The organism is Clostridium sp. CTA-1, assembly GCF_054768215.1.
In genome coordinates, this window is record NZ_BAAAAP010000007.1 from 1 (window position 1) to 57,671 (window position 57,671).

Below are 57,671 nucleotides of genomic sequence, written 5' to 3' on the forward strand. Positions count from 1 at the left end.
AAGCAACTATACAAACATATGATATTATGCTAGATAATCAATATGTAACCTCATATCAATTACAAATAGGAAAAACATATACGATAAAAGGATATGCAAGTAGTACTAATAGAGTTTTATACGAATTTTGGGTTAAAGATTTAAATACCGGAACTTTAACAAAAATAAGAGAATATAAAGAAGATAGGTATGCAAGCTGGACGCCTACAAAGTCTGGTAAATACACCATTATTGTTAATGTTAAAGATATATTCAGTTCAGATATTTTTGATTCGAAAGTAGAAAAAACATTTACAGTATTAAGTAATTCAGGATTTAAAACAGTAATTGTTGATGCAGGGCATGGAGGATACGATAGTGGTGCTGTAGGACCAACTGGTATTAAAGAAAAGGATGTTACTTTAAAAGTAGCTTTAAAGTTAGGAAGAATTTTAGAGAATAATGGAGTTAAAGTTATTTATACTAGAACTAGTGATAATGTATCTTGGCCTTCAAATGAATCACAGGATTTAGAAGCTAGAGTGTCTATTGCGAATAGTAATAATACAGATTTATACGTAAGTATACATGCTAATAGTTTTAATGGATCAGCTTATGGAACAGAAACATATTATTATAATGGAAGTGCAAAGGGAAAAGAAGCTGCAGAAGCAGTGCAAAAAGAACTTATAAATGCTATTGGTTTATATGATAGAGGCGCTAAAACAGCAGGGTATTATGTTTTAAAAAATACTATAAGCCCATCCATATTAGTTGAGTTAGGGTTTATAGATAATAGAAATGAAGAAATTCTTTTAAATTCTGATTGGTTTCAACAAAAGTGTGCAGAAGCTATTGCTAAAGGAATATTAGGAACTAGCTTTATGTAATTTAATAAATATAAAAACTGATAAATTAATTACAAAATCTTTTATCAAATTTTAATTATGTTAGTTTTTAAATATAAAAAACCATTAATTATATATAATTGGTGGTTTTTTTATATTTTAGATATTATATGAGTAAAAATTTAAATAAAACATATGATATAATAATTTACAAAGGAGGTGAATTTATGAATCATAAGAATATATCTTTATTAAAAGAAAGGAGGAGAGATATGAATATAAGAAAAATAGAAAATATAGTGAAAGACTTTACATTAATATTTTTTATTAGTATGATTATAACCTTTGTACCTTTATTTAAAGTACATGCTAGTAGTACTACACCTATAGTAGGACGAGCTCAATTAACACAAGATCAAGCATTTAACTATTTTAGAACTAGAAACAGTGAAAAAAGTGACCAAGCTGTAAAAAACTTCATTTCAATAGTGTGGCAGGAAGCTAATTTAGAAGGAATAAAACCAGATGTGGCTTTTATGCAAATAATGAAGGAAACAAATTTTTTGAGGTTTACAGGTGATGTTAAAGAATGCCAGAATAATTTTGCTGGTATTGGTGCTACAGGTGGTGGTGTATCTGGTGCTTATTTTAAAGATACAAGAACTGGAGTAAGAGCTGTTGTACAACATTTAAAAGCTTATTGTAGTACTGAAGGATTAAGAACTTCTTGTGTAGATCCAAGATTTACATATGTTAAGAGAGGAATAAGTCCTTATGTTGAGTGGTTGGGTATAGGAGAAAATCCTAATTATCCAGATCAAGGTTGGGCTACAGATAACAATTATGGTAAAAGTATAGTTAGTATGGTGCAAGTGGCTAAAAATTTATCTAGCAGTCATGAAAATAATATTGATAATGTACAACCTAATTACAAAGCAAAGATACAAACATATGACATAATGGAAGGAAATAAGTATATAACAGATAAGAAATTAGAAGTGAACAAGTTATATACAATAAAAGGTTATGCTAGTAGTGAAAATGGAGTGTTATATGAATTTTGGGCTAAAGATGTATCAACAGGAGTTTGGGCAAAGATAAGAGAGTATAAAGAAGATAGGTATGCAAACTGGACTCCAAATAAATCAGGTCAGTATATCATAAAAGTAAATGTAAAAGATAAAAACAGTAACTTAGAGTTAGATGGAAAAGTTGAAAAAACATTTACAGTAATTGCTGGGAATACAAAACCTGGAAAGGCGAAAATACAAACATATGACATAATGGAAGGAAGTAAGTATATAACAGATAAGAAATTAGGAGTGAACAAGTCATATACAATAAAAGGTTATGCTAGCAGTGAAAATGGAGTATTGTATGAATTTTGGGCTAAAGATGTATCAACAGGAGTTTGGGCAAAGATAAGAGAGTATAAAGAAGATAGATATGCAAACTGGACTCCAAATAAATCAGGTCAGTATATCATAAAGGTAAATGTAAAAGATAAAAACAGTAACTTAGAGTTAGATGGAAAAGTTGAAAAAACATTTACAGTAATTGATGGGAATACAAAACCTGGAAAGGCAAAAATACAAACATATGACATAATGGAAGGAAGTAAGTATATAACAGATAAGAAATTAGGAGTGAACAAGTTATATACAATAAAAGGTTATGCTAGCAGTGAAAATGGAGTATTGTATGAATTTTGGGTTAAAGATGTATCAGCAGGAGTTTGGACAAAGATAAGAGACTATAAAGAAGATAGATATGCAAATTGGACTCCAAACAAGTCAGGTCAGTATATCATAAAAGTAAATGTAAAAGATAAAAACAGCAATTTAGAGTTAGATGGAAAAGTTGAAAAAACATTTACAGTAATTGCTGGGAATACAAAACCCGGAAAGGCAAAAATACAAACATATGACATAATGGAAGGAAATAAGTATATAACAGATAAGAAATTAGAAGTGAACAAGTTATATACAATAAAAGGTTATGCTAGCAGTGAAAATGGAGTATTATATGAATTTTGGGCTAAGAATGAATTAGAAGGTAATTGGATAAAAATAAAAGATTATTCTTCTGATAGATGTGCAAATTGGACTCCAAATAAATCAGGTCAGTATATCATAAAAGTAAATGTAAAAGACAAAAACAGTAACTTAGAGTTAGATGGAAAAGTTGAAAAAACATTTATGGTAATTCCTAAGGGTGAAAAACCAGGTAAAGCAAAAATACAGACTTATGATATAATGGAAGGAAATAAATATGTAACAAGTAAAAAATTAGATTTAAATAAAAAATATACTATAAAGGCCTATGCTTCTAGTAGTAATGGAGTTTTATATGAATTTTGGATAAAGGATGTCCGTAAAGGGAATTGGGTAAAGATAAGAGACTACAAAGAAGATAGACTAGCTACTTTTTCAGTAAGTAATCAAAGTAGCTATATTATAAAAGTTAATGTAAAAGACAAATATAGCCTTAACAGTGTTGATTCTTATGTAGAAAAGAACTTCACAATAGGTGATTTAATGAGAACTATAGTTTTAGATGCAGGTCATGGAGGCAGAGATTCAGGAGCATTATCATCTCAAGCTACTGGAAGATTACATGAAGCAGATATAGTTCAAAAAATTACTATCAAGTTGGGAAACCTTCTAAAAAAAGCAGGATATAATGTTATCTATACTAGAGATAAGATAGATCTTTATAATTATCCTTCAGTAACACAAAATTTAGAAGATAGAATAAATGTAGCTAATAGTATAAAGGCTGATTTGTTTATGAGTATACATGCTGATTCTTTTGATGTATCATCGGCTAATGGATATAGTGCTCATTATAGTAGTTATAGACCTAAGCTAGATAATTCAGGAATATACGAGGAAGATGATATAACTTATGATAAAACTCCTTGTGATGCAGCATTAAAGAGTAAAGTGTTATCACAACTTATAGTAAATGAGATGTCTTCTTTAGGGGGATCAAATAGAGGAATAAGTGATCATAATTTATATGTTACAAAAAATGCCTTAATGCCTTCTGTACTTGTGGAAACTGGATTTGTTTCTAATGATGCAGAGGTTAGAAAATTAAATAGTGACTCTTATCAAAATCAAATAGCTCAGAAACTTTATAATGCAGTAACAAAGTTATTTAATATATAGTTTACAAAACCGTTGATATATTTCTTATCAACGGTTTTATTAATTTATTTATAAATTATAAATGATATTTTCTATTTATTGTATATATGATAAAATAAAGATATTGCAAAAAATTGTTGAATAATTTTATCAATGATGTAAAATAAATAAGTAGAGTTTAGAGTTTAAGGAAGTGATTATATGAGAAAAGATAGGAAATTGATTCTTTATGATATATTATTAATAATTTTATCATTATATTTAGCAATTCTACTGAGATTTGATTTTGGTATGGCTTCTATGGCTTCGGAGTTTAAAAAATATATGATATTTTTTAAATTATCAGTAATTCCAGTTATAATAATAAGCTTATTTTTTAATAAAATATTTAATCTCTATAGTAGTATATGGAAATATGCTTCAGTAGAAGAGCTTATGTCTATAATTTATTCGGTTTCTATATCTAATATTATATTTATAATTTATAGTTATTTTATTAATTATAAAGTTTTAGAAAGTAATTATTTTAGATTTCCATTTACTGTACATATAATATTTTGGATTTTATCTATAGTATCTTTAGGGGGAACAAGATTTATATATAGAGTTATAGAGGATAAAGAATGTAATAAGAACAAATGTAACTGTGATTCTAAAGAAAAGAAGTTACTCATAATAGGGGCAGGAGATGCAGCAGCCCTTATTATAAAAGAAATAAAAAGAAATAAGGAATTAAATTATAGTATAATAGGTCTTATAGATGATGACATAGAGAAGTTAGGAAAGAGAATAAATGGGATACCTGTTTTAGGCGGAAGAGAAAGTATTATAAAGATATCTAAAAATAAAAAAATAGATGAAATAATATTAGCTATACCTTCAGCATCATCTTTAACAAAAAGTGAAATAGTATCTATATGTAAAGAAACTAGTTGTAAATTAAAAACTTTACCAAGCATGGATAAGGTAATACAAGGAAAGTTTAATATGAGCAAGTTAAGAGATGTAAGTATTGAAGATTTACTTGGAAGAGAGGAAGTTAAACTAGATGATAGTGGAATAAATAAATATATAAAGGATAAAGTAGTTTTAGTTACTGGCGGAGGGGGATCTATAGGTTCAGAACTTTGTAGACAAATAGTTAAATTTTCACCTAAAAAACTTTTAATATTAGATATATATGAAAATAATGCCTATGATGTGCAAATGGAGTTAAATTATAAATATCCAGAGCTAGACAAAGCTGTTATAATAGCTTCTATAAGAGATGAAAAGAGGATAAAAAATATATTTTCATTATATAAACCAGACGTAGTTTTTCATGCAGCAGCTCATAAGCATGTTCCATTAATGGAAGAGAACCCAGCAGAATCCATTAAAAATAATGTAATAGGTACCTATAACTTAATAAAATGTGCCCATGAATTTGGGATTGAACGTTTTGTACAAATAAGTACAGATAAAGCTGTTAATCCAACTAATATAATGGGAGCTACAAAAAGATTTTGTGAAATAATGATTCAGGCTTTTGATAAAATAAGTAAAACTGAATTTGTAGCCGTTAGATTTGGAAATGTTTTAGGAAGTAATGGATCTGTTATTCCATTATTTAAAAAACAAATATCTCATGGAGGACCTGTCACTGTAACCCATCCAGAAATAAATAGATATTTTATGACTATACCGGAAGCAGCTCAATTAGTTATACAAGCAGGTGCTATGGCAAAAGGTGGAGAAATATTTGTTTTGGATATGGGAAAACCAGTTAAAATTGTAGATTTAGCTAAAGATTTAATAACCTTATCTGGGTATAAACCAGGAGAAGATATTAAAATTGAGTATACAGGATTAAGACCTGGGGAAAAATTATATGAAGAATTATTGATGGATGAAATAGCTTTAACATCAACAGGACATAATAAAATATTTGTGGAAAAACCTATGGAAAATAATATAGACTTTGTAGAAAAATCCATAGAAGAATTTAAGGAAGTTGTTTATAATGATAAAGAAGAAATATTTGAATTAATAGAAGAGAAAGTTTCAACATATATAAGAAAAAAATAGTGCTTAACAAATAAGGGATAAGTTTTATTTGAAAAAGTTTAAACATAAAATAATAGTAGCTATAAAGTAGTGACAAAAATTAAAAATATATAAATTAAGCGTTTGTGCGTTGTACTAGGAGGTATAAAAATGTCACAATTAAAAAAGGATTTAATGACTAAATTAGAAAATAAAACAGCTAAATTAGGTGTGGTAGGATTAGGTTATGTAGGACTTCCACTAGCTGTAGAAAAAGCTAAAGCGGGATTTGAAGTTATAGGTTTTGATGTTCAAGATAAAAAAGTAGAGTTAGTTAATGAAGGTAAAAATTATATAGGAGATATAGTTGATGATGAATTAGCAGATTTAGTTAAAGAAGGAAAATTAAAAGCAACTACAGATTTTTCTTTTGTAAGTGAAGTAGATGCAGTAGCTATATGTGTACCAACACCATTGGATATATATAAACAACCAGATATATCTTATGTTGTTAGTTCAACTAAGAGCATTGCAAAATATCTTCACAGGGGTATGCTTGTAGTTCTTGAAAGTACTACATATCCAGGAACAACAGAGGAAGTTTTAAAACCAATACTTGAAGAAACTGGCTTGAAATGTGGAGAAGATTTCTTTTTAGGATTTTCACCAGAAAGAGTAGATCCAGGTAACAAGCAATTTAAAACTAAAAATACACCTAAAGTTGTAGGGGGTTGTACAGAAGAATGTACAGAAGTAGCTGCTATGCTTTATAGAAGCGTTTTAGAAGGAGAAGTATATGTAGTATCTTCACCAGCAGTAGCTGAAATGGAAAAAATACTAGAAAATACATTTAGAAATATAAATATAGGCTTAGCTAATGAAATGGCTATATTATGTAAAAAAATGAATATAGATGTATTTGAAGTTATAGATGCAGCTAAAACAAAACCTTATGGATTTATGGCTTTCTATCCAGGACCAGGTCTTGGAGGACATTGCATACCATTAGATCCTTTCTATTTAGAATGGAAAGCTAAAGAATATGATTTCCATACAAGGTTAATAGAAGTATCAGGAGAAATTAATGATCGTATGCCTGAATTCGTGGTAGAAAATGCTATGAAATTATTAAATGAAGATAAAAAGGCTATGAATGGATCAAAGGTTTTATTACTTGGATCTGCTTACAAAAATGATATAGATGATATGAGAGAATCTCCAGCATTAAAAGTAATAGAGCATTTAGAGAAAAATGGAGCTAATGTACAGGTTAACGATCCATATATACCTGAATTTAAGCATAAAGGTAAATTATATAAATCAGTAGATTTAGAAAAAGGATTAGAGGAAGCTGATATCGTAATTATAACTACGAATCATAGTTGTTATGATTATGAACATATAGTAGAAAAAGCTAAAATTTTATATGATACAAGAAATGCTACAAAAGATGTGAAGAATAATAGAGAAAAAATACACAAACTATAATATTAATAATAGGATAAGTTCTTTTGGACTTATCCTAATTAATAAAATTTGGAGGGATAGTAATGAAAAAACTTAAATTTGCTATTGTTGGCTGTGGAAGAATTTCTTATAAACATGTAGAAGCTATAATAAATAATAAAGAAGAAGCTGAATTGGTAGCAGTTTGTGATGTGCTTGAAGAAAAAGCTATAGAAAAGAAAAATGATTATATATCAAAAATAAATGAAAAAGTTAATGTAAATTTATATACAGATTATAAAGAAATGTTAGAGAAAGAAGAAATAGATGTAGTTACTATAGCTACAGAAAGTGGATATCATCCAGAAATAGCTATAAATTGCATGGATAAGAAAAAGCATATAATATGTGAAAAACCTATGGCATTATCTGTAGATGATGCAGATAGAATGATAGAATCAGCAAAGAAAAATAATGTTAAACTTTGTGTAAGTCATCAAAATAGATTTAATGCACCAATACAACAATTAAGAAAAGCAGTAGAAGCTAATAGATTTGGAAGATTAGTAAATGGTACAGCAAGAATACTATGGAATAGAAATATGGGATACTATCATCAAGCTCCATGGAGAGGAACTTGGGAACTTGATGGGGGCACTTTAATGAACCAATGTATACACAATATAGATTTGCTTCAATGGATGATGGGTGGAGAAATTGATACAGTTTATGCTCAATGTGATACTTTCTTAAGGGATATAGAAGCAGAGGATTTTGGAGCTATAGTAGTAAGATTTAAAAATGGAGCTATAGGAATAGTTGAAGGAAGTGCTTGTGTATACCCTAAAAACTTAGAAGAAACATTGAGTATATTTGGAGAAAAAGGTACAGCTTGCATAGGTGGACTTGCCGTTAATAAAATAGAAACTTGGAAATTTGAAGATGGAACTGAAAATGAAGAGGAAGATATATTAAAAGCCCAAGAGGGAGATCCAGATTCAGTATATGGCTTTGGACATACTCCGTTGTTTAAAGATACAATAGATGCTATAAAAGAGGATAGAGCACCTTTAGTGAGTGGAGAAGAAGGTAAAAAGGGTATGGCAATAATATTAGCCGCTTATAAATCAAGACTTACAGGTATGCCAGTTAAATTCCCATTTAATAATTTTTCAACAATGGATATGGTAAATGTAGAAAAGATAAATAGATAATTTATTAATTAAAAATTAATTTTTTAAAATTACCATCAAAATATGATATTATATTATGGTGGTAATTTTAAAATTTTATTTTATATAGGAGTGAAAACATGGAAATGAATTATATATCACCAAAATCTAAATTAGGTAATAACGTTCAAGTAGGAAGATTTGCTATTATAGAGGATGATGTAGTTATAGGAGAAAATTGCATTATAGGACATAATGTAATTATACATAAAGGAACAGTTATAGGTAATAACGTAAGAGTAGATGATAATACTGTAATAGGTAAAGAACCTATGAGATCGGTAAATAGTATATTTAAAGATGATAAAAAATTTGAACCATGTAAAATTAGCGACGAATGTTTAATAGGAGCGGGAGTAATAGTATATATAGGTTCTAAAATAGGCAATAAAACTTTAGTAGCTGACTTAGCTGTTATAAGAGAAGATGTAGCTATAGGAGAAAGAACAATAATAGGGAAAGGTGCAACCATAGAAAACTTTTGCAAGGTAGGCTCAAATTGTAAAATTCAGACCAATGTATATTTAACAGCATATTCAGAAGTAGAGGATTATGTTTTCATAGCCCCTTGTGTAGTAACATCTAACGATAACTATGCTGCTCGATCAAAGGAAAGATTTGGTAAGTTCAAAGGTGTTACAATCAAAAAAGGTGGAAGAATAGGTGCAGGGGCAATTATATTACCAGGGAAAACAATACATGAAGATGGTTTTGCAGCAGCAGGAAGCTTAGTAACTAGAGATGTAGAAAAAGCCAAAATAGTTGCAGGAATACCAGCTAAGGCATTTAAAGATGTTCCAGAAGAACAATTATTACAAAATCAATAAATTTATTTATAGTAATAAAATGCAAAGAGTACGGAGGTTAGTGATGAACACCAAAGTTTATGATCAGTCTAAATTAATGTTTATAATATTATCAGTTTTAGTACTATTAAATTTTTTCATTTTTCCAGATAGAATTTTTATTCAAATATTCACAGTGGTTTATTTGTTTATTATATATAAAAAATTTGCAAAAAATAATAAGGATTTTTTATATTATAGTACTTTATTATTAGCTATAATTAATTTCTCAATGGAGATCCCATTAACAAGGAGATATTCAATATATTATTTTTATGTAACATTATTTATTTATATGATGGGTTTGATAGTTTATTGTGTTAAAAATAGAAAAAATATAGATATAAAAAAATTATTTAAAAATCCGTATATTTCATTTTTGATGATTTTTATATTATATATGATTTTTACAATGTTTATAGCAGAGAGCAAAAAATTAGCTATAAAATATATATATAATTTTTTTATAATGGTGTCTTTAGCAATAATGATATGTTTTCATAATAAGAGTGAAAAAAATCTAGAGCTTACTTTAAAATTCTTAAAATATTTATTTGGAGGTATATTATTTTTAGGTATATTAGAAATATGCGGAATATCTTATGGCATAAGAAACCATTTTGTAGAATGGGATCCTATGGCTGCACAAATTGAATATGTAAAACATATACCTGTAACATTTTTTTATAATCCAAATAATTATGCTGTGTTTTTAGTTTTAGGAATGGCAGCTTTAGCTATATCTTTTTTATTTGCTGATAATAAAAAAGATAAAATGATATATGCTTCATTGTATTTTATAGCTCAAATAAATCTTATATTTACTAGATCAAGGACAGCATGGATAAGTATATTTTTGATAATATTATTTTGTATGGGATTTTATATGCTTAAATTTAAAAATAATAAACGAAAAATATTACAACTAACACAGATATTTTCAGTTACTGTTTTAGTATTTGTGGCAATATCTTGCATACCGTCCATGAAACCGTATTATGGAAAATTTTCAACTTCTAAATTTTTTAATTTTAAAAAGCAGGATACAGCCATTGAACAGCCCCCAATCGCTATTGGTAAAAAGGGTTCAGATAATCAAAGGATTACACTTATGTATGATGTTGTACATGGTGTTTTTTATGAAAAACATTATTTTGGTTTTGGGCCAGGAAATATAGAAAAGCATGTTGAGAAAATGAATAATACATTTGGAGTATTTAATGTTCATAGCTTATGGTTTGAAATTTTGGGAAATTTTGGGATATTATTCTTCTTATATTATACATACATTTATTTACATATTATAATTAAAAATTTAGTTTTACACTCTAGAGAAAGGCAATCACAAAATCCAAAATTATTATTATTTGCATGTTTAATGTTTGGATTAATATTCTTGTCTTTTGCTCCTAGTAGTATCATGTGGTATACCCCATTTTGGATAGTGATAGGTTTAAGTATAAATTCTATAAATTTAAAATCTAGCTTAAAATAATATATAATTATTTATTAAAGATATAAAAGTTTACATTAATTAATTTATATAGTTATATTAGTAAAGAACATAGAACATAGAACATAGAACATAGAACAAAGAGATTTGTAATTTTTCTTAATTATTTTTTGAAAATATTTTAAGTCAAAATGTTAATATAAATTGAATGGTAATTAAATCATTATAATTTGTGATTTAATAATATGAATATATTTTATTAGGAGAATGTGTATGAACATATTAATAATGTCAAGTTGGTATCCAAGTAAAAATAATTTAGTAAGTGGGATATTTGTATATGAGCAGGTAAAAGCTTTAAAAGCATTAGGGAAAAATGTTATAGTTTTTTATCCTTTTGATGAAAACATAGAAAAAGGAAAAGTAGTTAAAAGTATAGAAGAGAATATAGTAGTTTATAGGAGTAATACAGACTATATAAAAAATACTAAGATATCAAGAGTGAATAGCATTATAAAGTCTGTTAGCATTTTATCTAAAATAGTCAAAATTGAAAAAATTGATTTAATTCATGCTCATGTATGTTACATTGCTGGTATTATAGCATCAGTACATAATATGTTTTACAAAAAAGTACCATATATAATTACAGAACATTCTTCAAAAGTAAAAGAATACAGTAATAAAAATTATAATAAAAAGTTATTCTATTTTGCATATAAAAATGCACAAAAGGTAATCACAGTAAGTAATAGTTTAAAAAATGAACTAAAAAATTTAGGATACACTTTTAATGATGAAATTATAGGTAATATAGTAGATACTAATGAGTATTATATAAAAGACAAAAATCAATTGGCAACTGGACTAAATGGATTGTTTATTGGATTAATGAATGATAATGAGGTAAAGGGACTACAGTATTTTTTACCTGCCTTACAAAGTGTATTTAAGAATTATAATGATAATATAAAGTTTACCCTTATAGGAGATGGACCTAAAAGAAAAAAATATGAAGCCATGGTTAATGAATTAAATATAAATAATATATGTAAATTTATAGGGGAAGTACCTAAAAAAGAAATACCTGAATATATAATGAACCATGATTTTTTAGTATTACCAAGTGTTAAGGAAACATTTGGTAGTGTTTTAATAGAAGCTATGGCAGCTGGAAAGCCAGTTTTAGCAACTAAATGTGGTGGACCAGATGAATTTGTAATAAAAGATGTCGGTATATTGGTTGAAAAGAAAAGTGAAGAAGCATTAGAAAAAGGGCTTATATATATAATTGAAAATTATGAAAAATTCAACTCATATAATATAAGGAAATATGCTGTGGAAAATTATAGTTATGAAGCAATTGGAAATCAACTAATTGATTTATATAATAGTATATTAAATTAATTATATTTTTAGGAGTATAGTATGAAGAGAAGATGTATATTTCATATACCTTATAAAGTGGATTTAAATTGGCCTTCAGGTTCTCAAATAAGGCCTATAAATATGATAAAAGCATTTGAACAAAATGGATATGATGTAGAAATTATTATGGGGTATGGTGAAGAAAGAGAAAAAAAAATTAAAAAAATTAAAAGCAATATTAAAGAGGGAATAAAATATGATTTTTTATATTCTGAAAGTTCTACAGAACCTACATTATTAACTGAAAAAAATCATATACCATTATATCCTTTCTTAGATTTTGGATTTTTAAAATATTGTAAAAATCATAATATAAAAATAGGATTATTTTATAGAGATATACACTGGAGATTTTCTCAATATAAAAAAAATGTTAATATCTTTAAAAGGATAGTGGCTTATACTTTTTATTTTTATGATCTATTAAAATATAAAGCAATAATAGATATATTATATTTACCAAGTAAAAAAATGTATAGATATATACCTATAAAGTTAAAGTGCAAAGTGGAAGAATTACCACCAGCTTTTGAAGCGTCTATTCCTAGTAATGAAATATGTGAACAAACTAAAAAAGAAGATTTCATAAATATATTTTATGTAGGGGGAGTTAATCCTCAATTATATAATTTAGAAAAAATGTTTTCTGTAATAAACAATGAGAAAAAATATAAATTAACAGTTTGTTGTAGAGAAAATGAATGGAAGTCTTATAATAAAATATATAAAAAATACATTGGTGATAAAATAAAAATTATTCATAAAAAAGATAAAGAATTAAACAAGTATTTTGCTGAGGCTGATGTAGTAAGTTTATTTGTAGAACCACAAGAGTACTGGAAGTTTGCGATGCCAGTTAAATTGTTTACATATATATCTTATAAAAAACCTATAATATGTTGCAAAAATACAGCTGTTGGAAAGTTTGTTATGGATAATTCAATAGGCTGGGAAATAGATTATTCAGAAGAGAGTCTTTCTAAATTGTTAGAATATTTATCTTGCAATAAACAAGAAATATATGTAAAGAAATCTAATATTACTAAAATAATAGATCAACATGACTGGAAAGCTAGAGCAAGAAAAGTTATAAATGACTTAATATAATGTAAGTCATTTATAAGAACGTTGGAGGCATAAAAATGAAAATATGTTATTTAGCTGATGCTAATAGTACACATACTAAAAAATGGTGTAAATTTTTTAAAAACAAAGAGTATGATATACATGTAATCTCATTAAATGATGGAGATATAGATGGCGTTACTGTACATAGCTTTAACAAAGATTTAGATAAGATAAGAAAAGGGAACTCTTTTAATAAAATTTCTTATATAAAATATTTTAATGATATAAAAAAAATAATAGAAAGAATAAACCCGGATGTTGTTCATGCTCATTATGCAACTAGTTATGGTTTATTAGGAGCACTATCAGGATTTCATCCTTATATAATTTCTGTTTGGGGAAGTGATGTGTATGACTTTCCTAAGGGAAGTTTTGTGAAAAGAAAGATGGTTGAGTACAATTTATCTAAGGCAGATATTATAATGTCTACAAGTAAAGTAATGGCCAAAGAAACAAGTCAGTATACTACTAAAAATATAGAAATAACTCCTTTTGGAGTAAATATAGATAGATTTAAACCATTTAGTGATAAATATAAAAAAAGGGACAATTTAGTAGTTGGTACAGTTAAGACATTAGAGCCTAAATATGGTATAGAGTACTTAATTAGAGCCTTTGCAAAAGTAAAGCAAAGGCATAGTAATATTAAGTTAGAAATTGCGGGGGTTGGAGCACAAAAGGATTTTTTACTTAATTTGTGTGAAGAACTTGATATAAAGGAAAATGTTGAATTTCTAGGTTTTATAAATCAAGAAAAGGTAATAGAAGCTTTTAATAGATTTGATATAGCTGTATTTCCTTCAACATTAGATAGTGAAAGTTTTGGAGTAGCAGCAGTAGAAGCACAGGCTTGTGGAACTCCAGTTATTGTTTCTAATGTAGGAGGACTACCAGAAGCTACATCTCCTAATAATAGTAGCTTATTAGTAAATAAGAAAAGTGTAGATGAATTAGCAATGGCTATAGAAAAGTTAATTGAGGATGATAATTTAAGGATAAATATGGGAAAAAGCGGAAGAAAATTTGTTGAAGATAACTTTAATATAGAAGATAACTTTAATAAGGTAGATACTATATATAAATATATAATTAAATAATATGTGGAGGAGATAGTTCATGAAGATATTAACGGTAGTTGGTGCGCGTCCACAATTTATAAAAGCAGCAGCGGTTTCTAATATAATAAGAAAAGAGCATACAGAAATATTAGTACATACAGGACAACATTATGATGAAAATATGTCTAAGATATTTTTTGAAGAGTTAAGAATACCTAAGCCAGATTATAATTTAGAAATAGGTTCAGGTAATCATGGCGAGCAGACTGGTAAGATGCTTATAGAATTAGAAAAAATATATTTAAAAGAAAAGCCAGATTTAGTATTAGTTTATGGAGATACAAATTCTACATTAGCAGGAGCTTTATGTGCAAGTAAATTATTAATACCTGTAGCTCATGTAGAAGCAGGCCTTAGAAGTTTTAATATGAATATGCCTGAAGAACAAAATAGAATTCTTACAGATCATATATCAAAATTATTATTTGTACCTACAGTTACAGCTGAAAAGAATCTTCATACTGAAGGTGTTAATAAAGGTGTTCTTAATGTAGGAGATGTAATGTTTGATGCAGTATTACATTTTAAGAAATTATCAGAAAAAAAGGAAAGCATACTAGAAAAAATTTCTGTAAAGCCTGGAGAATATATTTTAACAACAATACATAGGGCAGAGAATACTAATGATATAAATAGATTGAAAAATATAATAGAGGCATTAAATGAAAGTGGAAAGAAAATAGTATTACCACTTCATCCAAGAACTAAAAAATATATAGAGGATTATAACTTACAGTTTAGTAATAATATAAAATTAATAGAGCCAGTAGGTTATCTTGATATGATCACTTTAGAAATGAATTCACAAAAGATAGTTACTGATAGTGGGGGAGTTCAAAAGGAAGCTTTCTTTATGGAAAAACCTTGTGTTACTATGAGAGATGAAACAGAATGGGTAGAGACTGTAGAAAACGGATGGAATGTAATAGTAGGAACAAATAAAGAAAAAATATTAAATGCTATAGTAAATTTTAAGCCTAAAAAAGAACAACAAAAAATATTTGGAGACGGTCATGCAGCAGAAAAAATATTAGATATAATAAACAAAATGAAGTAATTATTTTGAGGTGATAATATGAAAATTTTATTTTTGACTCAATACTGTCCACCTGAAGTTGGCGCACCTCAGAATAGAATTTTTGAATTTGCAAAGCAACTAAAAAAATTTGATCATGAGGTTACAATATTAACGGCTATGCCAAATTATCCCAAGGGTGAAGTATTTGATGGATATAAAGGGAAAAAAATCGTAAAAGAAGAATTAGAAGGAATAAAGATTGTTCGTACAAGTATATATGCTACAAAAGATAAATCTTTTGTAAAAAGACTTAGAAATTATCTTTCTTTTACTTTTTCTTCTGTATTTACAGGTTCTAAATATATTGATAATCAAGATGTTATAATAACAGAATCTCCACCATTATTTTTAGGATGGTCAGGATATGTTTTATCTAAAAGAAAAAAGGCAAAATTTATTTTTAATGTATCCGATTTATGGCCTGAATCTGCTGTTAAATTAGATGTATTACATAATAAATTTCTTATAAAAGCATCTACTTGGTTAGAAGAATTTTGCTATAAAAAAGCAGCTGCTGTTACAGGACAAACAAAAGGTATAGTTGATAATATAGTAAATAGAGGTTTTGATAAAAATAAAGTTCATTTAATAACTAATGGAGTAGATACGGAGTTTTTTAAGAAAGAAAATAGAGATGAAAAATTAAGAGAAGAGTGGGGATTAAAGGATAAATTTGCAGTATGTTATGCTGGTATACATGGTTTAGCTCAAGGATTAGAAGTTATTATAAATGCAGCAGAGTTATTAAAGGAAGAAAGAGATATACAGTTTGTATTTATAGGAGATGGACCAGAAAAATCTAAGCTTATGACTATGGTAAAAGAAAAAAAATTAACCAATATTTCTTTTCAACCAGTACAACTTAAACCCAATATGCCTAGAATAATAGCGTCTATGGATGCTACTGTAGTTCCATTAAAAAAATTAGATTTATTTAAAGGAGCACTACCTTCAAAAATGTTTGAAGCCTTGGCATCTGAATTACCTATAGTATTAGCTGTAGAAGGAGAAGCAGAGAAACTTATAAATGAGGCTAATGCTGGAATAACCGTGGAGCCGGAAAATGCAAAAGAAATTGCACAAGCAGTTCTAAAATTATATAAAGATAAAGAACTTAAGCAAAAATTAGGGGAAAACGGTAGAAGATATGTTATAGAACACTATTCAAGAGAAAGTATAACTAAAAAATTAGAAACTATTTTATTAAATTTATTAAAATAGTTTAGTATAAATATTAATGTTCGTTTATGATTTTTTAGGTTGTATTAAATTTTATTTAGGGAGATAGTATAATGAATAAACTTAACAGTATAATGTCATATCTTGTATGTTTATACATATTTATACTTCCAATTTTACCAAGTAAATTTAAATATAAAAATATACCTATAAATGGAGATAGTGTTTTAGCTATTATTATAGTGGTGTATTTGGTAAATATAATAATAAATGAAGAAAGCAGAAAAAGATTTGTTAAAGGTATAAAAAATTTTTTCTCAAGTTATAATTCTGTTTTCCTATTTTTATGGGTAATTATGATGGGAATATCAGTTATATATGCTACGGATAAAAAATTAGCTGTACAAGAATGTATAAGAATGAGTACTTATATTATATTATTTTTTATAATTAAGTACCAGATGTATAAGAAAGAAATGATAAATAGAATTATTTATTCTTGTATATGTATGTCTTTTATAGTAGGTATAATAGGCATATATGAATATTTAGTTGGGACGGGATTAAGTCATAAAGGAGAATTTGAGTCTGTTATAAGAGTTGCATCAACTTTAGAAAATTCAAACAATTTAGGTGCGTTTTTTGTTTTGATGATTTTCCCATTTATAATTTTAGCTATCAAAGAAAAAGATAGATGGCGAAAAAGTTTATTTATAATTTTATCTATAATAGCTTTTTCTAATATAATAATGTCTTTTTCAAGAAATGCATGGTTAGCTCTTATTATTGGATATATAACATTAATTTTCATATTTGATTATAAATTAATATATGGAGCTATAGTGGGAAGTATAGGTATATTGTTTATACCTAAGATAGCGAATAGATTAAAAGAGGTTGGAGATCTATCACAAAATTTGTCTAGATTAAGTTTATGGGAAATTGCAATTAAAATGATAAAAGATAATCCTATACTAGGAGTTGGAAGTGGAAATTATAGAACTTTATATCCAAAATATTATAATAAAATTAAGCATTTAACTCACTATAAAGCTCAAGCAAACTTCCATCCACATAATGCTTATTTAAAAGCTCAATGTGAATTAGGTGTAGTAGGTTTTATATCATTAATAGGATTTTTAATATCTTCACTTATAAAAACTAATAGGTTCTCTAATAATGTAGATAATAATTTTTATAGGCATTTTTATAAAGGATTTACAGCGTCTACAGTAGCCTTTATGTTTATGAATTTCATAGATAATTTCTTCTCAGCACCTAAAGTAGTAGCTTTCTTTTTTATATTTTTAGCTATAAGTGATTCTTATTCATACAATATTGAAAATAAAAGTTTGTAAAAGGAGTTGTTTAAAACTCCTTTTTTAAATATCATTATATTTATCCGATAACTACCCGCTAATACTCCCATCTTCTTTAAAGTGGGAGTAAAGAGCGACTACGTCACTGGATAACGATTTCTAAGCTTTAGAGGGAGTAAAAACTTCCTCTGAAGCTTAGAAATCTGTTTATGAAATATGGAATGCTAGGAGATGATTAAAATAAAAGTACTTCAAATTATAACAGGTAATGACATAGGTGGTGGTGGAAAGCATGTTTTAAATTTATGTCATTATTCTAAAGATTTATTTAAGACTGTATTAGGATGCATAGGTGAAGGGCCTTTATATGACAAAGCAAAAGAACTAGGAATAGAAACAACATTATTTAGTAGTAAATGTTTTATGAATAGAGAAATAGAAGAATATATAAGAAATAATAATATAGACATAGCTAATTTTCATGGAGCGAAGGCTTTTTTCACTCATTATTTTATTAATAAAAAATTGAGTATACCTACAGTAGCCACTGTACACAGTAATTATAAAGAGGACTTTTTAAATAATAAATTAAAATATTATTTATTTACTCCTTTGAGTGTTAAAGGAATAAAGAGTTTTAATAATCATATATGTGTTTCAAATTATATAAAAGATATTTTAGATAAAGATAATATAGAAAGTAAAAAGTTTATAGTTAATAATGGAATAGATTTAAATTATTATAAAGGCAAAAAAGCTAATAATAATTTAAGAGAAGAATTAAATATTGAAGAAAAAGATGTTGTATATATAATGATAGCTAGAATGCATCCTATTAAAAATCATAACTTATTAATTGAAGCTTTTTACAAATTGGAACAAGAATATAAAAATGTAAAATTACTTTTGCTGGGAGATGGGGTAGAAGAGGAAAATTTAAAAGAAAAGGTAGACAAACTAAATTTAAATAGTAATATTATATTTTTAGGTTTTAAAGAAAATATAGAGGATTATATAGAAATAGCAGATATAAGTATATTAACTTCTTTAAATGAAGGGGGAGCACCACCTTTAGTTATATTAGAAAGTGGTATAAAAAAAGTACCTGTAATAGCATCTGATGTAGGAGATATACCTTATACTATAAATAAAGATAATGGTTTTTTAATAGATCCTACTTCTGCTCATGATATATATGATAAAATGAAGGAAGCCTACAATAATAAAAATCAATTACATATCTTAGGTGAAAATTTATATGATACTGTAATTAATAAATATTCTATAGAGAGTTTTTCCCAGTCCTATTATGAGTGTTATAAAAATCTAATTTAGTATTTTGGAGTGGATTAAATGAAGGAAAACAAAGCTTTAAAAAGTTCTGTTTTTGTCATGCTATTAATAATATTAGGAAAAGTCTTTGCATTAATAAGAGATTCTTTAATAGCAGCAAAATTTGGAGCTACTGATATAACAGATATATACAATTTTTCATTGGGTATAGTGTCCCTTTTGACTACTATAAGTTATGGGTTAACTACCACCCTTATACCAATTCATACGGAGAATTTGGAAAGTGGAAACAAGAAAGAAAGTAATAAATTTGTAAATAATGTGCTTAATACCTTTTCCATAGGAACTATTATCTTAACTATATTAATGATAATATTTGCAAAATATATAATCTATATTTTTGGTCCTGGATTTCAGAAAGACTTAATTGTTTTCAATACTTCTATTAAAATAACTAGAATAATGCTACTATCTTTGATTTTCATAAGCTTACAAAGTGTTATTACAGGAGTGTTGCAATCTCATAAACAATTTTTGGAACCCTCAGCTATGGCCATGATATCTAATATAGTCCATATTATATATCTAGTCTTTTTAGCTAGTAACTATGGAATGGTAGGTTTTGCAATAGCTGCAGTATTAGGTTTCTTTGCACAATTCATAATAAATATACCTAAATATAAAAAAATGGGTTATAAATATAGTACATATATTAATTTAGAGGATAGCAAAACTAGGCAAATGTTTAAACTTACAATGCCTGTTATAATAAGTACTTCTGTTATTCAATTAAACCTTGTTATAAATAGAGCTTTTGCTACTACTATTTTTGGGGGAGCAGCTACTATATTGGACAATGCAAATAAAATAAATACATTGGCCTATGAAGTATTCGCTATAGGGATAGCGATGATAGTTTATCCAACGCTATCTGAATTAGCTGCTAAAAATGATAAAAAGCAATATAAGGTGGAATTAGGAAGAGCTATAAATATAATACTTATAATAATGGTACCAGCAGCAGTTGGAATTGCAACTCTTAGGGAACCACTTATAAATGTAATTTTTAAAAGGGGAGCCTTTAGTGAGGATGCTGCTTCTTTAACATCACAAGTATTACTTTTATATACTCCAGCTATGATAGCTTATGGGGTAAGAGATATATTAAATAAAGCTTTTTATGCTATAAAAGATACTAAAACTCCTATGATTAATAGTTTTATAGGCATAATAATAAATGTAGTGATAAATGTTTTATTAATAAAATATTTAGGGGTTAGGGGGCTTACATTAGCGACTAGTATATCTGCATTTGTTATAACTATAGTTATGTTATTAGATTTAAATAAAAAATTAAATGGCATAGATATTAAAAATATAATTATATCCTTTCTAAAAGTAATTTTATCTGCTTTGTTTATGGGGATAATAGTTAATATTATAAATAAACTTACTTTATTAAGTTTAGGAGATGGAATGAAAGGGAGTAGTATATCAATTTTAATTTGTATGGTTATTGGTGCAGTCTGTTATACTTTAGCCATATATTTACTTAAAGTTAAGGAAATACAAGATATAGTAGAACCATTATTAAAAATATTAAAACTTAAAAAATAAATATTTAATTATATTGTAAAGGAAATTTAATTTTGATATAGTATAAACAGTATTTTAAGAATTTATTTATGATAAAATTTAAAAATACTATAAATATATTTTTGTAGATTATAATGTTTATGAAAAATATGTTATAATTGAATGCATTTATCTTAGGAGGAAATTAATATGAGTGATAATCCCAAGGAGTTTATAAAAAGATTTATTGGTTTTTCAGTGGGTCCGATATTATCAGCCATTATTAGCTTTTTTATTGTTCCTATAACTACATATTTTGTAGTCCCAGCAGAGTTTGGAAAAGCTTCTATGTACACAATGGCTTTGAGTATTAGTTCAATGTTTATATATTTAGGTATGGATCAATCTTTTACTAGAGAGTTTAATGCAGAGGAAGATAAAAAATCTTTATTTTGGAATTCCTTAATTGTACCTTTAATATTTTCATTAATACTAGGAGTTTTGTTTATTATTTTTTATAAACCACTATCTATATTAATGATTGATACTGTAGATATGTATATAGTAGTAATTTTAGCATTATCATTACCTTTTTCAGTTATAGATAGATTTAATTTATTATTGATAAGAATGGAAGAGAAAGCTAGATTGTATTCTCTTTTTAATGTAATAAGCAAAGTTATAAATGTAGTAATTTTAGTGCCTTATCTTTTATATATAGATAAAAGTTTTAAGGGAATAATAAATGCAGGTTTCGTGTCATTAGTTTTTATGTGTATAGTAGAATGCTTCTTTACAAGAGAATATTGGTTTACTAAATTTAAACTAAATAAAGCTTTAATAAATAAAATGTTTAAGTTTGGGTTACCTTTAATACCAGCATCAGTAATTGTTTGGTTTTTAAATTCTATGGATAAACTAGCTATGAGACAATGGTCTACTTTTGAAGAGATAGGGTTATATTCTGCTGCATTTAAAATTGTTGCGGTAGTAGATATAGTTAAAAGTGCATTTTGTACTTTTTGGACTCCAACTGCTTTTAGATGGTATGAGGAAAAGGTAAAAGAGGAAAATTTTATGAAGGTAAGCAATATGTTAATGTGCTTTATGAACTTTATGTTTGTAGGTATAGTTTTATTTAAGGATTTAATAATAAAAATAATGGATGCAAAGTATGCTAGTTCAGCTATTATAGTTCCATTTTTATTATTGTTACCTATAATGTATACCGTATCAGAATCAACTTGTTTAGGAATATCTTTTTCAAGAAAAACATCTTACAATATAATAGTGTCATTAATAGCAGCTGTGGTTAATTATATTTTAAACTATTTATTGGTACCAAAGTATGGAGCTTTAGGAGCTTCTATTGCCACAGGAATAGCTTATACAGTATTCTTTTGGGTAAGAACACTTATATCAAGAAAACTATGGTTTAAATTTAAATTAGGTTTTTATATATTAAATACAGCTTCTATGCTATTGTTAGCAACATTAGATGTGTTGTATAATAATGTTTATATAAATATTGCTATAGCTTTATTTATTGTATATATAAATAGAAAAGAAGTTAAATCCATTATATCTTATATTAAGATGTTTTTAAAAGATAGAAAAAATAAAGCTGTTGCTTAATGTCATTAGGAGGTTAAAAATGGAGTTTAAAATGCCAATTATAGATGTAGAAAAAGATATAAAAAGTAAAAAAATGCAATTTGTTATAAAAAGATTTTTAGACATAATATTATCCTTAATAGGGATAATTGTACTATCTCCAATATATTTTCTTTTATTTTTATGGATAAGATTAGATTCAAAGGGCCCGGCGCTATTTAAACAAATTAGGGTAGGAAAAGATAACAAAGATTTTGTAATATATAAGTTTAGAACAATGGTAGTGGATGCAGAAAAAAAGAAAAAGATAGACTTAGAAATAGAAGATATATCTAATTTTGTTTTCCAAAGCAGGAGTGATAATAGAATTACAAAGGCAGGAAAATTTTTAAGAAAAACTAGTTTAGATGAAATACCTCAATTATTTAATGTTTTAAAAGGCAATATGACTTTAGTAGGTCCAAGACCAGAAATTCCAGATGTAGTTAAACATTATCCAAAAGAGTATGCTCAAAGGTTACTAGTAACTCCAGGGATAACAGGATTAGCACAAGTTAGTGGACGTGGAGAAATAGAGCTCTCTAAAACTGTTTATTATGATTTAACTTACATAAAGAATTTTTCAGTTTGGTATGATATAAAAATATTATTTCAAACAATATTTAAAGTCTTTAAAAATGAAGGAGCTTTTTAATATAAAATTAGTTTTGGTTAAACTAGTTTAAAAACTAAAGATAATTTGAATATTTTATAGATAGCTACATTAGTGTTTGTTAATTATAAGCTGAAATATTACTGCACAAGTACCATTAATTATAGTTTGTTTACAAAGTTTGATATAATAACTATAATTAATGTATATTGTGCATTTTTAATTTTAGGGGTGAATAAATGAAAACAGAAATGTTAGGATATAGTATATTTAATGGTAGTAAAGAAGAACTTTTAAATATAATAGATAAATATGAAAAAGTCAATATAATTTCTGGTAATCCAGAAGTTTTATATAATGGACTAAATAATGAAGAATTATTTAAAAATTTTACAGATAAAGATTCAATAATTATACCGGATGGAGTAGGAGTTGTTCTAGCTTCAAAAATTATAAAAAGTCCTGTGAAAGAAAAAATTGCAGGTATTGAATTAATGGACTCTATATTGAAAAATTGTAATAAGAATGGTAAAGCTGTGTATTTGTTAGGAACAACGGAAGATGTATTAAAGGAATGTGAAAGAAAGCTATTAATAAAATATAGAAATTTAAATATCATAGGTAAGCACAATGGTTTTTTTGATATGGATAATTGTAAAGATATATTAGAAGATATTAAAGAGTCAAAGCCTTATGCTTTATTTATAGCTATGGGATGTCCAAGGCAGGAAAAATTTATAAGTAAATATATGGATAAGCTTCCTTGTAAGATTTATATGGGTGTAGGAGGAAGTTTTGATGTATTTGCGGGAAAAGTAAAAAGAGCACCTAGATGGATGATAGATTGTAATTTAGAGTGGTTATATAGAGTAGTTAAAGAACCTTATAGAATAAAACGATTAGCATCTATACCTAAATTTTTATTAAAAGTAGCATTGAATAAACAGAATTCTTAGATTTAAGATCTAGTTTTACTTTCAATCAATGTTGGGGAATGGATTGTCTATAAGTATTATATAAGATTATAATTGTTAAATCTTATATTTATGAGATAAAAGTTAAAAATAACATCGAATATTATAAATAAAGAACACACATACTAATGAAAAAGGAGTGTGTTTTATGGATTTTTATGATGTTATTGAAGATAGAAAAAGTATAAGAAAATTTAAAAATGCAGAGATTTGTAAAGAAAAGATGGCAAGAGTAATAAATGCAGCTATGAGATCACCTTCTTGGAAGAACGAAACTTCTTATAAATTTATAATAGTACAAGATGGAACTAAAAGAATGGAATTAGCTAGTGCTATAATAAATAAATCTGATGAAGCTTCAGAAGCTATAAGAGTAGCACCTGTAACAGCTGTGGTTGTTGCGGATCCAGATAAATCTGGTACTATAGAAAACAAACAATATTATCTAGTAGATAGTGCTATAGCTATGGAGCATTTTATATTAGCAGCTACAGCAGAAGGCTACGGTACTTGTTGGATAGGAGCTTTTGATGAAGATAAAGTAAAAGGTGTATTAGATATACCTCAAAATTATAAAGTAGTTGGCATGACTCCTGTAGGAGAATCAAATGAAAATAAAGAAAGTCATCCTAAAAAAGATGTGAGAGAATATGTGTTTTTAGATAAATGGCATAATTCATATACAGAAAATATATAAACTAAAAAGTAATTTTAAAACATTTTTTTGAAATTTTGTAAAATATAAATTATTTTTAAATTAAAAAGCTATGAATTTACAGTATTATATTGTTAAACTCATAGCTTTTTATTATATAAAAACTACTATTAAATTAACTATTTTTTAGGTAAATCTTCTAAAGTTTTAAATTCATACCCATCATTTTTAAGTTCCTTTAATACAGAATCCAATATTTCAGTATTTGTTTTAGAAACTGCATGTAATAGAATGATACTTCCATTATGAACTCCATTTAATATTTTTTCCTTACCTTTTTCAGGAGAAGGCTGTTTATCTCTATCCCAATCATAATAGGCAAAACTCCAAAATATACTTTTATAACCTAAGTCTTCTGTATATTTTAAGGATAATTCACTGTATTTACCCATAGGTGGTCTAAAAAATTTAGGCATATCTTTTTTTGTAATATCTTTGTATAAATCTTCAACTACAGTAAATTCTTTTTCAAAGTTTTCCTTCCCTTTTAAGGCAACAGAAGCCATAGAAGGATGATGATCAGAATGGTTACAAACTAAATGGCCTTCATCAACCATTCTTTTTATTAAGTCTTTATTTTGTTTTATATAAGGAGCAGTTACAAAGAAAGCTGCCTTAACGTTATTTTCTTTTAATACATCTAATATTTTACCAGTATAGCCATTTTCATAGCCCTCATCAAATGTAAGATATAAATGCTTTTTAGAGGTATCACCAAGAAAATATCCAGAATATTTATTAAGATCATTTTCCATATCCTCTGGGATAGTAGCAGGCTCATTATTTTTGCTAGGTTTAAAGAACCAGTCTTTTTCTTTAGGGGATACATTAGATTCATCTTTAAATTTATTTATATTACTGCTAGTACTAGTATCTTTTTTTTCTTCTTCATTATTCTTACTATCGTTTTCATCGGCATTACTATTTTGGGGTTTATTTTCAGTATTATCTTGAGTATCTGTAGATTTAGTTTTTATGTTATTCTCCTCTATTTTTTTATTATTTTTATCTAAGTCTGCATTAAGTTTTTGATTAGAAGCATTTAAATTACAAGAGCATAATAAAAAAGAAGAAGCTAAAATATAAGAAATAACTTTTTTATTCATAAGTAAATCACCTATCCTTTTCTATGTTATACTTTTTATAGAATAATAAAGATTGTGGTGAGTAATATGAATGCATTTAAAGATAATATCGAAAAAATTTTTAATATATTAATATCTCCTATAAATAGTATTTACAAATATGAAGCTATTAATAACTTTAAACGTAAGTTATCTATTGGTAAATATGAGAATATATCCTTAGAATATTATGAAATTATAAAAGGAAAAAAAGAAACTGGAGTTATATACACCCCACAAGAGATTTCTAATTATATGATAGAAAATACCATAAGTAAAAAGGATATAATAAATAATCCATTTATAAAAATATTAGACCCTTCTTGTGGTTGTGGAAATATTTTGATTCCTTGTTTTTTTTATTTAAAAAATATATTTAAGGAAAATTTACAAGAGATAAATAAAAAGAATAATATAAATTTAAAAGAACAATATATAAACAAGCATATATTAGATAATAATTTATATGGTTTTGATATTGATTCAATAGCTATAAAAATATTGATAATAGATTTGTTTTATTTAACAGGATATTATAACAATAACAATTTTAAGAAAAAAGATTTTTTAATAGAAGATATAAATAATAATTTTGATGTATATATAGGGAATCCACCTTATGTTGGACATAAATCTGTAGATAAAGAATATTCAATGTTATTAAAAGAGAAATATGGATATATATATAAGGATAAAGGAGATATATCTTATTGTTTTTTTATTAATGCACTAAATTATTCTAACATAAATAGCAAAATAACTTTTATAACATCACGATATTTTATGGAGTCTAAAAGTGGGTATAATTTAAGGAAATACTTAAAAGAAAATTGCAATGTATATAAGATATTAGATTTTTATGGTATAAGACCTTTTAAAGGGGCAGGTATAGACCCGGCTATAATATTTATAGATAGAAGTATTAGTAATAAAGTAGAAATTATAAAGCCTTGTAGATGTGAAAAAGTAAAAATGGGCTTATTTTTTAACTATGAAGATAAATACGAAAAGTTTTATGTACATAGCTCCGAACTGAAACAAGATGGATGGGTTTTAATAGATGATGTTAGCAGAGATATAATAAATAAAATAGAGAAAAAGACTTATAAAAATTTAGAGGAAACATGTACAAGTTATCAAGGTATTATTACGGGATGCGACAAGGCTTTTATAGTTGATAAAAATACTATAGAAAAGGAAAATTTAGAAAAAAGCATAATAAAGCCTTGGATAAAAAGCAGTTATATAAATAGAGCAAGAATTAATTTTAGAGATAGCTTTATAATATATTCGGATTTAATAGATAATGTAGATAAATATCCTAATATAATAAAGCATATTGAAAAATATAAGGATAAGTTAGAAAATAGGCGAGAATGCAAGAAAAAGGTGAGAAAGTGGTATGAACTGCAGTGGGGAAGAAATTTCAATATATTTGAAGAAAAAAAGATAATATTTCCCTATAAGTCTAGTAAAAATAAGTTTTATTTAGATAGAAAAGGAACATATTTTAGTGCAGATATATATGCTTTAACTATAAATAAGGAAGAGACCATAGATTATAATAGTTTATTGATTATTTTAAACAGTGATATATATGAGTTTTATTTTAAAACTTTTGGTAAAAAATTAGGTGGTAGTTTATATGAGTATTATCCTAATACATTAATGAAATTAAAAATACCAATGATTAAGATAAATAAAGAAGAGGATTTATATAAATATTTTAATTTAAATGATAATGAAATAAAATTTATACAAAATAAGTTGTTAATTTAAGTGAAAAGTCATTTGAAAGATATCTATAATGTATACTTTTTAAAAAAGGGATATGAATATAGAAATTGTATAAATGGCATGACAATTATTATTTTAAATTTATAATATAAAAAATAAATAAAAATTTATAAAACTGTGCATTTTAAAATCTTTTTTATATAGATCTGATTTTATTTTCATATCCCTCTTTTCATATATTAAAGATAAAAAGTTATTATATTATAATTTTTTGTTATTTTATTAAGTCTTCCACAAATTTAGGTAATACAAAAGAGGCTTTGTGTAAAGCTTTTGTATAATATTTAGTTTCTATATCTATAGTATTTGAAAGATCAGTTGCAGCTGGATTTAATTTTTTAGAACCTATGGTAAAACTCCAATATCCGCTTGGGTATGTTGGAATAGCTGCCATAAATAATTTTGTTATTGGGAATACAGTTTTGGCATCATCATAAACTTTTTTTACTACTTCTGGTAGGTAAAAAGGAGTTTCTGTTTGAGCCACAAATATTCCTTTATCAGTAAGAGCTTGATATATTTCCTTATAGAAGCTTCCACCAAACAATCCTTCAGCAGCCCCAAAAGGATCTGTAGAATCTACTATTATAATATCAAACTCATTCTTATGTTCATGTACATATTTTATACCATCACCAATAAAAATTTCACATTTAGGATTATCTAAAGCACAGCTAATTGTAGGAAGAAATTCTTTAGAAGCTTTTATAACTTCTTCATCTATTTCGCATAATACTGCTTTTTCTACAGATGGGTGTTTTAATACTTCTCTTATAGTACCACCATCTCCTCCACCTACAACTAATACTTTTTTTGGATTTGGATGAGTAAAAAGGGGGATATGGGTTATCATTTCATGATAAACATATTCATCTTTTTCAGTAGTTTGAACTATACCATCTAATAAAAGCATATTTCCTAGAGTTTTTGATTTTACCATGGTTAGTTCTTGAAAAGGGGTTTTTTTATTTAATAGAGTTTTTGTAAATTTATAGTGCAACACAGGATCGCTTATTTGATTTTCTTTAAGCCACATATCCATATAGATATCTCCTTTCATAACGAAAATTTTAAATAATGAAAATAATCAAATAACATTATAACAATGTGTTCTAGAATAATCAACATAAAAAAAATTTACTTGAAATTTAGGAAAAATATGAATAAAAGCATTAAATATGGACAATACTAAAAAGAGATATAAAAGAAAAAAAGAAGGAAAATTATTCCATGTGTAGAATAGTAATATTGACGATTTATAAAAAAAACATGAAATTGGGGGGAATAGTATGTATCTAAAATTTGATAAAAAAGCAGACAAACTTATAGTAACTATGACAGGAGAATTAGATCATCATAGTGCAGAAGAAGTTAGAAATATAATTGACGATAGGTTAGATAGAGAAAATTTAAATAAATTAATATTAGATTTTAGTAAAGTTAACTTTATGGATAGTTCAGGTATAGGAGTGGTTATAGGAAGATATAAAAAATTATCATTGAGGAATGGAAAGGTATGTTTAACTAATGTACAAGAAGCAGTAAGAAGAGTATTTGAACTTTCAGGTATGTTTAAAATAGTAAATCTTTATGACAGTGTGGATGAAGCCGTAGAGAACTTATAATGGGGGGATTTATAAGATGTATGAAAACAAAATGAAAATAGAATTTTTAAGTAAGTCAGAAAATGAAAGTTTTGCTAGAGTATCAGTAGCGGCTTTTATATCACAGTTAGATCCTACAATAGATGAAATAACAGATGTTAAAACAGCTGTATCAGAGGCAGTTACTAATTCAATAATACATGGATATGAAAATAGCAAAAAGGGACTGGTATCTATTGAAAGTGAAATAAAAGGAAGAGAAGTTACAGTAATAATTTCAGATAATGGTGATGGCATAGATAATATAGAATTGGCTAGACAACCATTATATACATCAAGACCAGACTTAGAAAGATCAGGTATGGGATTTACGGTTATGGAAACATTCATGGATAGTCTTCAAGTTCATTCAGAAAAGGGGAAGGGAACCAAAATAATTATGAAAAAGGTTTTTAAATAATTAAGTTAGGTGAATAATATGAATAGTGAAAAGGTAATCATGGAAACTAAAAGTTTTGAAGACAACATGGAACTTATGGAAGAGGCAAGATCCGGAAATAAACAAGCTTTAGATAAATTAGTAGAAGTAAATTTACCCTTAGTTTCAGCAATAAGTAAAAAATTTTTAAATAGAGGATATGAATATGATGATATATTTCAAATAGGATGTATAGGTTTAGTAAAGGCTATAAATAATTTCGAAACAAAGTATAATGTGAAATTTTCAACCTATGCAGTTCCTATGATAATGGGAGAAATAAAGAGATTCTTAAGGGATGACGGAATAATAAAAGTAAGTAGAAGTATAAAAACAGCGGCAAAAAAATTACATTATGATAAAGAAAAGCTTTGTAAAGAATTAAATAGAGAACCTACTATAGAAGAATTATCACAGTTTTCAGGATATACTGTAGATGAAATATTAATGGCTACAGAGTCATCAAGTTCTCCTCAATATTTATATGATGTTATACATCAAGATGATGGAGCACCAGTTCTACTTATTGATAAAATAAGTGAAAATACAGAGGAAGATAATAAAATTATAGATAATATAGCATTAAAAGAGGCTCTTAAAAATTTAGATATTAAGTCAAGGCAAATAATAATACTAAGATACTTTAAAGATAAAACTCAAATAGAAGTAGCTAAACAACTAGGAATAAGTCAAGTACAAGTATCAAGAATAGAAAAAAAAGTATTAAAATTAATGAAAGAAAAACTTACTGTATAAAAACCATATGCATATTTTCATATGGTTTTTTATTTTTGTATAAAATTATATTTTTTCAAATTTATTAATTTCATTAATAAATAATTTTATTTTTCAGGAAAAAAGGGTAGATTAAATAATATTTTTTCAGTAAATTTTTGAGTAAAAATTTATATATTGTAAACACTATAAGTAATAAAATTTTGTTTAGGAGAGTGAAGTTATGGCATTAAATGAAAAAAAATTAAGAAAAGATTTTGATGATTTATCTCCTAAAGTAGAGCCGAAACCACAAATTTTTAAACATTGTGTAAGTGCTTTTATAGTGGGAGGTCTTATATGTGATGTAGGACAGTTTTTTAATAATTTTTTTTTGAACATGGGAATTCCAAAAGATGAAGTAGGAACTTATGTATCTATAGTAATGGTATTTATAGGTGCATTTTTAACAGGGATAGGAGTATATGATAAGATAGCCAAATTTGCCGGAGCAGGAAGTGTAGTACCTATAACTGGATTTGCCAATTCTATTGTATCGCCAGCTATGGAATTTAAGAAAGAAGGATATGTTTTTGGGGTAGCAGCCAAAATGTTTGTTATAGCTGGACCAGTTTTAGTTTATGGTATAGGCTCTTCAGTTATAGTAGGAATAATATACTTTATAATGAGTAAACTTTAATTTAGAATTGGAGGAGTTTACAGTGAATAAAAAAATTGGCATGCAAACTTTAAAATTAGATAGTAAACCTAAAATAATAGGTACTACTAGTATAGTTGGTCCTAAAGAAGGAGAGGGGCCTTTAAAAGATTATTTTGATGTAGTATTAAAAGATGATTTATTCAATCAGGAAAGCTTTGAGAAGGCAGAAAGTGCAATGTTATCTACTGCTATCTCAGATGTTATAAAAAAGTGTAATTTAAAGGATAAAGATATAGATATGTTATGTGCTGGAGATCTATTAAATCAAACTATATCTTCAAGTTTTGCAGCAAGAAATTTAGATATACCTTTTATAGGATTATATGGAGCTTGTTCTACAATGACAGAATCATTAAGTGTGGCATCTATGTTAATGGATGGAGAATTTGCAAATTATGCTGTAGCAGCTACTTCTTCACATTTTTCAGCAGCGGAAAGACAATTTAGATTTCCATTAGAATATGGGGCACAAAGAGCTCCAACTTCACAGTGGACAGTTACGGGAGCAGGTGCTATGGTTTTAGGTAAAGAAGGGAATTATCCCTGTATAACTTATGTAACTATAGGAAAAGTAAAGGATTATGGGGTTAAAAATGCAGACAATATGGGATCATCTATGGTGCCAGCAGCAGTAGCTACCATATATCAACATTTTAAGGATACAGGAAGAACTCCAAAAGATTATGATATTATTGCAACAGGTGATTTGGGCAAGGTTGGTAGAGAATTAACAGAAAAACTTTTATTAAAACATGGATATAATATAAAGGATGTATATGTAGATTGCGGAGAAATAATATTTGATAATGAAAAACAGGATACTGAGGCTGGTGGAAGTGGATGTGGATGTTCTGCAGTAGTAGGATGTGGGTACATATATAAAAATATATTAAGTGGTAAATTTAAGAGAGCTTTACTAGTTTCTACAGGCGCATTGATGAGTACTACATCATCACAGCAGGGAGAAAGTATACCGGGTATTGCCCATGCGGTTGCTATAGAAAGATAAAAGGAGGGATGTTTATGGGTTATTTAAGTGCTTTCATAGTAGGTGGAGTAATTTGTGTTATAGCCCAAATATTAATGGACACTACTCAATTGACTCCTGCAAGAATTTTAGTGAGTTTTGTTACGTTAGGTGTTATATTAGGAGCCTTAAATATATATGGTTATATTATAGATATAGGAGGAGCAGGAGCTACAATACCGCTACCAGGCTTTGGATATACATTAGCTAAAGCTACTATAAAAGAAGTTAAAGCTAAAGGATTAATAGGTGCTTTTACAGGAGGAATAAAAGGCGGGGCAGGAGGAATAACTGCGGCCATTGTATTTGGATATATAATGTCTTTAATATTTAATCCTAAAACAAAAGAATAAAAACTCCTAAAAGGAGTTTTTATTCTTTTTATCGTTTATTTTTATTATTTTTGTCTTCTTGGTTTTGATCTGAATTATTTTCAGGAGGTTTAGTATTGTTATTGTTATTGTTGTTGCTATTGTTATTATTTGAATTAGGTTTATCTGATGCGGTATTCTTATCTTTATCCTTATTTTTATCTTTATTCTTGTCTGTATCTTTATTCTTGTCTTTATCTTTATCTTTAATATTAGGGTTGTTTTTTTCAACAGTAGGTGGTAAGCTTACTCCTTCATCTATAGAATAAGGGAGAACCCACTGTTGATCTAAAAGTTCTACACCAGGAGAGTAATCTCTTTTTAAGAATACCCTAGATTCTACAAGGAATGAAGGGGTAAATTTACTTGCTAATTTACCAGTTAATTTATTTATTTGAGTTTCTACATGTATATCATCATATTCTGTTGGAATAGTTCCATTTATAAAAAATTCATTATATACTGTACTTCCTCTAGGATCTCTATAAGAGAGTTGGGTTGGAAGTTTACCAGAAATTCTATCTACATTAGCAGTTACAACACTAGCTGGTTTTTGAACTTGTTTATAGGGAAGATTAACATGGAACTCTTTCATAATATCCCCCCAAAGTTTAGCAGCAGTGCTACTATATACTCCATTTACTGTAGAGGAATTGTCATTACCTATCCAAACCGCAGCAGAATAGTAAGGAGTTAATCCACAGAACCATAAATTTTTCATATCACTAGATGTACCGGTTTTACCTCTAACCTCCATATTACCAAAATTAGCTTGAGGTCCAGTACCACCTTCACTTACAGGACCTTGAAGCATATCATAAGTTATAAAAGCAGCTTCCTGTGAAAGAACTTTCTTTGTATGAGTTTTAGGTTCTAAAATAATTTTACCTGTTCTATCTACTACTTTTGTATATAACTTTGCTTCTGTATAGGTTCCATTATTGCCAAATACTCCATAGGCTTGAGCCATTATTAAAGGATTAGTTCCTTTATGTAATTCTCCTAAGGATAGAGCTGCTATACTAGTCCTATCATGTTGATCTATAGGAATTCCAAATTTTTCAGCATATTGTATACTAGTATTTAGTCCTATTTTATCTACAAGTTTTACAGCTATTACGTTTATAGAGTGCATTAAGGCCTCTCTTACATTTACATATCCATAATAAATATTAGGAGTATTTCTAGGGTTATAAGGTGCTCCAGAGCTATATTTACGTCCTATATTATCTGGAATTGGGGAATCTTCAAATCCAGTAGCCGCAGTGGCCTTTTTACTATCTATAGCAGCACTATATACTGTAAGAGGTTTAATACTAGAACCAGCAGGCCTTAGATAGTTATAAGAAGCTGCTCTGTTATAAGATCTAGCAGGTTGATTACCTCTACCTCCAATTATAGTTTTTACTTCACCATTATGATAGTCCATTATTACAGCAGAGGCTTGAGGATATATCATACCATTACTTTTATAAGAATTTAAATAATAGGCATTATTTATTGTATTTTGAGTTTTATCTTGTAAATTTTTATTCATGGTAGTGTATATTTTTAAGCCACCATTAACTAAAAGATTATGAATTTGTTTGTCATCATATTTATATTGAGCTTTTAAATCTTTTTTTACTTGCTCAATAGCAGGAATAGAGAACCATTCATAGTCTAACTTATTGTTAGGAGCAGATGGTTTAGCAAAGGCAAGTTTTTTACTATCTAAATCCTTTAAAGCTTTATTATAATCATTTTGAGTAATATATCCATTGTCTAACATTTTATATAAAACAGTTTTTGTTCTATTTAAATAAATAGAAGGGTTTTTCTTAGCAACAGATGAATAGGGATAGTAAACTGATGGACTTTGAGGTACTCCAGCAATAAAAGCACATTCTATTAAAGATAGATCTTTTACACTTTTATTAAAATACTGTTTTGATGCTGCCTCTACTCCTAAAGCATTTCCACCTAAAAATATACTATTCATATAGGCACCTAAAATTTGATCCTTTGATAGTTCTTTTTCTAGTTGTATAGATAAGTACATTTCCTGAACTTTTCTTTTAATAGAAACTTCAGAGGATAAAACTGTATTTTTTATTAACTGTTGAGTTAGAGTAGAGGCTCCCTGAAGCTTGGAACTTCCTTTTATTTTATTAGTTACATTAATTAATATGACACCAGTAAATCTTTTTATGTCAACTCCACTATGTTTATAAAATCTTTCATCTTCTATACTTACAAATGCATTTTTTAAATTTTGGGGTACATTTTTATAATCAACTACAATTCTTTGTTCGTTAGTTATAACTTTATCCATATATTGACCTTTATCATCATAAAGTATAGAGGGCTCATCAAAAGTGAGAACTTGCTGTACATTTAGTGGAGGAGCTGTTTTTATCATAGCAAACACAATTCCCCCAAAGGCTACTCCAGCTATTAAGAAAATACTTAAAAAGACATTAAGTATTATTTTAAAGGCGCTAGATTTGCGCTTTTTTTTCTTTTTTCCCATATATATTTGTCCTCCTTAGTTAGGGTAAAATAAAACATTATTTTTAATATTATAACACATATTGAATTACTTATGAATAAATAGAAAAAATCCTAATTATTATTTAAGAATGAATAAATTATTACTATCTAAAGTAAAAATATAATATATAAGAAATAGGAGGATAGGATTATAAAAAATAAAAAGATTAGGATTATAATTATATTAATATTTTTTATTTTATTTTTGAATGCTTTTCTATATGTCTTTGATAGAGCAGTTACCCCTAGTATGCTGGATATGGCAGAAGGGGAGATTAGGATAAAAATAACAGAAATAATAAACAAGGCTATAATAAATGAATATTCTAAAAATTTTAATTATGATGATATAATAAATATAGAAAAAGATGTTAATGGAGATATAACTTTATTAAAAGCAGATACTTTAAAAATGAACAAAATTGCCTGTGATGTTTCTTTAGAATCACAAAAAGAACTTAAAAAATTAGAAAATATGGGCATAACTTTTCCTGCGGGATATGTATTGAAAAATAATTTCCTTGCTTATTACGGTCCTAATATAAGAGTTAAAATAGAACCTATAGGATATATAGAAACTAAATATCTATCCAACTTTAATAGTGCAGGAATAAATCAAACAAGACACACTATTTCCGTTCAAGTTAAGAGTAAAGTTAAGATTATTTTACCTATGAAAACTAAGGAAATAGAAGTTAAAAATCAGGTGCCAATCTGTGAAACTATTATAGTAGGTAATACACCAAATACTGCTATTGATATGAAACTAGAAGATGCAGGCTTTAAATTAAATAGTAAAAATTAAATAAAAATGTAAAGCCTACAAGGCTTTACATTTTTATTATTCTTCCCAATTAAAAACATAAGGTATATTTCTATAATAATCTCCATAATTTAAACCATAGCCAACCACAAATACATCTGGGATGGTAAAGCATGAATAATCAGGCGTTAAATCTACTTTTCTTCTTTCAGGTTTATCAAGAAGAACACAGGATTTTACAGAATTAGCACCAAGAGATTTTACGTGATTCATAACAAATTCCATAGTTATTCCTGTATCAACTATATCATCTACAATAATAACATCGTAGCCTGTGATGTCATCAGGAATATCATTTACTATTTTAACATTGCCACAGGATTGTTCTTCATGACCATAACTAGAAGTAGTCATAAATCCTATTTTTGTAGGTACGTCTATTTCTCTTACAATATCTGCAGCAAATATAAAACTCCCTCTTAAAAGAGATAATATGTATAAGTTTTTATTTTTATAATCTTTTGAAATTTTTTCTCCAATCTCTGCAACTTTTCCTGCTATTTCTTCTTTACTTATTAATATGTTTCTGTTTTTTCCTTCCATGATAATCCTCCAATACATACATACATTATGTATATTTACAATATTGTTTTTATAGTATAAAATTATATGAAAGTTGTCAAGGTATAGGGTAAAGCCTAATAAATCTTTTTATTATAATTTATATGGAAAGGTAGATATTAAATGATATATGGTAATATTGATGGAATAAGAAAAACCGTTTTAGAGGAATTAGAAGAAATATATGAAATGAAAATAGAAAAGAATGACATCATTAATGAAGAGCTAATGAATGTATTATGCAAATTAACAGAACAATTAAATAGAGAAATAAGTGTGGGAATATCTAGAAAAGGTAGTATAGTAGCAGTTTCCGTAGGAGATAGTACAACTGTAGAAATGCCGGAGGTGGAAATCAAAACCAATAAGCTTTCCGGTATAAGAATTGTTCATACTCATCCAAATGGTAATCCTAAACTTTCTTCAGTAGATTTATCTGCATTATTAAAATTAAAATTAGATTGTATGGTAGCTATAGGAGTAGAGTATGAAAAGATAACAGGATTTGGTGTGGCATTTTGTACTATGGAGGATAGTAAATTAAGTATAGAGGAAAAGCATTTTAAAGATATAAATAGCCTATTAGACTTTAGTTTATTAAATGAAATAAATTATATAGAACAAAATTTGAAAAATGAAGAATTAGAAGATCAGGAAGAAGAAAAGGTTATACTTGTTAGTATTGATGATGAAGAAAGTATAGATGAATTAGAAGAATTAGCTAAGGCTTGTAATTTAAAAGTTGTGGAAAAGGTCTTACAAAATAAAAATAAAATTGATTCAGCCTATTATATAGGCACAGGTAAGGTAGGAGAAATAGCCTTAATAAGGCAGGCTTTAAATGCAGATGCGGTAATATTTGATGATGAACTTTCTGCCTCTCAAATAAGAAATTTAGAAGAATCTATAGGAACTAAAGTAATAGATAGAAATACATTAATATTAGATATATTTGCAAGGAGAGCAAAAAGTAGAGAAAGTAAAATACAGGTAGAACTTGCACAATTAAAATATAGATTATCAAGATTAGCAGGATTAGGATTAGTTCTATCAAGAACAGGTGGAGGAATAGGTACAAAAGGGCCAGGTGAAAAAAAGCTAGAAACAGATAAAAGACATATAAGAGAAAGAATTTACGATTTAAAGAAAGAGTTATATAAAATAAAAAAGGTTAGAGAAACTCAAAGAAGTAAAAGAAATGATATACCTAAGGTTTCTTTAGTTGGATATACTAATGCAGGTAAATCTACATTAAGAAACAAGTTATGTGATATGGGAATAGCTAGTGCACAAAATAAAGAAAAGGTTTTTGAAGCAGATATGTTATTTGCTACACTAGACACCACAACTAGAGCAATATCATTACTTAACAACGAAATCATAACATTGACAGATACGGTAGGCTTTGTAAGGAAACTTCCTCATGAATTAGTAGAAGCTTTTAAATCTACATTAGAAGAAGTTATTTATTCTGATTTACTTCTACATGTAATAGACATTTCATCAGATACAGCAGAAAAACAAATAGATGCAGTTGATAATGTATTAGAGGAATTAGGAACAGAAAATAAACCAATAATATTAGTATTTAATAAAATAGATAAAGTCTCAATGGAAAGATTAAATTATTTCAGAGATAAATTTAAAGATGAAAAGGTTATAGAAATATCCGCTAGACTAGGTATAAATCTTGGAGACTTGCTAAAGCTAATAGAGGAAACATTGCCATATAAATTAGCAGAAGTAGAGTATATAATTCCTTACGATAAACAAAAAACAGTAGCATTTTTGCATAGAAACAGTAAAATAATAGAAGAAGAATATAGAGAAAAAGGAACTTACATTAAAACAAAGGTAGATACTGAAGTTTATAATAAGTGCCGGGAATTTCTACTTAATAAAAAATAAAAAATATACTTTTTAAATTCTTCATTAAAAAGTAACAAATAGAAAAAGGAATTATTAGCAAAGTGTAGAATATAATAATTACAAAATAATTATTATTAATTAAATGTGATTATAAGGAGGAATTGTTTATGAAAAAATATTTATGTGAGGCTTGCGGATATATATATGACCCAGAACAAGGAGATCCAGATAATGGAGTAGCACCAGGAACAGCTTTTGAAAATGTTCCAGAAGATTGGGTATGTCCTTTGTGTGGATTACCTAAATCAGAGTTTGTAGAAGCTTAATTAAATAAAATATAAAAAATAAGCTGTAAATCTTTTAGATTTATGGCTTATTTTTTTAAAATGGAAATAATAATAAATAAAGATTAGTTTAATCTATATAAAAATTTTTATTATGTTATTTTGATTATGGTATAGAAATAAAAACAATTTAAAATATAGAAAGGAAGATATAATATGGAGAAAGTTTGTCCAATATGTAATAAATTAAATACAGTAAAATATTGTTGTGATAAATGTGGAGGGGAGTTAATAGATAGGGGCGTAATTCATGATTATATGGATCCATACAGTGTAACATGGCCTATACAGGACTATGAGGATTATTGCTTACATATTTTTAGTTGTAATAATTGTTGTAATGAAAAAAAGGAATATATACAAAAAATTATTGTATAAATATCATATATGAAAGAAAAATTTCACATATAATGCTTACTAGTTGTAATAACTCCAATAAGTATTATATAATATAAAGAATTGAGAAACTTTTACTGTGCCATTATTTTGAAAATTAAATTATTTTAAAAAAGGGAGGAGGATCAGCTTGAATGATAATATAATTAAGTATCAAACAGCTTTTAATAATGTTATAGATAGATTAAAAAATAATGAATCTGTTTTGGCTGTAATGGTATTTGGTAGTATGGTCACAGGAGATTTGTGGGAAGAATCGGATATAGACTTATTTGTTGTAATAAATGAAGATATTAAGGTGGAAAAAATATATACACAAGAAGAGGACGTTCCTATTCATGTTAAAATAATTGATAAAAAAAATTTAAATAAAATATACCAGTGTGATTTAAGGGGGGGCAAAACCCATAGAATATTTGCTTCTTCAAGGCTAGTATTTTCAAAAGATAGTTCTATAAGTTCTTGGTATGACAGGGGAAGATATTATCCAGATATTGATAGAGAAAGATGGAATTTAGTTTATTTAGATGAGATTTTTAAGTATATAGGAGTATGTAAGAAATATTTAAAAAATAGAGGCCTTTATACAGCTTATAGTGATTCTGTGAAACTTACAGAGGCTTTTTCAAAATTATATGTTAATTTTTCTGGATATATGATCAGTAAAGATGTGATAAATATGGCCACTAGTCTAGATGATGACTTTAAAAATATAGTAGATGATTTATTTTTTAATAAGGATAATATTGAAGAATCAATAATTAGATTGATAGAATACATTAAAATATATTTAAATGATAATATTAGAAACATTACATCATTATTGCTTAATTATATGAAAGAAAAGGATACATTTTTAAGTTCTCAAGATATTTTAATGGATGAGCTATTTAAATGTTACTCAATTAGTATGGAAGATATATTAGAATATCTTTATTATAAGAATATAATAAAAAAACAGAGTAGAAAATTAAAAAATAAAAAAGGAGAACTAATTTTCGAAGAAAATGTTTATTTTATTTAGAGGTTAACAACAATTATAGACTATTAAAAAAATTAAATATAATAAATTTTATTCTATTAAAAATATCAACCTATTTAGTTAAGTAAAGTTTGTTTTATTACTATCTGATTTAATACATTTATATTTTATAAGTAGTAAAAGGATAGTTATGAACAGGGATAATTTCTTATAAGAAGATTAAATGAAAAATTTTATTTTTTATAAGTAAATTTAATCTAAGACTAAGAAGTACTTCACAACTAAATAGGTTTTTTAGGTAATTAAAAATATATATGGGGGACAGTCTTATGGAGAAATATATACTAATTTTTCAGGAGAACTCTATACCTAAATATGTTCAACTATATAAATATATAAAAAATATGATAGATAAAAATAAAATTAAGGACAATGAAAAGCTACCATCTATAAGAAAATTAGCAAATTTATTAGGTATAAATACGGTAACTGTAATAAATGCATATAAAAAATTGGAAAATGACGGATATGCCATACAAAAGATAGGTAGCGGTACCTATGCAAAGAAAAAAGAGATTAGTAGAAATTTAAGAAAAGAATATTCAGATTCAATAAAATCCATAGATAAAGAAGATTTTAAATGTTATATAGATTTTATAGGGGAAAGTGCTTGTTCAGATTTATTTCCCGTGGAATCTTTTAAATCCATATTAAACGAAGTTTTGGATAGGGATGGAAAGGATGCTTTAGTTTATCAGGAAACATTAGGCTTTGAAGGACTTAGACAGCATATATCAGAAGTGTTTTGGAATAACAAAATAGAAAAAAATCATATACTTATAGTTTCAGGAGCACAACAAGGAATTGATATAATATCAAAATCTATTATAAATGTTAATGATAATGTTTTAATAGAAAAACCTACATATAGTGGAGCACTTTCAGTTTTTAAATGGAGAAGAGCAAACATATATGAAGTTCCTATGGAAGAGGATGGAGTAAATATAAAAGAATTAGAAAAGATAGTTAAAAAAAATAATATTAAATGTTTTTATACTATGAGTTATTTTCAAAATCCAACAGGTATAAGCTGTAGCTTAGAAAAGAAGAAAGCCATATTAAATTTAGCAACTATATATGATTTTTATATAATAGAAGATGATTATTTATCTGAATTAATATATGATAAGAATATAGAATACATAACCTTTAAAAGTTTAGATAGAAATGATAGAGTTATATATATAAAAAGTTTTTCAAAAATATTTTTACCAGGAATAAGAATAGGTTATGTAATAGCACCTAAAGATTTAAGGGAACAAATTCAAAATTGTAAAATAAATACAGATATATCTACATCAAGTTTAATGCAAAGAGCTTTAGATTTGTATTTAATAAAGGGATTATGGAAGGAATACATAAATTATTTATATGAAATTTATGTACCAAAATATGAATTTACTAAAAATACGATACAAAACATATTAAAAAATAAAGTAGAATTACAAAATCCAGGGGGAGGGCTTCACTTTTATATAAAAATAAAGGAGAATGCTAATATAAATTCCATGGAACTTTTCAATGAATGTATGAAAAACAAAGTTTTAATTACACCAGGAGTTCTTTTTTATAAAAATCCTAAGGAAGGTTTAAAATATTTTAGGTTAGGATTTTCAGAAAATACTATAGAAGAAATAGAATTAGGTATAAATAAAATAAATGATATATTAGAAAAGAGATTAAGTTAATATAGATAAAAATAAATTGATTTTATGAATTTTTGTATTAAATTTTACAAAAGGTTTATATAATTTAAGTGTTTTAAGAAAGGTGAGGAGTATGAATAAAAATTTAGTAGATATAGATTGGAACAATATAGATAAATACTCCCAAGAACAAATAACCTACTTCTTATACTTAGAGGGGAAAAATATAGAAACTTTGAGTCAGATTAGAAATTTGGATAAATCCACTATAAAGAAACACATACTGGATGGTAAGATTAAATATGGTATACTGGCTAAAAGTTCTAATGTAGAAGAATTATTTAAACAAATAGCTAACTCAGGAAAGCAAGATAAAATAGAAGTTATAAATGGATTAGAAAGTAAAATAAAAAAGGATTTAATTTTTTTTATAAAAAATAATTATGGAGATATGTATCCTAAAGATAAACAAGCAGCAGTTTGGATTTTAGGAGAATTGAAAGATGAAGAAGGAATTGACATACTTTTAAAAGCATCAGTACATAAATTTATAAATATAAGAAGGATGGCAGTTTCAGCCTTAGGTAAAATAGGGAGTATTAAAGGAGAAACTATTTTAATAAGGGCATTAGAAGATGAGAATTCTCAGGTTGTAACTTATGCTATAAAAGCCTTAAAAAAATTAAAAAGCACAAAAGCAAAGGAAAAAATTATATATATAAAAAATAAAACTGATAAAGATTATATATTAAAAGCAGTAGATGAATATTTACAAGAAATAAATGACCCTATATAGAAAAGAGGTATGTAAATGTCCTATTTTACTATAAAAAACTTTGGAAAAGATGAATTTGAAGAAAAAAAGTCTACTTTCATAGGAAGAGCGCAAAGGATTTATACAGAAGAAGAAGCTAAGGCTTTTATAAATCAAGTTAAAAGCGAAGAAAAAGAAGCAAGACATAATGTTTATGCGTATGTTATTGGGGAAAACATGGGAATACAAAGATATAGTGATGACGGTGAGCCCCAAGGAACAGGTGGTATACCGGTATTAGATGTTATAAAAAAGAATGAAGTTACAGATATAGCTATAGTAGTTACAAGATATTTTGGAGGAATACTTTTAGGTAAAGGTGGACTAGTAAGGGCTTATTCAAAAGGGGCTGCCGTAGCCATAAAAGATGCAGGTATAGTTGAAAAAGTTAAAGGTAAATCTATAACTTTCATAGTGGAATATGATGCTTTAGGTAAAATACAGTATTTGTTTGAACAAAATCTTTGGCATATAGAAGATATAGAATATACAGAAAAAGTTAGTTTAACTATGTTTTGTGAAGTAAATATTATATCTACAATAGAAAAGAAAGTTCTAGAGATAACCAACGGAAATTGTAAAATAATTAAAGGAGATGAAAATTTCTACTTTAAAATGGATAATAGGCTATTTGAAGATGAGCAATAAATTTGAATTTTTAACTTTCTCTATGATATAATAATTTAGTGAATTTGCATTTAAATATTAGTATTTTCAATTATAAATATACTAATAAAAATAGTTTTAAAAATAGAATTTATATAAATTTTTCTATTAATAAGGTTGGGAGGAAATAACATGTCAGGACATTCAAAATGGCATAACATACAAGCTAAAAAAGGCAAAGTGGATGCTAAAAGAGGAAAGATTTTTACTAAAATAGGTAAAGAAATTGTGGTAGCAGTTAAGCAAGGAGGTCCAAGTGCGGACTCAAATCCAAGACTTAGAGACGTTATTGCAAAAGCAAAGGCTAATAATATGCCAAATGATACAATAGAAAGATCTATAAAGAAGGCGTCAGGAGAACTTAATGCTGTAGACTATGAAACTATTACATATGAAGGATATGGTCCAGCAGGTATAGCAGTTCTAGTTGATGTGTTAACAGATAACAAAAATAGAAGTGCAGGGAATGTAAGATACGCTTTTACAAAACAAGGCGGAAACATGGGTTCAACAGGTTGTGTATCATTTATGTTCCAATCTAAGGGGCAAATCGTTATAGAAAAGAAAGATGGCTTAGATGAAGATGAACTTATGATGATGGCATTAGATGCAGGTGCAGAAGACTTTGAGTCAGAAGATGAGGTTTATGTTGTAACAACTTCTCAAGAAGATTTTGGAACTGTTAGAGAGGCTCTAGAATCAGAAGGATTAGAATTTTTAGAAGCAGAGATTAAGATGGTCCCAGATACATATACAGCAATAGATGAAGATACAGCAACTAAATTTCAAAAGATGCTAGATGTTTTAGAAGATGATGACGATGTGCAAAATGTATATCACAATGCAGAATTCCCTGAAGGATGGGAAGAGTAATAATATAAGAAAATTACGACTTAAAAGGGAATATACTACCCTTGGTTTAAAAAAAGGATATGTGGTTAGAAAGGCAACTCACTTCAATAAGAGATTCTAACTTGTTTTTTCTTAAAATATATGGTTCTAAATCATAACTCGCTGAACGCTCAGACAATAATTTGGAACATACATATATTTTGCAAAAACAACTAAGAATCTCTAATCTTGTTCAAATGCCTTTTACACCACATATCCCTATTTTTTAAACTAAGGGAAGTTAGCATAACTCTTTAAAGATAATTTCCTGTAGAGCACGAGGCACCAAAGGAAGATTTTACTCTACTCTGTTTTGTAAAATCCACAATTATATTTTTCTTTATTAAGTTATTTAGATATTTTAAAAATTTTCGTTAGAAAATTCATGCGTAGCATATCAAAAAATCGTATCCTTCATAATATTTATATGAATTTAAATTACACTTAAAGCTATTTGCGTTAGCAAAACAATTTAATAAAATAAATAAATTAATTTAGTTAATAATTTACAAATCGCAGTTGTTATAAATTCTACTAACCTTATAAATATATACCTTTTTTATTATACAGATTTTACTTGAATGGCTACGCCACTTATTTTTGTTAAAATTAAAGCTTTTACATACAAAAATAAATACTAACTATCCCAAAAATCTCCGATTTTAAAGGTATTAAAACAAGAAATACTTTTAGAGAAAATAGATATCTAGAAAAATAATTAGAATACTTCATTTGTGAAATAATATTTAAGCGTGAAGTAAACAGGACGTTTACTTAGCCCTGTTGCCACAGGACGTGACATTAGGACGCTAGCTTAAATATTAGGGCACAAATACTAGTATTCTTTATTTTTATAGCTATCTATTGACTAAAAGTATTTCTTGTTTTAATTTTCAACCTTTAAAGGCCGTTACGGCGTAATTTCCTTATTTAGTGAATAAGAGTTTGCATATTTGTCCATAATATTCCTAGGAGGGATATTATGGATGTAAAAAGAAGAAATGTTATAATTATAATTGTTTCATTGTTTGTGTTATTTGTGTCTGTTTACTATATAACTTCAATAAAATTAAGAAATAATGAGGTAGATAGCAGTAAAAGACAAGTTAAACAAGAGGATATAAAAGAAGATTCTTTAGCTGTAGGTAGTACAGGAAATGAAGTGTTGGATAAAGAATCTAAAATAATATTTAAAATAAAGTATAAAAAGAGTGGAGACACCATAACTGTAAGGGAAACAAAAGTATCAGATAATGTAGATCTAGTTGGAAAAGGCAAAGAAGATATTGAAAAGATATATTCTAAAGAAGGATATAAAGTTGAAGAATTTAAAGATCATATATTGTCTCTTGTGAAAGAAGAGGATAAATATATGCCTAATAAATATGTTGTAGGGATAAAAGGTGATAATATAGCTATTTATAGGACGGATGAAAGTGGAAACATGTACATAGAGGATGAAAATAAAGATATAACAGATATAAAAACAAGTAAATTAAAAGAACAGGATATTCATATGTTAACCACTGGAGATAAATATTTTCAATGTGATACAAGGGAAGAGGCAGAAGCACGTCTAGAAGATTATGAATAGAATTATTTAAACAAAATTTGTTATAATTTATTTTAGTAATATTAATATACAAAAAACTAATATTGGAAATATAGCTTGCATTTACACTAATATGCAAGCTATGTTTTTTTAGTTGAATAAAAACTTCTAAAATGATAAAGTAATATGTGTCTATTAATATGTAATTGGAGGGTTAAGGGGTGTACGAATATATAAAAGGAAAATATATTGATATGTACAAAGACTATATAGTTATAGAAAATAACAATATAGGTTATAAAATATACACATCAGGAAGCACTATGGCAAAATTACCTTCCATAGGTGAAAATATAATGTTATATACAGAACAAATAGTAAGAGAAGATTTTATAGGAATTTATGGGTTTTTAACAAAGGATGAATTGAGTATGTTTAAATTGCTTTTAACAATAAATGGGGTGGGAGCTAAGGCCTCTTTATCTTTATTATCTATAAGCAATGTTTCTACTTTGAAATATGCTATAAAAATGGGAGATGAAAAAACTATAACAAGAGCTCCAGGTATAGGGAAAAAAACAGCTCAAAGAATTATATTAGAGCTTAAAGATAAAATAGAGATAGATATTGTAGAAGATGATGATGAAGAAATCATAAATAAGATTACGGATGATAAAAAAGTATTAGAAGCAATAGCTGCTTTAGTAACACTAGGTTATTCTGAAAAAGAAGCAAATAAAGTGATTGATCAATGTGATAAAGATAATTCTTTAGAACAGATTATAAAGGAAGCTTTAAAGTATTTAATGAAATAAATTAGAGGGGGGTACTTAGATGGAGAACAGAATGGTAACTCCTTTTGATGTAGAAGATGATAAGGAACAGTATAGTTTAAGACCTACTACATTAAAAGAATATATAGGTCAAGAAAAAGTAAAAGCTAATTTAGATATATTCATACAAGCAGCTAAAAAAAGAGGAGAATCTTTAGATCATGTACTTTTTTATGGACCACCAGGACTAGGTAAGACTACTCTTGCTAATATTATAGCTAATGAAATGACAGGTAATTTAAAAGTAACTTCAGGTCCAGCTATAGAAAAAGCAGGAGATTTAGCGGCTATATTAACTAGTTTAACAGATTATGATGTTTTATTTATAGATGAAATTCATAGATTAAATAGATCTATAGAAGAAATATTATATCCAGCTATGGAAGATTATGCTTTAGATATAGTTATAGGCAAAGGTGCTGCAGCAAAGTCTATAAGATTAGATCTTCCTAAATTTACTCTTATAGGGGCTACTACAAGAGTTGGATTATTAACATCTCCCTTAAGAGATAGATTTGGTATGTTATGTGCTATGGAATTTTATACGGATGAGGAACTTATGGAAATAGTAGTAAGATCAGCAGCTATATTAAATGTAAATATTTGCAAGGAAGCTGCTTTTGAAATAGGAAAAAGATCCAGAGGTACTCCAAGAATCGCCAATAGGCTCTTAAAAAGAGTTAGAGATTATTGTGATGTTAAACATGATGGTGATATAGATTTACAGGGTGCAAAGGCAGCCTTAGACTTATTAGAAGTAGATAAAGAAGGGTTAGATAAAATAGATAATAAAATATTAGAAGCTATAATTTTTAATTTTAAAGGAGGCCCTGTAGGATTAGAAACCTTAGCTTATTTTATAGGTGAGGAATTAGATACCATAGAGGATGTTTATGAACCATATCTTATACAAAAGGGATTTATAATGAGAACTCCAAGAGGAAGAGTGGCCTCAGAAAAAGCATATAACCATTTTGGAGTAACAAAAAAAGAAGAAAAAGCAAATCAAGTATCTATATTCAATAAATAATAAATAATAAATTTTAATTCTATATTAAGAGGTGGAAAACGTGAAAGTAAAAGATTTTGATTTTTATTTGCCAGAGGAATTAATAGCACAACATCCTATGGAGAAAAGAGATGAAGCTAGATTACTTGTATTAGATAAGAAAACAGGTGAGATAGAGGATAAAATATTTAAGGACATTTTAGATTATTTAACACCAAATGATTGTTTAGTTTTAAATAATACTAGAGTTTTACCTGCGAGACTTATAGGGTCAAAAGAAGAAACTGGTGGGAAAATGGAATTCTTACTTTTAAAGAGAAAAGAAAAGGATGTATGGGAAACTTTAGTTAAGCCAGGAAAGAGAGCTCAGATTGGAGCAAGATTTATATTTGGCAATGGAGAGCTTAAAGCAGAAGTTATAGGAATGGGAGAAGAAGGAAGTAGAATAGTAAAATTTTATTATGAAGGTATTTTCGAGGAAATATTAGATCAACTAGGACAAATGCCCCTACCTCCATATATAAAGGAAAAGTTAGATGATAAAGAAATGTATCAAACAGTTTATTCAAAGGAAGAGGGATCAGCAGCAGCTCCTACAGCAGGACTTCATTTTACAGAGGAACTTTTGGAAAAAATAAAAGGAAAAGGTGTGAAATTAGCCTTTTTAACCTTACATGTAGGATTAGGAACTTTTAGACCAGTTAAAGTAGAAGATATTCAAGAGCATATTATGCATTCAGAATATTATAAAATGGATAAAGAAACTGCTGAAATAATAAATACTACAAGAGAAAAGGGTGGAAGAGTTATAGCAGTAGGAACTACCTCTTGTAGAACATTGGAAACTATAGGGGACATAGAAGGTAAAGTAAAGGAGCAATCAGGATGGACAGATATATTTATTTATCCAGGATATAAATATAAAGTAGTGGATGCTTTAATTACTAATTTTCATCTTCCACAATCTACATTACTAATGTTAGTATCTGCATTAGCAGGAAGAGACAATATAATGAATGCATATAATATGGCAGTAGAAAAGGAATATAGATTCTTCTCCTTTGGAGATGCTATGTTTATTAAATAACATTAATAGAAGCTTAATCCCTAAGGAAAAAGAGGTGGAAGTATGTATAAATTGTTAAAAAAATCAGGAAATGCAAGACGAGGAGAATTTACAACTCCTCATGGTATGATACAGACTCCTGTATTTATGAATGTTGGAACTCTTGCGGCCATAAAAGGAGCAGTATCATCTATGGATTTAAAGGAAATAGGATGTCAAGTTGAATTATCTAATACATATCATCTTCATTTAAGACCAGGAGATGAGATTGTTAAAAAAATGGGCGGATTACATAAATTTATGAATTGGGATAGACCAATACTTACAGATTCAGGTGGATTTCAAGTATTTTCATTATCAAAAATAAGAAAGATACAGGAAGAAGGAGTTTATTTTAATTCACATATAGATGGTAGAAAGATATTTATGGGACCGGAAGAAAGTATGAGAATACAAAGTAATCTAGCTTCAACTATAGCTATGGCTTTTGATGAATGTGTGGAGAACCCAGCACCAAGAGAGTATGTAGAAAAGTCCGTAGAAAGAACAACAAGATGGTTACATAGATGTAAAGATGAGATGGATAGATTAAATTCTTTGTCAGATACTATAAATAATAAGCAAATGTTATTTGGTATAAATCAAGGTGGAATTTATGAAGATATAAGAATAGAACATGCTAAAACTATAGCTAAAATGGATTTAGATGGATATGCTATAGGAGGATTAGCTGTTGGGGAAAGTCATGAAGACATGTATAGAATAATAGATGCAGTAGTTCCTCATCTTCCAGAGGATAAACCTATATATCTTATGGGAGTGGGAACACCAAGTAATATATTGGAAGCTGTAGATAGAGGGGTGGATTTTTTTGATTGTGTTCTTCCTGCAAGAAATGGAAGACATGCACATGTTTTCACAAAAGAGGGTAAAATAAATTTATTGAATGCAAAATTTGAATTAGATGATAGACCTATTGATGAAGGTTGTCAGTGTCCAGCTTGTAAGCATTATACAAGATCTTACATAAGACATTTATTTAAGGCAAAGGAAATGCTAGCTATGAGATTATGTGTTTTACATAACTTATATTTTTATAATAATTTAATGCAGGAAATAAGAGATGCCATTGACGGAGATTATTTTAAAGAATACAAAGAAAGAAAACTTCAACAGTGGTGTGGAAGAGCATAAAGAATTAAAAATAGTTTTTGTTTATTAATAGCTATAATAAATTTTGTGTTTTAAATATAAAATAATATAAATATATCTATTAATTGTAAATTATCAATTAATAATAAAAAAACTTTTCAAATTTAAACTGAAAAGTAGTAAAATAAATTATAGTTCATAAAAAATTAGGAGGGATATATATGCAACAAGGTCTAGGATTAAATAGTATATTCTTAGTGGTAATGCTTGGATTATTCTATGTAATGGTATTTATGCCAGAGAAGAAAAGAAAGAAAAAATATAATGAAATGTTAAATTCCATCTCTGTAAATGATGAAATAATAACAAGAGGTGGAATAATAGGCAAAATAGTTAGCATAAAGGAAGATTATGCAATTATACAAACAGGACCAGATAGAGTTAAGATACAAGTTAGTAAAAGTGGAATATTAGACATAACTAAAAAAAGAGAAGATACAGATAAAAAAGAAGATATTGATAAGAAAGAGGAAAAACCAGCAAAAGAGGATAAATAAATTATCATAAAACACTCCCTTAATACATAAATACTAAATATGAGGGGGTGTTTTATGTTGAATAAGAAAAATACTGAATTTATTGTACAAGGATTATTAAGGGCTATTATAATTACTGTAATCATGCTATTAATATTTGCAGTAATATTAACTTTTAAAGATATAGGTGAAAAGATATCTTCAATTATATATCTTTTAATTACAATTTTAAGTATAATGTATGGAACTATATATGCTGTTAGAAAAATAAATAAAAAAGGATGGCTAATAGGACTAGTAATATCTATTATATACATGGCTATTATATACATCATATCTATAGTTTCTGGTAATACATTAACTTTTGGGACTGATAGATTTATAAGAATATTTTTGGCATTAATACTAGGAATTCTTTCAGGCATGTTAGGTATTAACATTTAGAATGATTTGAGGTCAATGGAAACTTTATTTTATCCATAAATTATGATATAATCAAACGGAAAGTAAGTAGGTAGATTGGAGGAATACTTAATGAAACATATAAAAACTATAAACAAAGCAAACATAAAAAACAGCTTACAAAAACCAGGCTGCAAAGAATGTGCAAATTCTTGCCAATCAGCATGTAAAACTTCTTGCACAGTAGCGAACTTAGCTTGTGAAAACTAATATAAGCTAAAAGCAGTAACTTTAAAGTTACTGCTTTATATTTACTGAAAATAAATGTATAATATAAATGTTTTAATAAATAATAAGTCCTATATTTTGAAAATATTTGTAGAATTATAAAAGCAAAGTATATAGGTTAATAAGGAGGAAATTTAATTGGCTGATATTCATAAGTTCACCCAAATGGGACAAAAATATGTTATAGACGTAAATTCAGGAGCAGTACATATAGTAGATGATATAGTATATGATTTATTAGATGATGAAGGTTTAAAAGCTAAAGAAGACCTTATGCATGGATATAAAGAGAAATATAGCAAAGAGGAAATAGAAGAGGTTTATGAAGAAATAGAAAGTCTTATAAAAGAGGACATGCTATATTCTAAAGATAAGTATGAAAATATAGCTTATACCCATGAAAAAAGTGAGAATTTTATAAAGGCGTTATGCTTAAATATAGCCCATGATTGTAATTTAAGATGTAAATATTGTTTTGCAGATGAAGGAGAATATAAAGGAAAGAGAGAATTAATGTCTCCACAGATTGGGAAAAAAGCTATAGATTTTGTTATAGAGAAATCCGGACCAAGAAAAAATATAGAGGTAGATTTATTTGGAGGAGAACCCTTAATGGCTTTTTCTACTATAAAGGAAATAGTAGAATATGCTAAAGAACAAGAAAAAAAACATAATAAAACCATAAGATTTACTATGACTACCAATGGTACTCTATTAAATAAGGAAATAATGGAATACTTGGATAAAAATATGGGGAATATAGTATTAAGCATAGATGGAAGAAAAGAAATAAATGATAATGTTAGAGTTAGAGTAGATGGCAGTGGTTCTTATGACTCTATATTACCTAAGATTAAAGAAATGGTAGAGATGAGAGATAAAACAAAACAATATTATGCTAGGGGCACATTTACAAGAGAAAATTTAGATTTTTTTGAAGACGTAATGCATATGGCTAATAATGACTTTGATGAAATATCTATAGAACCAGTAGTTCTTCCAGAAGATCATCCTTTATCCTTAAGAGAAAAAGATTTACCAAAAATATTTGAACAATATGATAAATTAGTAGAAGAAATGATAAAAAGACACAAAGAAGGTAAAGAATTTAAGTTTTATCACTTTAACATAGATCTTCAAGGAGGACCTTGTGTTTATAAAAGAATATCTGGTTGTGGAGCAGGTCATGAATATGTTGCTATAGCTCCATCAGGAGATGTTTACCCATGTCATCAATTTGTAGGGAATGAAGACTTTAAAATGGGAAATATAATGAAGGACTTTAAAGTAAAAGAAGATATAGCAAAGGAATTTAAAAAAGCTCATATATACAATAAACCAGAATGTAAAGAATGCTGGGCAAGATTTTACTGTAGTGGAGGATGTCAAGCGAACAATTATAACTTTAATAAAGATATGAATATACCTTATAGTTTAGGATGTACTATGCAAAAAAAGAGAATAGAGTGTGCAATAACTTTGAAATCTAATACAATGAATGATTAATAAAAGAAATTTAGTACATAATTTATTATAAAGCAAACATAATAAATTATGTTCTTATTCTTATAATAAAGTATATATAAGAGGGGGATAAGTATGAGTTACAATAGGCATAAAAGTAACAAGGGAAAAAGCGTAATAATATTTACATTATTAATTGTAGTAATAGCTATATTTGCTTATGCAGGATCTTATGGTTTGAAAGTAGGAAATTACAGATTCAAATCATTTGGAGAGACCATCAATAAAGGCTTGGATCTTCAAGGTGGAGTATCAATGCTAGAAGAAATTCAAGCAGATAAAGTAGATGAAAAAACTGTAGATAGAACTATAGAACTTATATCTATGAGAGTTAATAAAATGGGTGTTAGTGAAACTACAGTAACAAGAGAAGGGAAAAAAAGAATAAGAATAGAAATACCAGGTAAATATAATGCAAAAGAAGTTATTGATAGTGTAGGTAAAACAGGAGAATTAAAATTTGTAGGACCAGATAAAAGCATTATACTTACAGGAAAAGATGTAAAAGATGCAACAGCATATATAAATCAAGAAGATAATTCACCTACTGTTGGATTAGATTTAAACGAAGCAGGAGCTAAAAAATTTGCAGATGCTACTAAAAAATTTATAGGTCAACCTATAGCTATATATATGGATGAAGAAGAATTAACAAAACCAGTAGTTCAAGCACATATAACTAATGGAAAGGCTGTAATAACAGGAAGTAAAAGCATAGAAGAAGCTAAAAGACAAGCTAATATAATAAAATCAGGAGCTTTACCTGTAGCTGTTAAGCCTGTAGAGGTTAGAACAGTAGGAGCTACACTAGGGGCTAATGCATTAGATTTAAGTGTAAAGGCAGGAGTTGTAGGTGTAGGACTTGTATTTTTATTTATGATTATATACTATAGAGTACCAGGATTGTTGGCTGATATAGCTTTAGTTTTATACATAGTACTAGTTTTAGCTACATTCTCAACTATAAAAGCTACATTAACATTATCAGGTATAGCGGGTTTCTTATTAACAATAGGTATGGCAGTGGATGCTAATGTGCTTATATTTGAAAGAATTCGGGAGGAACTTAAAACAGGAAAATCAATAAAATCTGCTTTAGAATCAGGATATCATAGAGCACTTTCTTCTATTTTAGACTCTAATATAACTACAATAATAGCAGGTATAGTTTTATATAATTTAGGATCTGGAGCAGTTAAAGGATTTGCTTTAACTCTTATGATAGGTATAATTCTAAGTATGTTTACAGCTATAGTTGTTACTAGATTATTACTAAAGTTAGGTTATGATATAGGCATTCTTAATAAGTTAGCTTGCTTTAGAGTTAAAAGGGGGGAGGAATAGTATGCTAAAGATAATAGAAAAAACAAAAATTTGGTTTTCTATTTCCTTAATAATTATACTTACAGGAATGTTTTTTCTTATGAAGGATGGATTAAATTATGGAATAGATTTTAAAGGTGGTACTGTTGTACAAATAAATATAGGAAAAGATTTCAAAAAAGAAGAAGTAGATCAAATAGTAAAAAAGCATACTTCAGATTCTGTAACCAATAAAGTAAACAACACTCAAATAGAGATAAGAAGTAATTCCTTAACAGATGAGGAAATTAATAAGCTATTTAGTGATGTAAAATCTAAATACAATTTAAAAGATAAAGATTTAGTTTCTCAACAGAGAATAGGACCATCAGTTGGAAAAGAATTAAAAAGAAAGGCTTTATTAGCACTCATAATAGCTAATATAGCAATGCTTATATACGTAGGAATAAGATTTGAATTTAAATTTGGTCTTGCAGCTATACTTGGATTAGTTCATGATATATTAATAACTATCTCAGTATATGCTATATTTAAACTACCTGTAAGTTCAAGCTTTATAGCAGCAATACTTACTATAGTAGGTTATTCCATAAATGATACAATTGTAATATTTGATAGAATTAGAGAAAATCAAAAGAAAATGAGAAGAAAAGATGTATCAGAAATAGCTAATATATCCATAACTCAAACTATGTCAAGGTCTATAAATACAGTATTAACTACTTTATTTACAATAGTTGCAGTTTATGTATTTGTGCCTTCCATTAGAGATTTTGCTTTCCCTTTAATAGTTGGTATAATAACAGGATGCTATTCTTCTATATTTATATCTAGTCCTCTTTGGATTTTATTTAAGAAGTCAAAATTAGCGAATAAGTCAGCATAATAAGTATATTTATATAAAAATCCAAGCTTTAAGCTTGGATTTTCTAACTTTTAAAACCTGTCAATGTATAAAGTTAAAATATATTGCAAATGAGAGTAAAATGAATGTTACTATATTAATATATACTCATCTTTATATAATAATATTGAATAAACTTCTAAAATATTTGTCAAAAATCATAATATAAATTATAATATATATGTTTTCTATAAAATTGGAGGATATATAAATGGAGAAATTGGTTGATAATTTGCAATGGTATAAAAATCCAAAAGTTAATAATCCTTTTTTGCTAAATGGAATGGATAGAGCTTTAAAAAGAATAGTTAAGGCTGTTAATCATAGAGAGAAAATAGTTCTGTATGGATATTATGATTTTGATGGTATAGCGGCTATATCATTATTGTTATTAGTTTTAAAATTTTTAAATGCAGATGTGGAATATTTTATACCAGATTGTTTAGATGAAAAACATAATATAAATTCTACATATATAGAAAATCATATAAAATTTTTGGGCGCAGATTTGATTATAACAGTAGGATGTGGTATAAACTCTAGTTCAGAAGTAGAATTATGTAAAAGACTTGGAATGGATATAATAATTACAGATTGGCATAAATGTTTAAAAGAAAAACCTAAATCAACAGTTATATGTCCAAATGAAAATTCATGTTCATATCCATTTAAACATTTGTCAGCTTCAGGTATAGCTTATAAGTTGGTGGAAGCACTTTCTATGTATTATAAGATGAAATTTACATATAAGTATTTAGATTTAGTTATGTTGGGAACCATATCAAATACCAATTCTATAAAAGAAGAAAACTTGTATATAGTTAAAGAAGGGTTAGAATCTCTGCAGAATACCAATAACCATGGGTTGAAAGCTCTTCTACATATTGAAAAAATCCAAAATGATGAAATTAATTTATATGATCTTAAAAAATTAACACAAAAATTATCTAAAGTTACAGAACCTACTAATAAAATTAATAATGCAAGAATATTGGTAGAGTTATTCACTACAACTAATGAGGATAGAGCTAATCAAATAGCTAAGTATTTAAAAAATGAAATAGACTTTAATATACATAATAAAGAATGAAATTTCATATAATTACTTGAATAAGATAGGTTGTTTAATATATAATAATCTGTGTACAAAATTAAAAGATAAAAATAAATTGTTCGTATGAATTTAGGGGGAAGAGAAGTGAATTTAAAAGAACATATAAGGGTAATTGAAAATTTCCCAAAAGAAGGTATAAGCTTTAAGGATGTAACTACAATACTTCAAGATGGAAAAGTATTGAATTACACTATTGATAAGTTAGCAGAAAACTTAAAGGATAAAAAAATAGATAAAATAGTAGGACCAGAAGCCAGAGGATTTTTATTTGGAACCCCTTTAGCCTATAAATTAGGTGTTGGTTTTGTACCAGTAAGAAAAAAAGGCAAATTACCATATGAGACTATTAGTTGTAAATATGATTTAGAATATGGTCAAGACGAGCTTCAGATACATAAAGATTCTATAAAAAAAGGTGACAAGGTAGCTATAGTAGACGATCTTCTTGCTACAGGTGGAACTATTGCTTCAGTAGTAAAATTAGTAGAGGAATTAGGTGGAGAAGTTGTTAATGTAAGTTTTGTAATAGAACTTACAGATTTAAAAGGAAAAGATAAATTAGAAGGTTATGATATTAACTCTTTAGTACAATATGATATATAATATAACATATATAAGATATTCCTACTTAAAAGTTTGAAACTTTAAAAAAAATATAATATAATAGAAATAAAAAATATTGGCTGGTTTTATAAACCAGCCTTTGATTTTGAGGAGTAATTAGGGTATGCTAGAGGATTTAATGATAAAAATAAAAGATAGTTTCAGTGAAAAAGAAATAGAGTTTATTAAAAAAGCATATAATTTTGCTTGCAATGCCCACAAGGAACAAAAGAGAATATCTGGTGAACCTTATATAACTCATCCAGAAGAGGTGGCTATAATATTATTTGAAATGGGTATGGATGTTAACACCATGATAGCAGGACTTATGCATGATGTTGTTGAAGATACTCAATATACATATGAGGATGTGGCTAAAGAATTTGGAAATGAAGTAGCAGATTTAGTAAATGGAGTTACTAAATTAGGTAAAATTGAGTACAAAACAAAAGAGGAACAACAGGCTGATAATGTAAGAAAAATGTTATTAGCAATGACAAAGGATATAAGAGTTATACTTATAAAATTAGCGGATAGATTACATAATATGAGGACATTAAGATTTATGCCTGTGGAAAAGCAAAAAGAGAAAGCGCAGGAAACTTTAGACATATATGCTCCTTTAGCTCATAGGTTAGGAATATCTAAAATAAAATGGGAGCTAGAAGACTTATCTTTTAGATATATAAATCCAAATGAATATTATTTTTTGGTACGTAAAATCGCAGAAAAAAGAGCAGAGAGAGAAGAACATATAAAAGAAATAGTTTCAAATTTACAACAAAACTTAAAAAAAGCAGGTATTGAATCAGAAATAGATGGAAGGCCAAAGCATTTTTATAGTATATATAAAAAAATGCATAACAAAAATAAAAATTTAGATCAAATATTT

Annotated in this window: 53 protein-coding genes (1 of these 53 running past the window's edge); 49 read left to right on the forward strand and 4 right to left on the reverse strand. The window is 27.2% G+C overall.

Annotated features, from left to right (window positions below):
- The 19 genes from ACYUEW_RS07035 to ACYUEW_RS07125 form a co-directional block, all read left to right on the forward strand.
- Nucleotides 1-869: N-acetylmuramoyl-L-alanine amidase family protein (locus ACYUEW_RS07035; protein WP_460276512.1), on the forward strand; the 869-nt coding region annotated here is incomplete at its 5' end.
- A gap of 185 nt (nt 870-1,054) precedes the next feature.
- Nucleotides 1,055-4,000: an N-acetylmuramoyl-L-alanine amidase gene (locus ACYUEW_RS07040; RefSeq protein WP_460276513.1), complete on the forward strand. Its 2,946-nt coding sequence runs from the start codon at nt 1,055-1,057 to the stop codon at nt 3,998-4,000.
- 180 nt (nt 4,001-4,180) lie between these two features.
- Nucleotides 4,181-6,046 carry a polysaccharide biosynthesis protein gene (locus tag ACYUEW_RS07045; RefSeq protein WP_460276514.1) on the forward strand — a complete coding sequence of 622 codons (1,866 nt, stop codon included), beginning with the start codon at nt 4,181-4,183 and terminating at the stop codon, nt 6,044-6,046.
- 129 nt (nt 6,047-6,175) lie between these two features.
- A complete protein-coding gene (locus tag ACYUEW_RS07050; RefSeq protein ID WP_085333765.1) occupies nt 6,176-7,492 on the forward strand; it encodes a nucleotide sugar dehydrogenase in 1,317 nt (438 codons plus the stop codon).
- 62 nt (nt 7,493-7,554) lie between these two features.
- A complete protein-coding gene (locus ACYUEW_RS07055) occupies nt 7,555-8,664 on the forward strand; it encodes a Gfo/Idh/MocA family protein (RefSeq protein WP_085333764.1) in 1,110 nt (369 codons plus the stop codon).
- A gap of 98 nt (nt 8,665-8,762) precedes the next feature.
- Nucleotides 8,763-9,509, forward strand: coding sequence for an N-acetyltransferase (locus ACYUEW_RS07060; RefSeq protein WP_085333763.1), 747 nt, complete (start codon nt 8,763-8,765; stop codon nt 9,507-9,509).
- A 43-nt stretch (nt 9,510-9,552) separates the two neighbouring features.
- The gene (locus tag ACYUEW_RS07065; RefSeq protein WP_257411338.1) at nt 9,553-11,022 is read left to right on the forward strand and encodes an O-antigen ligase family protein; all 1,470 of its coding nucleotides are present in this window, start codon (nt 9,553-9,555) and stop codon (nt 11,020-11,022) included.
- Between the two features lie 231 nt (nt 11,023-11,253).
- Nucleotides 11,254-12,387 carry a glycosyltransferase gene (locus tag ACYUEW_RS07070; protein WP_042384317.1) on the forward strand — a complete coding sequence of 378 codons (1,134 nt, stop codon included), beginning with the start codon at nt 11,254-11,256 and terminating at the stop codon, nt 12,385-12,387.
- 21 nt (nt 12,388-12,408) lie between these two features.
- The gene (locus ACYUEW_RS07075) at nt 12,409-13,515 is read left to right on the forward strand and encodes a glycosyltransferase family protein (protein WP_003483615.1); all 1,107 of its coding nucleotides are present in this window, start codon (nt 12,409-12,411) and stop codon (nt 13,513-13,515) included.
- Nucleotides 13,516-13,550: 35 nt separating this feature from the next.
- Nucleotides 13,551-14,633 (forward strand): glycosyltransferase, encoded by a 1,083-nt coding sequence (locus ACYUEW_RS07080; protein WP_459566342.1) that lies wholly within the window; start codon nt 13,551-13,553, stop codon nt 14,631-14,633.
- Nucleotides 14,634-14,652: 19 nt separating this feature from the next.
- On the forward strand, nt 14,653-15,711 hold the full coding sequence (gene wecB, locus ACYUEW_RS07085) for a non-hydrolyzing UDP-N-acetylglucosamine 2-epimerase (protein WP_003483619.1): 1,059 nt from the start codon (nt 14,653-14,655) through the stop codon (nt 15,709-15,711).
- A gap of 18 nt (nt 15,712-15,729) precedes the next feature.
- On the forward strand, nt 15,730-16,953 hold the full coding sequence (locus ACYUEW_RS07090) for a glycosyltransferase family 4 protein (RefSeq protein ID WP_003483621.1): 1,224 nt from the start codon (nt 15,730-15,732) through the stop codon (nt 16,951-16,953).
- A gap of 71 nt (nt 16,954-17,024) precedes the next feature.
- On the forward strand, nt 17,025-18,269 hold the full coding sequence (locus tag ACYUEW_RS07095; RefSeq protein WP_460276515.1) for an O-antigen ligase family protein: 1,245 nt from the start codon (nt 17,025-17,027) through the stop codon (nt 18,267-18,269).
- A 192-nt stretch (nt 18,270-18,461) separates the two neighbouring features.
- Entirely contained in the window at nt 18,462-19,565 is a 1,104-nt protein-coding gene (locus ACYUEW_RS07100) for a glycosyltransferase family 4 protein (protein ID WP_003483625.1), read from the forward strand.
- Nucleotides 19,566-19,583: 18 nt separating this feature from the next.
- Nucleotides 19,584-21,140 carry a murein biosynthesis integral membrane protein MurJ gene (gene murJ / locus ACYUEW_RS07105; protein WP_003483627.1) on the forward strand — a complete coding sequence of 519 codons (1,557 nt, stop codon included), beginning with the start codon at nt 19,584-19,586 and terminating at the stop codon, nt 21,138-21,140.
- Between the two features lie 168 nt (nt 21,141-21,308).
- The gene (locus ACYUEW_RS07110) at nt 21,309-22,733 is read left to right on the forward strand and encodes a lipopolysaccharide biosynthesis protein (RefSeq protein ID WP_003483629.1); all 1,425 of its coding nucleotides are present in this window, start codon (nt 21,309-21,311) and stop codon (nt 22,731-22,733) included.
- 19 nt (nt 22,734-22,752) lie between these two features.
- Nucleotides 22,753-23,406 (forward strand): sugar transferase, encoded by a 654-nt coding sequence (locus ACYUEW_RS07115; RefSeq protein ID WP_003483630.1) that lies wholly within the window; start codon nt 22,753-22,755, stop codon nt 23,404-23,406.
- A 197-nt stretch (nt 23,407-23,603) separates the two neighbouring features.
- On the forward strand, nt 23,604-24,320 hold the full coding sequence (locus ACYUEW_RS07120) for a WecB/TagA/CpsF family glycosyltransferase (RefSeq protein ID WP_003483632.1): 717 nt from the start codon (nt 23,604-23,606) through the stop codon (nt 24,318-24,320).
- Between the two features lie 166 nt (nt 24,321-24,486).
- Entirely contained in the window at nt 24,487-25,035 is a 549-nt protein-coding gene (locus ACYUEW_RS07125) for a nitroreductase family protein (protein ID WP_085333758.1), read from the forward strand.
- A gap of 137 nt (nt 25,036-25,172) precedes the next feature.
- Here the strand turns inward: ACYUEW_RS07125 and pdaA are convergent, their stop codons facing one another.
- Nucleotides 25,173-26,159, reverse strand: coding sequence for a delta-lactam-biosynthetic de-N-acetylase (gene pdaA / locus ACYUEW_RS07130; protein WP_459566344.1), 987 nt, complete (start codon nt 26,157-26,159; stop codon nt 25,173-25,175).
- A gap of 66 nt (nt 26,160-26,225) precedes the next feature.
- On the opposite strand from pdaA, the gene ACYUEW_RS07135 reads away from it, so the two are divergent.
- On the forward strand, nt 26,226-27,956 hold the full coding sequence (locus ACYUEW_RS07135) for an Eco57I restriction-modification methylase domain-containing protein (protein ID WP_459566345.1): 1,731 nt from the start codon (nt 26,226-26,228) through the stop codon (nt 27,954-27,956).
- Between the two features lie 232 nt (nt 27,957-28,188).
- Here the strand turns inward: ACYUEW_RS07135 and speE are convergent, their stop codons facing one another.
- Nucleotides 28,189-29,016 (reverse strand): polyamine aminopropyltransferase, encoded by an 828-nt coding sequence (gene speE, locus ACYUEW_RS07140; RefSeq protein WP_459566346.1) that lies wholly within the window; start codon nt 29,014-29,016, stop codon nt 28,189-28,191.
- Between the two features lie 247 nt (nt 29,017-29,263).
- Here speE and spoIIAA point away from each other — a divergent pair, with 247 nt between their 5' ends.
- The 6 genes from spoIIAA to spoVAE all read left to right on the forward strand — a co-directional run bounded on the left by spoIIAA (nt 29,264) and on the right by spoVAE (nt 32,871).
- Complete coding sequence (gene spoIIAA / locus ACYUEW_RS07145) at nt 29,264-29,599, forward strand: anti-sigma F factor antagonist (protein ID WP_003483642.1); 336 nt, start codon at nt 29,264-29,266, stop codon at nt 29,597-29,599.
- Between the two features lie 16 nt (nt 29,600-29,615).
- Nucleotides 29,616-30,038, forward strand: coding sequence for an anti-sigma F factor (gene spoIIAB, locus ACYUEW_RS07150; protein ID WP_003494121.1), 423 nt, complete (start codon nt 29,616-29,618; stop codon nt 30,036-30,038).
- 18 nt (nt 30,039-30,056) lie between these two features.
- Nucleotides 30,057-30,812 carry an RNA polymerase sporulation sigma factor SigF gene (gene sigF, locus ACYUEW_RS07155; protein ID WP_003483646.1) on the forward strand — a complete coding sequence of 252 codons (756 nt, stop codon included), beginning with the start codon at nt 30,057-30,059 and terminating at the stop codon, nt 30,810-30,812.
- Between the two features lie 202 nt (nt 30,813-31,014).
- Entirely contained in the window at nt 31,015-31,470 is a 456-nt protein-coding gene (gene spoVAC / locus ACYUEW_RS07160; RefSeq protein ID WP_072586267.1) for a stage V sporulation protein AC, read from the forward strand.
- Between the two features lie 22 nt (nt 31,471-31,492).
- Entirely contained in the window at nt 31,493-32,500 is a 1,008-nt protein-coding gene (gene spoVAD / locus ACYUEW_RS07165) for a stage V sporulation protein AD (protein ID WP_459566347.1), read from the forward strand.
- A gap of 14 nt (nt 32,501-32,514) precedes the next feature.
- Entirely contained in the window at nt 32,515-32,871 is a 357-nt protein-coding gene (gene spoVAE, locus ACYUEW_RS07170; RefSeq protein WP_072586269.1) for a stage V sporulation protein AE, read from the forward strand.
- A gap of 28 nt (nt 32,872-32,899) precedes the next feature.
- Here spoVAE and ACYUEW_RS07175 read toward each other — a convergent pair whose 3' ends face one another.
- The gene (locus ACYUEW_RS07175; protein ID WP_460276516.1) at nt 32,900-35,401 is read right to left on the reverse strand and encodes a transglycosylase domain-containing protein; all 2,502 of its coding nucleotides are present in this window, start codon (nt 35,399-35,401) and stop codon (nt 32,900-32,902) included.
- 198 nt (nt 35,402-35,599) lie between these two features.
- Here ACYUEW_RS07175 and yunB point away from each other — a divergent pair, with 198 nt between their 5' ends.
- On the forward strand, nt 35,600-36,226 hold the full coding sequence (gene yunB, locus ACYUEW_RS07180; protein ID WP_257411382.1) for a sporulation protein YunB: 627 nt from the start codon (nt 35,600-35,602) through the stop codon (nt 36,224-36,226).
- Nucleotides 36,227-36,262: 36 nt separating this feature from the next.
- Here yunB and hpt read toward each other — a convergent pair whose 3' ends face one another.
- Entirely contained in the window at nt 36,263-36,787 is a 525-nt protein-coding gene (gene hpt / locus ACYUEW_RS07185; protein WP_042384329.1) for a hypoxanthine phosphoribosyltransferase, read from the reverse strand.
- A 141-nt stretch (nt 36,788-36,928) separates the two neighbouring features.
- Here hpt and hflX point away from each other — a divergent pair, with 141 nt between their 5' ends.
- The 22 genes from hflX to ACYUEW_RS07295 form a co-directional block, all read left to right on the forward strand.
- Complete coding sequence (gene hflX / locus ACYUEW_RS07190) at nt 36,929-38,713, forward strand: GTPase HflX (protein WP_460276517.1); 1,785 nt, start codon at nt 36,929-36,931, stop codon at nt 38,711-38,713.
- 128 nt (nt 38,714-38,841) lie between these two features.
- Nucleotides 38,842-39,000 (forward strand): rubredoxin, encoded by a 159-nt coding sequence (rd, locus tag ACYUEW_RS07195; RefSeq protein ID WP_003403636.1) that lies wholly within the window; start codon nt 38,842-38,844, stop codon nt 38,998-39,000.
- Between the two features lie 174 nt (nt 39,001-39,174).
- Entirely contained in the window at nt 39,175-39,396 is a 222-nt protein-coding gene (locus ACYUEW_RS07200; RefSeq protein ID WP_003483772.1) for a hypothetical protein, read from the forward strand.
- A 148-nt stretch (nt 39,397-39,544) separates the two neighbouring features.
- Nucleotides 39,545-40,438: a nucleotidyltransferase domain-containing protein gene (locus ACYUEW_RS07205; protein WP_030036603.1), complete on the forward strand. Its 894-nt coding sequence runs from the start codon at nt 39,545-39,547 to the stop codon at nt 40,436-40,438.
- A gap of 287 nt (nt 40,439-40,725) precedes the next feature.
- On the forward strand, nt 40,726-42,144 hold the full coding sequence (gene pdxR, locus ACYUEW_RS07210; protein ID WP_042384352.1) for a MocR-like pyridoxine biosynthesis transcription factor PdxR: 1,419 nt from the start codon (nt 40,726-40,728) through the stop codon (nt 42,142-42,144).
- A gap of 91 nt (nt 42,145-42,235) precedes the next feature.
- Nucleotides 42,236-42,898, forward strand: coding sequence for a HEAT repeat domain-containing protein (locus ACYUEW_RS07215; RefSeq protein ID WP_003483780.1), 663 nt, complete (start codon nt 42,236-42,238; stop codon nt 42,896-42,898).
- A 15-nt stretch (nt 42,899-42,913) separates the two neighbouring features.
- Nucleotides 42,914-43,564 (forward strand): YigZ family protein, encoded by a 651-nt coding sequence (locus tag ACYUEW_RS07220; protein WP_003483781.1) that lies wholly within the window; start codon nt 42,914-42,916, stop codon nt 43,562-43,564.
- A gap of 150 nt (nt 43,565-43,714) precedes the next feature.
- The gene (locus ACYUEW_RS07225; protein WP_003483782.1) at nt 43,715-44,455 is read left to right on the forward strand and encodes a YebC/PmpR family DNA-binding transcriptional regulator; all 741 of its coding nucleotides are present in this window, start codon (nt 43,715-43,717) and stop codon (nt 44,453-44,455) included.
- Nucleotides 44,456-45,455: 1,000 nt separating this feature from the next.
- Nucleotides 45,456-46,067: a hypothetical protein gene (locus ACYUEW_RS07230; protein ID WP_043032300.1), complete on the forward strand. Its 612-nt coding sequence runs from the start codon at nt 45,456-45,458 to the stop codon at nt 46,065-46,067.
- A gap of 179 nt (nt 46,068-46,246) precedes the next feature.
- On the forward strand, nt 46,247-46,840 hold the full coding sequence (gene ruvA, locus ACYUEW_RS07235) for a Holliday junction branch migration protein RuvA (protein ID WP_459566350.1): 594 nt from the start codon (nt 46,247-46,249) through the stop codon (nt 46,838-46,840).
- Between the two features lie 19 nt (nt 46,841-46,859).
- Nucleotides 46,860-47,888: a Holliday junction branch migration DNA helicase RuvB gene (gene ruvB, locus ACYUEW_RS07240; RefSeq protein WP_003483786.1), complete on the forward strand. Its 1,029-nt coding sequence runs from the start codon at nt 46,860-46,862 to the stop codon at nt 47,886-47,888.
- Between the two features lie 40 nt (nt 47,889-47,928).
- The gene (gene queA / locus ACYUEW_RS07245; protein WP_257411350.1) at nt 47,929-48,954 is read left to right on the forward strand and encodes a tRNA preQ1(34) S-adenosylmethionine ribosyltransferase-isomerase QueA; all 1,026 of its coding nucleotides are present in this window, start codon (nt 47,929-47,931) and stop codon (nt 48,952-48,954) included.
- A gap of 42 nt (nt 48,955-48,996) precedes the next feature.
- Nucleotides 48,997-50,127 carry a tRNA guanosine(34) transglycosylase Tgt gene (gene tgt, locus ACYUEW_RS07250; protein WP_043032297.1) on the forward strand — a complete coding sequence of 377 codons (1,131 nt, stop codon included), beginning with the start codon at nt 48,997-48,999 and terminating at the stop codon, nt 50,125-50,127.
- A gap of 179 nt (nt 50,128-50,306) precedes the next feature.
- Nucleotides 50,307-50,642: a preprotein translocase subunit YajC gene (gene yajC, locus ACYUEW_RS07255; protein ID WP_003483791.1), complete on the forward strand. Its 336-nt coding sequence runs from the start codon at nt 50,307-50,309 to the stop codon at nt 50,640-50,642.
- 54 nt (nt 50,643-50,696) lie between these two features.
- Nucleotides 50,697-51,065 (forward strand): TIGR04086 family membrane protein, encoded by a 369-nt coding sequence (locus tag ACYUEW_RS07260; RefSeq protein ID WP_003483792.1) that lies wholly within the window; start codon nt 50,697-50,699, stop codon nt 51,063-51,065.
- A 90-nt stretch (nt 51,066-51,155) separates the two neighbouring features.
- Complete coding sequence (scfA, locus tag ACYUEW_RS07265; protein ID WP_003357718.1) at nt 51,156-51,293, forward strand: six-cysteine ranthipeptide SCIFF; 138 nt, start codon at nt 51,156-51,158, stop codon at nt 51,291-51,293.
- A 156-nt stretch (nt 51,294-51,449) separates the two neighbouring features.
- The gene (scfB, locus tag ACYUEW_RS07270; RefSeq protein WP_459566351.1) at nt 51,450-52,817 is read left to right on the forward strand and encodes a thioether cross-link-forming SCIFF peptide maturase; all 1,368 of its coding nucleotides are present in this window, start codon (nt 51,450-51,452) and stop codon (nt 52,815-52,817) included.
- Nucleotides 52,818-52,910: 93 nt separating this feature from the next.
- On the forward strand, nt 52,911-54,179 hold the full coding sequence (gene secD / locus ACYUEW_RS07275) for a protein translocase subunit SecD (protein WP_003483794.1): 1,269 nt from the start codon (nt 52,911-52,913) through the stop codon (nt 54,177-54,179).
- A gap of 1 nt (nt 54,180) precedes the next feature.
- Nucleotides 54,181-55,044 (forward strand): protein translocase subunit SecF, encoded by an 864-nt coding sequence (gene secF, locus ACYUEW_RS07280; protein ID WP_003483795.1) that lies wholly within the window; start codon nt 54,181-54,183, stop codon nt 55,042-55,044.
- Nucleotides 55,045-55,273: 229 nt separating this feature from the next.
- Nucleotides 55,274-56,152, forward strand: a complete 879-nt coding sequence (locus tag ACYUEW_RS07285; protein ID WP_003483796.1) for a DHH family phosphoesterase — start codon at nt 55,274-55,276, stop codon at nt 56,150-56,152.
- A 108-nt stretch (nt 56,153-56,260) separates the two neighbouring features.
- Complete coding sequence (locus ACYUEW_RS07290; RefSeq protein ID WP_003490675.1) at nt 56,261-56,779, forward strand: adenine phosphoribosyltransferase; 519 nt, start codon at nt 56,261-56,263, stop codon at nt 56,777-56,779.
- Nucleotides 56,780-56,903: 124 nt separating this feature from the next.
- On the forward strand, nt 56,904-57,671 hold the 5' portion of the coding sequence (locus ACYUEW_RS07295) for a RelA/SpoT family protein (RefSeq protein ID WP_459566352.1). 1,404 nt of this gene lie beyond the right edge of the window; 768 of the gene's 2,172 nt are visible here — the first part of the coding sequence; the start codon lies at nt 56,904-56,906; its stop codon lies beyond the right edge, outside the window.

What these genes read in the sequence shown, in the direction of transcription:
- ACYUEW_RS07040 (WP_460276513.1), top strand. Translation starts at nt 1,055, where the DNA reads ATGAATCATAAGAATATATCTTTATTAAAAGAAAGGAGGAGAGATATG.
- ACYUEW_RS07045 (WP_460276514.1), top strand. Translation starts at nt 4,181, where the DNA reads ATGAGAAAAGATAGGAAATTGATTCTTTATGATATATTATTAATAATT.
- ACYUEW_RS07050 (WP_085333765.1), top strand. Translation starts at nt 6,176, where the DNA reads ATGTCACAATTAAAAAAGGATTTAATGACTAAATTAGAAAATAAAACA.
- ACYUEW_RS07055 (WP_085333764.1), top strand. Translation starts at nt 7,555, where the DNA reads ATGAAAAAACTTAAATTTGCTATTGTTGGCTGTGGAAGAATTTCTTAT.
- ACYUEW_RS07060 (WP_085333763.1), top strand. Translation starts at nt 8,763, where the DNA reads ATGGAAATGAATTATATATCACCAAAATCTAAATTAGGTAATAACGTT.
- ACYUEW_RS07065 (WP_257411338.1), top strand. Translation starts at nt 9,553, where the DNA reads ATGAACACCAAAGTTTATGATCAGTCTAAATTAATGTTTATAATATTA.
- ACYUEW_RS07070 (WP_042384317.1), top strand. Translation starts at nt 11,254, where the DNA reads ATGAACATATTAATAATGTCAAGTTGGTATCCAAGTAAAAATAATTTA.
- ACYUEW_RS07075 (WP_003483615.1), top strand. Translation starts at nt 12,409, where the DNA reads ATGAAGAGAAGATGTATATTTCATATACCTTATAAAGTGGATTTAAAT.
- ACYUEW_RS07080 (WP_459566342.1), top strand. Translation starts at nt 13,551, where the DNA reads ATGAAAATATGTTATTTAGCTGATGCTAATAGTACACATACTAAAAAA.
- wecB (WP_003483619.1), top strand. Translation starts at nt 14,653, where the DNA reads ATGAAGATATTAACGGTAGTTGGTGCGCGTCCACAATTTATAAAAGCA.
- ACYUEW_RS07090 (WP_003483621.1), top strand. Translation starts at nt 15,730, where the DNA reads ATGAAAATTTTATTTTTGACTCAATACTGTCCACCTGAAGTTGGCGCA.
- ACYUEW_RS07095 (WP_460276515.1), top strand. Translation starts at nt 17,025, where the DNA reads ATGAATAAACTTAACAGTATAATGTCATATCTTGTATGTTTATACATA.
- ACYUEW_RS07100 (WP_003483625.1), top strand. Translation starts at nt 18,462, where the DNA reads ATGATTAAAATAAAAGTACTTCAAATTATAACAGGTAATGACATAGGT.
- murJ (WP_003483627.1), top strand. Translation starts at nt 19,584, where the DNA reads ATGAAGGAAAACAAAGCTTTAAAAAGTTCTGTTTTTGTCATGCTATTA.
- ACYUEW_RS07110 (WP_003483629.1), top strand. Translation starts at nt 21,309, where the DNA reads ATGAGTGATAATCCCAAGGAGTTTATAAAAAGATTTATTGGTTTTTCA.
- ACYUEW_RS07115 (WP_003483630.1), top strand. Translation starts at nt 22,753, where the DNA reads ATGGAGTTTAAAATGCCAATTATAGATGTAGAAAAAGATATAAAAAGT.
- ACYUEW_RS07120 (WP_003483632.1), top strand. Translation starts at nt 23,604, where the DNA reads ATGAAAACAGAAATGTTAGGATATAGTATATTTAATGGTAGTAAAGAA.
- ACYUEW_RS07125 (WP_085333758.1), top strand. Translation starts at nt 24,487, where the DNA reads ATGGATTTTTATGATGTTATTGAAGATAGAAAAAGTATAAGAAAATTT.
- pdaA (WP_459566344.1), bottom strand. Translation starts at nt 26,159, where the DNA reads ATGAATAAAAAAGTTATTTCTTATATTTTAGCTTCTTCTTTTTTATTA.
- ACYUEW_RS07135 (WP_459566345.1), top strand. Translation starts at nt 26,226, where the DNA reads ATGAATGCATTTAAAGATAATATCGAAAAAATTTTTAATATATTAATA.
- speE (WP_459566346.1), bottom strand. Translation starts at nt 29,016, where the DNA reads ATGGATATGTGGCTTAAAGAAAATCAAATAAGCGATCCTGTGTTGCAC.
- spoIIAA (WP_003483642.1), top strand. Translation starts at nt 29,264, where the DNA reads ATGTATCTAAAATTTGATAAAAAAGCAGACAAACTTATAGTAACTATG.
- spoIIAB (WP_003494121.1), top strand. Translation starts at nt 29,616, where the DNA reads ATGTATGAAAACAAAATGAAAATAGAATTTTTAAGTAAGTCAGAAAAT.
- sigF (WP_003483646.1), top strand. Translation starts at nt 30,057, where the DNA reads ATGAATAGTGAAAAGGTAATCATGGAAACTAAAAGTTTTGAAGACAAC.
- spoVAC (WP_072586267.1), top strand. Translation starts at nt 31,015, where the DNA reads ATGGCATTAAATGAAAAAAAATTAAGAAAAGATTTTGATGATTTATCT.
- spoVAE (WP_072586269.1), top strand. Translation starts at nt 32,515, where the DNA reads ATGGGTTATTTAAGTGCTTTCATAGTAGGTGGAGTAATTTGTGTTATA.
- ACYUEW_RS07175 (WP_460276516.1), bottom strand. Translation starts at nt 35,401, where the DNA reads ATGGGAAAAAAGAAAAAAAAGCGCAAATCTAGCGCCTTTAAAATAATA.
- hpt (WP_042384329.1), bottom strand. Translation starts at nt 36,787, where the DNA reads ATGGAAGGAAAAAACAGAAACATATTAATAAGTAAAGAAGAAATAGCA.
- hflX (WP_460276517.1), top strand. Translation starts at nt 36,929, where the DNA reads ATGATATATGGTAATATTGATGGAATAAGAAAAACCGTTTTAGAGGAA.
- rd (WP_003403636.1), top strand. Translation starts at nt 38,842, where the DNA reads ATGAAAAAATATTTATGTGAGGCTTGCGGATATATATATGACCCAGAA.
- ACYUEW_RS07200 (WP_003483772.1), top strand. Translation starts at nt 39,175, where the DNA reads ATGGAGAAAGTTTGTCCAATATGTAATAAATTAAATACAGTAAAATAT.
- pdxR (WP_042384352.1), top strand. Translation starts at nt 40,726, where the DNA reads ATGGAGAAATATATACTAATTTTTCAGGAGAACTCTATACCTAAATAT.
- ACYUEW_RS07215 (WP_003483780.1), top strand. Translation starts at nt 42,236, where the DNA reads ATGAATAAAAATTTAGTAGATATAGATTGGAACAATATAGATAAATAC.
- ACYUEW_RS07220 (WP_003483781.1), top strand. Translation starts at nt 42,914, where the DNA reads ATGTCCTATTTTACTATAAAAAACTTTGGAAAAGATGAATTTGAAGAA.
- ACYUEW_RS07225 (WP_003483782.1), top strand. Translation starts at nt 43,715, where the DNA reads ATGTCAGGACATTCAAAATGGCATAACATACAAGCTAAAAAAGGCAAA.
- ACYUEW_RS07230 (WP_043032300.1), top strand. Translation starts at nt 45,456, where the DNA reads ATGGATGTAAAAAGAAGAAATGTTATAATTATAATTGTTTCATTGTTT.
- ruvB (WP_003483786.1), top strand. Translation starts at nt 46,860, where the DNA reads ATGGAGAACAGAATGGTAACTCCTTTTGATGTAGAAGATGATAAGGAA.
- tgt (WP_043032297.1), top strand. Translation starts at nt 48,997, where the DNA reads ATGTATAAATTGTTAAAAAAATCAGGAAATGCAAGACGAGGAGAATTT.
- yajC (WP_003483791.1), top strand. Translation starts at nt 50,307, where the DNA reads ATGCAACAAGGTCTAGGATTAAATAGTATATTCTTAGTGGTAATGCTT.
- ACYUEW_RS07260 (WP_003483792.1), top strand. Translation starts at nt 50,697, where the DNA reads ATGTTGAATAAGAAAAATACTGAATTTATTGTACAAGGATTATTAAGG.
- scfA (WP_003357718.1), top strand. Translation starts at nt 51,156, where the DNA reads ATGAAACATATAAAAACTATAAACAAAGCAAACATAAAAAACAGCTTA.
- secD (WP_003483794.1), top strand. Translation starts at nt 52,911, where the DNA reads ATGAGTTACAATAGGCATAAAAGTAACAAGGGAAAAAGCGTAATAATA.
- secF (WP_003483795.1), top strand. Translation starts at nt 54,181, where the DNA reads ATGCTAAAGATAATAGAAAAAACAAAAATTTGGTTTTCTATTTCCTTA.
- ACYUEW_RS07285 (WP_003483796.1), top strand. Translation starts at nt 55,274, where the DNA reads ATGGAGAAATTGGTTGATAATTTGCAATGGTATAAAAATCCAAAAGTT.